A 57,671-nucleotide genomic window follows, 5' to 3' on the forward strand; every position below is an offset into this window, starting at 1 on the left:
GGAGGGAGGGTCGATCGGATGCCGCGGATGCGCCGCGTCATCGTGTGCGTCTCATGCGCGTCCCGCGGGACGGGACGTCACTTGCGCGGCGTCGTCGCCTTGCCGTCCTTGCCCCGGCCGCCGAACGTGTTGATCAGATACACGCCGCCCGAGTACAGGCACAGCACGAGCGCCACGTAGATCATCAGGTAGGTGAGGAACAGGTAGACGGTCAGCCACATCGGGTTGTCGCCCGAGCCGCCGGCGAACTGCCAGACCGGCAGGAGCAGCATGGCCAGTCCGATGCACTGGAAGAGCGTCTTGAGCTTGCCGGGCCATGCGGCGGCGATGACCTTGCCGCCCGTGTCGATCACGAAGAAGCGCATGACGGTGATGCCGATCTCGCGCAGCAGGAACAGCGCGACGACGATCCAGCCGAGCACGGTCTGGCCGAGTTCGCCGAACGCCGCGGCGACCACCAGCGTGGCGCAGGTGAGCAGCTTGTCGGCGATGGGGTCCATGAGCTTGCCGAGTTCGGTGACCTGGTCGAACGTGCGCGCCATCCATCCGTCGAGCTTGTCGGTGGACGCGGCGACGATGAAGATGATCGCCGCGGCCCAGCGCATCGCGTAGTTGTTCGCGCCCCACGGACCGGCCGCGATGTACAGGCCGAGGAAGACCACGACCAGCACGATGCGCGAGTAGGTGACGAGGTTCGGCGGCGCGTTCCAGCCGTCCAGCAGCGACGACTTGCCGGATTCTTTGGTATCCATCTTTTCCATACCCTTCACGTTACCCCCACATTGATACGTTGTGTGACCGTTTGCCGGGAACAGCCGGTGAAAACGGTGGGAACGACGGACTCGACGCCGGATCCCGCGCCATCAGGCCGTAAGCAGCCTGCGTCCGTAGTCGAGCACGATGCCGTCGAGCAGGCCGTGTTCGCTGGCGACGAACGTGTCGATCGCCTCGCCGTGGTCGGCCAGCGCAGCCTCGGACACCTTGGCGAGCACGCGGCTCCAGACGAGCGCGCCGCCGCCGACCACGTCGATGCGTCCGGGATGGATGGTCTTGTATTCGGCGCGTTCGGCGCGCGTCATACGCAGGAACCGGTCGTCGACGGCGTAGGCGTCCTCGTAGCGCACGCGCACGCCGTCGACGGCGCGGTGGTCGTATTCCTTGAGTCCCAGCGTGAGCGCGGTCATGGTGGTGACCGTGCCGGACACGCCGATGATCGTGTGCGTCCGGCCGGCGGGGACCGTGCGGAACGCCTCGTCGATGTGCTCGTCGATGTCGGCGACGGCCTCGTCGATTTCGGCCTGCGTGGGCGGGTCGGTGTGCAGGTGGCGTTCGGTCATGCGCACGGAGCCGATGTTCATCGAGAACGCGGCCTCGGCCTTGGTGTCGGGCGTGCCTACGCCGTCGCCGCCGAGCACGAGCTCGGTGGAGCCGCCGCCGAGATCCACGACGAGGAACGGCGCGGCGAGGTCGCGCGGCACGACGCTGGTCGCGCCGAGGAAGCTCAGGTCGGCCTCTTCGGTGCCGGGGATCACTTCGGGGCGCACGCCGAGGATGCGTTCGATGCCGTCCTCGAACTCCTCGCGGTTTTCGGCGTCGCGCGTGGCCGACGTGGCCACGAAGCGCAGGCCGTCGACCGGATGCTCGTCGAGGATGCCGGCGAATTCGCGTGCGGCGGCGTAGGCGCGTTCGAGCGCCTCGTCGGCGAAGCGGTGCGTCTTGTCGACGTCCTGTCCGAGACGGATGACGCGCAGCGTGCGCGGCACGATGTCGTGCATGCCGTCCGCGTCGACGCGTGCGATCTTCAGACGGATGGAGTTCGTGCCGCAGTCGATGCCGGCCACGGTCACGGAACGTCTGCTGGTTTCGCTCATGGTGTCTCTCCCCTGTCTTGGTCCGTTGGATGGTCGTCCGGATGGCGACGGCCCGACGCCGCCGCCCGATCCCGCTCAGTCCTCGGTCGTGCAGCGGCAGACGGTCGGGCTGAATTCGTCGGCGATGCGTTTCAGCGTCAGGTCGCCGATCGGGTTGGCGCGGGGCCCCATGACGAGTGTCTGGGCGAGCAGCGCGTGCAGGCATTTGACGCGGACCGGCATGCCGCCGGCGCTGGTGTCGGCGATGTGCTCCTCGCTGTCGCCGAGCCGCAGCGCCAGTTCGTGGCGGAACGCGAGGTAGCGCAGATGCGCGTCATGGTAGGCCGCGCGCACGGATTCGTCGGCGGCGAGCAGCTCGTTGTATTCGCGCATGCCGCCGTCGGCCTCGACGTGCGACGCCGCCTTCACGGCCTCCGGACTGGTCAGGTAGCAGGTGGTGGGGAACGGGATGCCGCCCGGCAGCACCGGCCGGGTGATCACGGCCAGCGGCCGGCCGCACACGCAGCGCGCCCCGACGGCGACCATGCCGCGCGGGTAGCGCCCCAGTTGGCGTTCGACGATGGCGATGTCCTTGTCGTTCGCCGGTTCGGCCATGCAGCGGTCCACGAGCGCCTTGGCGGCGTCGGCGAACGGCGTGAGGTCGTCGGTGGTGGTCGTCTGTGCGGTGTTCGTTTCGCTCATTGGTCCTTCTTGCTGTCGTCGGTCGTGCCGTCCGTCGTCTTCCGGTCGGTCTGGTTCGACTGGTCCGTGGAGGAGTTCCCTGAATCCTTGCCGTCGGTCTGCCCGGCGGTGTCGGAGGAGGATGTTTCCGTCGAGGTGTCGGCGGCGTCCGCCTGTTCGATCGAATAGGCCAGTTCACTATACCAAGGCAGGGTCTTCTTGTCCGATTCGGTCTGGGAGGAGCTCGAATCCTCGCTTTGCGGCTTGCCGGTGACCGCCTCGGGATGGAGCACCGTGACCGCCTGCTCGCCGGGGAAGACGAAACCGAGCCGTTCGCGCGCCTGGGCGGCGACGTACGCGTCGTCGTTCCATCGGGCGATGCTGTTCTCCAGTTCCTGTTTTTTGGCGATGAGCGCGGCTTCCTGCCGTTTGAGCCCGTTGAGTTCGGACAGGTCGATGGCGTATGTGTACAGCGTGGACAGCAGCTGGATGGAGCCGAGCGCGACGATGAACAGTGCGATGAAGAAGACGATCGGGCCGCTGCTGCGGGTCTTCGCCTTGGGGCCGGACGCGCCTCGCGAGCGACCGGGCGTGCGGGACGTCGATTTCGCTGATTTTGGCGTCTTTCCTGCTTTGCCGGACTGCTCCCGGGCGGATCGTGCACTCATAGGCAATAAAAATACCCGCCGCATTCGACGGGGAATGCGGCGGGCATCCGATGATCACCGGAACGTCACACGGTCATGGACCGCGCTACGCATGCCAGGCTCACTTGGCGAGGTACTTCTTGCAGGCCTTGAACGCGCTGTAGCCGGCGTACTTCGCGGTGGAGCCGAGCTCCTCCTCGATCTCCAGCAGGCGGTTGTACTTGGCAACGCGCTCGCCACGGGCCGGGGCACCGGTCTTGATCTGGCGGGTGTTCTTGGCGACGGCCAGATCGGAGATGGTGGTGTCCGGGGTCTCGCCGGAACGGTGGGAGACCATGGAGGTGTAGCCGTTGGCGGTGGCCAGCTCGATGGCGTCGAGGGTCTCGGTGACGGTGCCGATCTGGTTGAGCTTGACCAGCAGGGAGTTGGCGGCGCCGAGCTCGATGGCCTTGGCCAGGCGAGCCGGGTTGGTCACCAGCAGGTCGTCGCCGACGAACTGCAGACGATCGCCGAGCAGCTTGGTGATGGCGGTCCAGTCTTCCCAGCCCTCTTCCTGGAACGGATCCTCGATGGAGACGATCGGGTACTCCTCGATGAGCTGCTCGTAGAAGTCGAGCATGTACTTGGAGTCGCGGTCGTCGCCCTCGAAGTGGTACTTGCCGGTCTCCTTGTTGTAGAACTCGGAGGAGGCCACATCGAGGGAGATGCCGATCTGCTTGCCCGGCTCGTAGCCGGCGGCGGAGATGGCGTCCATGATGTAGTTCAGGGAGTCCTTGTTGGACTTCATCTTCGGCGCGAAGCCGCCCTCATCGCCGAGGCCGGTGTTCAGGCCTTCCTTCTTCAGGACGTTCTTGAGGGTGTGGTAGACCTCGACGCCGGCCTGCAGGGCCTCGGAGTAGGTGTCGAAGCCGTACGGGGAGATCATGTACTCCTGGATGTCGGTGGCGAAGTCGGCGTGGGCGCCGCCGTTCATGATGTTCATGTTCGGAACCGGCAGGATGTGGCCGTTGGTGCCGCCGATGTAGCGGTACAGCGGCTCTTCGGCGGACTCGGCGGCGGCGTACAGGGCAGCCAGGGAGACACCGAGGATGGCGTTGGCGCCGAGGCGGCCCTTGTTCGGGGTGCCGTCGAGCTCGATCATCAGGTCGTCGAGGGCGCGCTGGTCGGAGGCGTCCATGCCGATGACCTTCGGGGCGATCTCCTCGTTGACGGCCTTGACCGCGTTGAGGACGCCCTTGCCGCCGTAGACGGACTTGTCGCCGTCGCGACGCTCCCAAGCCTCGGCCTCACCGGTGGAGGCGCCGGACGGGACCAGGCCCAGGCCCTGAGCGCCGTCTTCGGTGTCCAGCACGACCTGAACGGTCGGGTTGCCACGGGAATCGAGAATCTGACGCGCGTACACGCTTTCAATTGCTGCCACAACTACTCCTTTAAACGTTAGGTTGTGATGACAGCCTTAAGAATACCGGGGTTGATGGACGAGACGCAAGGTCGGGCGACACGAAAATGTGAACGCTCACATCATTGCGGATCCGCCATACCGCCGGCCACTTGGCATTCATGTCCCGTTCATGTTCGCGCCCCGATCCCGGCGCGCGCCTACGTGTCACAACGGCCGGACTACATCGGCGGCTACAGGATCTGCTCCATGCCCACCTTGTACGGCTTGAGACCCATGCGCTCGTAGAACGCCTGCGCTCCCGGATTGCACGACCACACGTTGAGCGTCACGTTGTAGCATCCCGCACCGCGCGCGAAATCGAGCACATGCCGGTACAGCGCGGTGCCGACGTGCCGGCCGCGAGCCGCCTCGTCCACGCAGATGTCGTCGATGTACAGCGTCGTGACGTCGGTGAGGATATGGCTGTCCGCATGCCGTTCGAACACGCAGAACGCATAGCCGTACAGCGTCGCGTCGTCCGCCGCGAACGCGCCGAACACCGGCGTCTCGTCATTCGAGACGATCGACGCCAGCTCATCGTCCGTGTACTTCGTCACGCCGGTGTTGAACAGGTCCGGACGGCCCCGGTGGTGCACCTCCAGCACCTCACGCAGCAGCTTGTGCAGCTGCGGGATGTCGCGCGCCTCGGCGCGTCGGATGTGCGCATCCGGCGCCGCCCCGGCGGCCGTCGTCTCGTCGCGGTTCGTATCGTTGGTCATAGGCGAACAGTGTAGTGCGACGCATGACGCGGATGCTGGGCTACGAACGGTGCTCGCCTATCTCCTGCCCTGAGGACTCCATGCGAAGTCATTGAGGAGGTCGGAAGTCCAGTCCATGACCATCTCGCCGCTCATCGGGCCGGAGCCGAGCGAGCCGGCGAACGGCGCGGGGATCAGGTACGTGTGCGTGAGCGCACGGTACTGGGCCCCCTTGTAGATGCGGTTGATGCGCATCTGGATGGACTCGGGCGGGTCGATCCTGCCGACGCGCACGTTGCGCCCCTGCGCGATGATCTCCGAGATGCCGAGCTTGCGGGCCTTCATGCGCAGGCGCGCCACGCCGAACAGCGTCTCGAACTCTTCCGGCAGCTTGCCGTAGCGGTCCGTGAGTTCTTCGGCCAGCTCCTTGAGATCGTCCTCGTTGCGCGCGGCGGCGAGCTTGCGGTACGCCTCGAGCCGCAGCTTGTCGGAGTCGATGTAGTCGACCGGGATGGACGCTTCGATCGGCAGATCGATGGTCACCGTGAGCGGCTCCACGCTCTGCTCCGGCGCCTTGTACGCCTCGACCGCCTCCGAAACCATGCGGATGTACAGGTCGAAGCCGACGCCTTCGATGTGGCCGGACTGTTCGTCGCCGAGCAGGTTGCCGGTGCCGCGCAGCTCGAGGTCCTTCATCGCCACGTCGAAGCCCGAGCCGAGCGCCGTGTTCTGCGCGATCGTCGCAAGACGGTCGTGCGACTGCTGGGTCATCGGCTTGGTCGGATCGTACAGGAAGTACGCGTACGCGCGTTCCCGGCCGCGGCCGACGCGTCCGCGCAGCTGGTGCAGCTGCGACAGGCCGAACTTGTCGGCGTGGTCGACGATCAGCGTGTTCGCGTTCGAGATATCCAGACCGGTTTCGATGATCGTCGTGCACACGAGCACGTCGATGTCGCGATGCCAGAAGTCGCGGATGATCTGGTCGAGCTGCTTCTCGCCCATCTTGCCGTGCGCGATGCCGACGCGCGCCTCGGGCACGAGCTCGTGGATCTTCGCCGCGATCTTCGAGATGTCCTGCACCCGGTTGTGCACGTAGAACACCTGGCCGCCGCGCAACAGCTCGCGACGCACGGCCGCGGTGACCTGCGCGTCCTCGTACGCGCCGACGTACGTGAGCACCGGCAGACGGTCCTCGGGCGGGGTGGCGAGCGTCGACATCTCGCGGATGCCGGTCACGGCCATCTCGAGCGTGCGCGGGATAGGCGTCGCGGACAGCGAGAGCACGTCCACGTTCGTGCGCAGGGCCTTGAGCGTCTCCTTGTGCTCGACGCCGAAGCGCTGCTCCTCGTCGATGATGACCAGGCCGAGATCCTTGAACTTGATCTTCGGGTTCAACAGCTTGTGCGTGCCGATCACCACGTCGACCGCACCGGATTCGAGCCCCTCGATCGTCTCGCTGATCTCCTTGGTCGTCTGGAAGCGGCTCATCGCCGCGACCGTGACCGGGAAGCCCTCGTAGCGTTCGGTGAACGTCTCGTAATGCTGCTGGACGAGCAGCGTGGTGGGCACGAGCACGGCCACCTGCTTGCCGTCCTGAATCGCCTTGAACGCGGCGCGCACGGCGATCTCGGTCTTGCCGAAGCCGACGTCGCCGCAGATCAGGCGGTCCATCGGCACGGGCTTCTCCATGTCGGCCTTGACCTCGTCGATCGTGGTGAGCTGGTCGGCGGTCTCCTGGTACGGGAACGCGTCCTCCAGCTCCTTCTGCCACGGCGTGTCCGGGCTGAACGCGAAGCCGGGCGTGCGCTGTCGTGCCGAATACAGCTTGACCAGGTCCTCGGCGATCTCGTGCACGTGCTTGCGTGCCTTCGCCTTGGTCTCGGCCCAGTCGGAGCCGCCGAGCTTGTTGAGCTTGGGGACCTCCGCGCCGATGTACTTGCTGATCTGGTCGAGCTGGTCGGTGGGGATGAACAGCTTGTCGGCCGGGGCGCCGCGTTTGCTCGGCGCGTATTCGAGCACGAGGTATTCGCGGGTGCTTTTGTTCCTGCCGGCGCCGATCTCGCGCTGCTTCATGCCGATGAACCGGCCGATGCCGTGCTGTTCGTGCACGACGAAGTCGCCGGGCTTGAGCTCCATCAGGTCGATGGCCTTGCGGCGGCGTTTCGGCGTCTTCGCCTGCCCCGCGGCGGACGAGCGGCCGGTCAGGTCGCGCTCGGTGAGCAGCGCGGTTTTCGCCGGTTCGTCGACGAAGCCGTCGACGGCCTGCGAGCGGATCACGTCGAACGTGGCGATGCCGGTCTCATTGATCGCGCGTTTCAATCGCGCGAGCGTGCCCTGCGCGGCGGCGGTGACGGTGACGTGGTAACCGGCGTCGATGAGTCCTTCGATGCCGGCCGCGGCCTTCTCCTCGTCGCCGCGGTATTCGCCGGGCGTGCGCGCGGACAGCTGCACGTGATTCGGCATCGTCGCGTCCACGCCGAAGCTGGACAGTTTCCACACGTCGTGGCTGGAGTACGCGAGTGCGCTGACCGTCTCCTCGAAGTCGAGGAAGCTGGCCTGGTCGAACGTGATCGGGGCGCCCGCACCGTGGCCGGACGCGGCGACGTGCCAGCTGGCGGCGAGGAACTCGTTCGCGGTCTTCGCGAGGTCCTCGGCGGCGCGGCGCAGTTTTTCCGGGTCGGACAGCATGATGAGTGCATGCGGGTCGAACATGCCGGCGACCGGCTCCATGTCGTCGATGAGCGCGGGCATGAGCGATTCCATGCCTTCGACGGGGATCGCGTTGGCGATGGATTCGAGCATGTCGTCGGCGTTGGGGATGCGGCCGATCAGGCTATTCGCCCTGTCGCGCACGGCCTGCGTCAGCTGCAGTTCGCGGCAGGGCGTCGCCCAGATCGTGCGCATGCCGTCGCCGTACGTGCGCTGGTCGGATGCGTGGAATTCGCGGATCGTATCGATTTCGTCGCCGAAGAATTCGATGCGCACCGGATGCGGCGCGGTGGGCGGAAAGACGTCGATGATGCCGCCGCGCACGGCGAATTCGCCGCGGTCCATGACCAGATCGACGCGCGTGTACGCGTTTTCGACGAGTCTGGCGGACGCCTCGTCGAGCGGCAGCTCCTCGCCTTGCGTGAAGACGAGCGGCTCGACGTCGCCGAGTCCCTTGACGACCGGTTGGATGAGCGAGCGCACCGGCATGACGAGGATGCGGATGGGCCCGAACATGGGGTTCGTCTTGTCCGGGTGCGTGAGCCGGCGGAAGACGGCCATGCGGCTGGCGACCGTGTCGGCGCGGGGGCTCAGCCGCTCGTGCGGCAGCGTCTCCCACGCTTCGAGCTGGGTGATGTCGTTCGGATCGCCGTCGTACCATGAGCGCAGCGAGGCGACGGTCTCCTCGGCCTCGCGGCCGGAGGCGACGACGAGCACGACCGGCTTGCGATGAGCGACGGCCGCGGCGAGCGCCGGGCGAATGCCGTCGGGGGCGCCGACGGTGATGGTCGGGTCGGTGTCCTTGTCGACGTACGGTTCGATCTCGCCGGCGGCGAGCGCGTGGAAGCGCGGATCCTTGTCGAGTGCGGCGAGCACGCCGGCGAGGGAGCCGTCGGACAGGCGCGCGATATGCTCGTCGGCGCTCGTGGCCCGTGTCGCGTTCGCCTTAGCGGCCATTGAATTTCTCCTGCGTCTTCGCCAGTCCGTTGAAGATGATCTCCTCGGCGGCGTCGGCGCCGTCCATGAGGAATTCGGGCAGCTGCTTGCGCTGGTCGGGGCCGAAACCGCCGAGCACCCAGTTGACGGTGTTGTCGTGCGCGTTGGCGCCGCGCTTGGCGTGGCCGACGCCCATGCGCACGCGCGCATACTGCGGCGTGCCGAGCGAACGGTCGATGGATTTGATGCCGTTGTGGCCGCCGGCCGAGCCGCCGGCCTTGACCTTGATGCGGCCGAATTCGAGGTCCATGTCGTCGTGGATGACGACGATGTGGTCGGGCTTGATCTGGTAGTAGGCGCTGATCGATGCGACCGCGTTGCCCGAGTCGTTCATGTAGGTGAGCGGCTTGGCGAGGAAGAACTTGACGGTGCTCCCGTTCAGGCTCATCGCACCCTTGCCGAGCATCGCAAGTCCCTTATGGTCGGAGAACGCGACCGACCAGCGTTCGGCGAGCACGTCGGCGGTCATGAAGCCCATGTTGTGCCGCGTGTCCTCGTACTTCTTGCCCGGGTTGCCCAGTCCTACGATCAGCCAGAAATCGGATGCCATGTCACTCCCCTGTTCGTCCGTGCGCCGTGCCGTCACGGCGTCCCGTATCGTGCGCAAACACAGGAATCATACCCGTTCCCGGCGTCATCGCAACCCGGTCGTCGGTCGTGCGGCGGTCCGCCTAAAGCTTTTTGCACCAGTAGCTCATGTCGTGCGGCTCGTCGCTGCCGGCGGTGGTGACGGCCGCGGGCAGCAGGCCGAATCGCGTGAAGCCGAACTTGCGCATGAGCGCCACGGAACCGGCGTTGTCGGCGTAGATGATGGCGGCGGCGTGTCTGAAGCCGCGTTCGACGGCGGCGTCGAGCAGCCAGCGCACCATCGCCGTGCCGAGTCCCCGGCCGTGGTATCGGCCGGCGATGTAGTAGCTCAGCTCGGTCACGCCGTCGTAGCCGGCGCGCGTATGGAATTTCGACAGCGAGCCGAATCCGGCCGTCGTGCGTTCGCCGGTCGTCTCGTCGATCACGTCGATGACGACGACCGGATACTTCGCACGCGGCTCGTGCGAGTCGACCCACGCGCGACGCGCGTCAAGCGATACGGGTTCGAGATCGGCGGACGCTCCCCCGCGGATCACGGCCTCGTTGTAGATGTCGGTGATGGCCGTCAGATCCCGGTCCTCGGCCGGGCGGATGACATGGTGCAGCATGGTTACCGACGATAGCACCCGGAGGGACGGCCGGCCCATCCCGCACGTCACGACGCGGTGTAGTACGCGATCGCGTCCTCGATGCCTCCGGAGAACATGGCACGGCCCTTCTGGATGACGATGCCCTGCTCGCAGAACTCCTTGGCCATGGCCGTCGAATGCGTGACGAACAGCACGGTGACGTTTTCCTTGGCGATGATGGAACGCACCCGGCTCTTGCATTTGGCGGCGAACTTGCGGTCGCCGACGGACAGCGCCTCATCGACGACGAGGATGTCGGGACGGATGGACGAGGCGAACGCGAAGCCGAGGCGTGCGCGCATGCCGCTGGAATAGGTGCGCATCGGCTGGTCGATGTATTTGCCGAGCTCGGAGAACTCCACGATCTCGGGGATCAGCTTCTCCGACTCCCCCTTGGACAGGCCCCACAGCTGGCAGCGCATGTCGATGTTCTCCATGCCGGACAGCTTCATGTCAAAGCCGGCCGACAGCTCCAGCAGGGCGGATACGCGGCCGTGCACCTCCACCGTGCCGGAAGTGGGGAAGCACACGCCGGTGATCATCTTCAACGCGGTGGACTTGCCGGCCCCGTTGTCGCCGAGCAGGGCGAGGGACGAGCCGCGGGGGACCTCGAAGCTCAGATCGTTGCTGGCGTTGACCGTGTCGTAGGGCACGCTCCTGATGAACGTGCCCAGCAGCCGCTGCTTGTCGTTCCTGAACAGCTTGTACCGTTTGGTGACATGGTCGAAGCTTACGGCGACGGGCGTGGACGCGTCCTCGTCCCGGATGACGGTCGCCTCGCCCATGCGGGTGACGTTCGCGGGCAGGTCAGAGGACATCCGGCACCTCCGTGTACAAACGGCCGTAGTTATGCAGCGCAAGCAGCACGAACACCAGCAGCATGGCAAGGAACGGCAGGAACGATTCGGGATCCGCCCAGAACCACCTGTCGTAGACGAAGCAGTCCCGAACCGACTGCACGACCCAGGTGACCGGGTTGAACGACGCGACCAGACGCGCGGCGCGGGGCCAGTGGCCGATGTCGAACAGAATGCCCGACAGCCAGAAGAACGGCGTGCCCAGCGTCTTGAGCAGGTTCGAGAAGTCGCGGGAGATCGCGCTCAACGGGGACAGCGCCATCGACCACGACACCCAGAACACGAACATGAACGCCATGACCAACGGCAGCTGCAGCAGATACACGCTCGGCATGATGCCGCATATCGCGCAGACGACGATGGTGAATCCCATCATGCACGAGAAGATGATGAGCAGGGACAGCGTATAGAACGTGGAGATCAGCGACAGCGGGAATTTGATGCGGTTGACCAGATAGGGGTATCGGCGGTACACGTCGCTGCCCGTGGAGATCATGTCGGACATGAAGAACCACGGGAACACGCCGGCAGACAGCCATAGCAGGTACGGCTTGCCGTTGACGTCGGACGAGCTGCGCAGGCCGAACTCCAGCGCCACCCAGAAGACGAGGATGTAGACCGCCGGTTTGACGAACAGCCAGATCTTGCCGAGCGCCGCACCGCGATACGTCTTCACCAGATCGATCTTCGCGAGGTTCCATACCTGACGCCGCCACTGCCAGTTCTCGGCGCAGAGTTGCCGCAAGGTCCTGAACATAGTCGAGCCCATCCTCCCGGACTAGCGCAAATAGCCGATCAGACGCCGGTACATCTCCTCCAGCCCGACCCGCGGCCTCCAGCCGAGGGCTTCGAGACGCGAGACGTCCAACGGCAGGTGATGCTGGGGCGGGTAGGGGGCGTCCGGATCGACGTCCACGACCACACGGGCGTCGCCCGTGCCGAACCGCTCGTAGACCATGTCGGCCATGTCCCTGATCGACGAATACGTGGACGGGTTCGCCACGTTGTAGGAGACGCCGTCCTCGCCGCCGAGCAGCACCGTGAGGATGGCGGAGACCGCGTCCGCGGTGTAGGCGTACATGCGGGTGCTCTCCCCCGTGGTCTTCATGACGAAATCCTGCCCGGCGACCGCGTTGCGGGCGAGCGCGGCGAACAGGCGCACGTCGTCTCGGGGGATTCCCGGGCCGAACGTCTGGGCCAGTCGCACGGTCTTCACCGGCACCCCGTATTCCGACGCGTAGGAGACGCACAGGTTTTCGGCGGCACGCTTGCCTTCGGAATAGCAGCTGCGCACCTGGCACGGGTCGATATAGCCGACGTTCTCCTCGCGGAGCGGATGGTCGACGCCCGGCTCGGCGTTGCCCATGCCGTACACCTCCATGCTCGACACGTAGACGAACGACCGGCTGCGCGACCGCCGGGCGAGCTCGAGCATCGACCGTGTGCCGTCGACGATCGCGGCGAACGTTTCGACCGGATGGGACATGAAGAACCTGGATGCGGTCGGGCAGGCCGCGTGGATGATGTAGTCGGCGGGCACGTCCATGCCGTCCACGTCGTCGAGGGAACCCTGCACCAGCCTCAGGCCGTCACGTTCGCCGTATCCGTCGAACACGGCCCGGGCCTTGTCCGTGTCGCGTACCAGCGCCTCGACGATGATGCCGGCATCATGCGATCGGTTGCGTTCGAGCAGCGTGCGCGCACACAGCGAGCCGATCAGGCCGGTGGCTCCGGTGACGAGCACATGCGCTCCCCGCAGGCAGGCCCAATCGATATCCGTCTCGTTCGCGAGCGCGGCGTATTCGGCGTTCAGGTCGGTCATCGCGTTCTCTCCTCTCACAACCCGAAAATCTGGGAGCTTTCCTGCACATCCATGATGGCCCGCATGATGTAGAAATCCGACGGGGTGGTGATCTTGATGTTGGACTGCGTGCCCTCCACCTCGTACAGCTTGTGCCCGTAGTGCGCCATGAGCGAGGCCGAGTCGATGAACTGCCTGTCGTCCGCGGCCGCCCGCTCGTGCGCCGCGACCATGTCGCCGAGACGGAAGCATTGGGGCGCCCGCGCGAGTTGGCAGTGCTTGCGGTCGATGATGTTGCTGATCACGCCGTCGTCGCTTTGCACGATCGTTTCCGTGGCCGGCACGACGGTGACGGCGCTGCCGCGTTCCTTGGTGCTGCGGATGCAATCGGTGATGGTCTGCTCGTCGATCAGGGGACGCACGCCGTCGTGGACGATCACCACGGAGTCGTCCGGGTAGCGACGATGGGCCTCCATGATGCCGTTGCGGATGGATTCCTGTCCCGATTCGCCTCCCGGCACGACGGAACGGACCTTGCCGATGCCGAACTTGTCGATGCACTGGTAGAGGATGTCGATCCACTCCTTGAGGCATACCACGATGATGGCGTCGACGTCGGGATGCTGGTCGAACGCCTCCAGCGTGTAGATGATGATCGGCTTGCCGTGCAGCAGCAGGAACTGCTTGGGTTTGGTCCTTGAATTCATCCTCTGGCCGGTGCCGCCGGCAAAGATCACGGCAATGTTCATCGCGCCTCCATAGCCATCGAGTCGTCGCAGTCAGTCATCGCGGTCGCGGGAGGCTCCACGCCTCCCGACGACATAATGCAGCGAGTTTACCGACATGACATGACCGATTCACCGTGGATTCATCTTATGGTGTACGTTCATGCCCCCCGTGGGAATGCCGTGCGGGGAATGGAGCGTCGCGGGGTCACTTCCCGGCCAGCCGTTCGGTGACCGCACGGAGCGGGGCCGTGATCTTCCACGATTTCGAGTTGCGCAGCCGGCGGACTTCGGCCTTCGCCTTCGCCGCCTCGCTCCGGGCCTTCTTCAGGTCCGCGCTCAGCCTGGCCTTCTCCTTGCGGGACCGGTCCAGATCACCCGTCAGCTTCTTGATGGTCTGTCCCTGTTTCCTGCCCCGCTGCGCGTCGGCCCAAAGCACTTCCAGAAAGCCGAGCAGCGCGTCGGCGTCCACCGGAAACATCGGTTCGTCGTCGTAATAGGCGAAGGATTCCAACGTATTGGAACGGTACGCGGCCCGATTGAACCCGTCCAGAGGACCTCGTTTCCTCCTGTTCACGTATTCCTTGGTCCATGACTCCATGAATCGGCGGAACAGCGCGTTCCGGGCCTCGTCTTCCAGGACGAGCTCCTCATCGCGATACGGAATGCCGCGCTCGTCAAGATACGCCTTGAAGTACCGGTTCGGGCCGAACAGGAACGGGCCGCTGACGTGCGGCGACGGTACCGGGTTCAGGAAGGCGTCCACGTAGAACGGGCCGATGCCGCGCACCTGATCGACGATGATCTGTCCGGGCAGGCATTGCGTGGAACGGTTCAGCACCGTGGCCGTGACCGTATCCTTGGCGAACAGGAACAGATGGGACATCGATCCTATGGACGTCACGATCTCATCGGCGCCGGCGACGTACGCGATCTGCTCTTCGATCGGCAGGGTTTCGGGATGGATGACGACGAAGCCCCGCCGCGCGAAGAACTCCTCATAGTACGTTTCGTTGTATACCGGCCGCAGTCCGAACTGGCTCCTGGACAGGTATACCTTCCTGGCGTCCATGGGCCGTATCCTGGCGCGGATGGCGTCGAAGGTCCGCACATACTCCGGCCTGTACGCGTTTGCGGGATAGATGGCCTCATCGGGAACGATGACCCGGCGGAACTGCGTGGGGCGATCGATGACCTCGACGCGGTCCATATCGATGCCCATGAGTTCGACGAACTTCAATGCGTCGAACGGAACGTCGCTCTTATGCGGATAGTGCAGGAACACGATCCTGAGATCCTCCGCCGCTTCGGCGAGATACCACGTCCGTGCCGTGCCGTCCAGAAGGGCATGGCCGAAATGGTTGATGAGGCAGCCGCCGAAGATCACCGTCTCATCGCGATGGACCAGATCCTCCGCCGGCACCTCATAGGAGCTGTCGCAATCGAAGTTGGCATGCTCGACGTTCAGGTTCCTTCTTCGTCCGGCGATGAATTCGAACGTATCGGAACAGACGCCTCCCTCGTACACGCCGTCTCGGGTGGCCGCATCGAACTCGTGCTTCTTGCGCATCGGCAGCACGATGGCGTCATCGTATGCATGGACCTCGGCATGTTCGATCTCATGGGACCGGCAGTTGGCCTGCCACTTCTTCGTATCGTGCACGAACAATCGCTGCGACATCGTATGCTCCTTGGCTCCTTATCGTTCGGGATCCGTGACGGCCGGGGCGTCGGCCGGCCTGAGCCGTACGCCGGGCACGTCGCGGCGGTAGATGATGGCGTCGATGGCGCGGTCGCTGGCGAGCATGCCGCGTTCGGCCGCGCGGTCGATGGAGGACGGGTGCGGCTTGACCGTCTCGTAGCGGCGATGCTCGAGCACGTCCATGAAATCGTCGAACGTGTCGCAGATGGTGCCGGGGGCCATCTCGTCGATGGAGCGCTGCACGCCGCGGATCAGCGAGTACGCCGTCTTGTCCGGCACGAAGAACACCACCGGCTTGCCGAGCAGCAGGTAGTCGTAGAAGCAGGACGAGTAGTCGGTGACCAGCACGTCGGCGATGAAGAACAGCTTGGTCAGGCTCTCGTCCGACAGGTCGAGGATGCGGTCGGCGTATTCCTCGGGGATCTGCGGGCGGCGTTTGATGAAATGGTGCATTTCGAACACGAAATACGAGTCCGTCTCGACGCACATGAGGTACAGCCGGTCCATGTCGATCGCATCGTAGGGATAGTATGCCGTGCGCTGTCCGGTGCCTCGGAACGTCGGCGCGAACACGATGACCCTCTTGCCCTTGCCGGCCCACGGATATTTGTCGAGCATCTCCTGACGGTATCCGCGTTCGACCGTGGGGTCGAGGAAATGGTCGAGGCGAGGCATGCCGGTGGCCAGCAGCGCCTCCTCCTCGATGCCGAACACCTCGGAGTAGATGGTGCGCAGGTGTTCGTTGCCCACCAGCGCGTACGTGTACCGGCGGTGCGCGGAATTGTACGGGTCCGGCGAGCCCTTCAATCCGAAGCGCGCGTAGCCGACCGACTTGAATCCGACGCCGGCGTGCCAGATCTGCGTGAGCGTGACGTCGTCGCCGGGATCGATGAAGTTGAACACCGGCGTGTAGTCGTCGACGAAGATGTACCGGCTGCGCGCGATGGCGAGCAGGTCCCCCAGCCACGGCAGCAGCTTCTGCCTGCCGGAGAAGACGTTGCGGTACCGGCAGCGGATGTCGAACGTGCGGTCCATGCCGCGCTCGTGCATGCGCCGCTGCAGGGCCGCCATGTTCTCCGTGGGCCCGTCGCCGTTCTCCTTGAGGAACAGGATGCGGTTGCGCTTGCGGGGCACGACCCGGGTCATCATCGAATAGACGAACGCGAAGATGTCCTTCTGCCGCTGCCGCTTGCTGCCGGACCGGCGTCGGGGCGTTTTGTTCCGCTGGTAGAACAGCATGTCCAGGGCGAGGTAGACCTCCCCGTCACGATTGGTCTTGGGCACGAACACCCCCGCGTATGCGTAACGGTTCCTGCCGTAGCGGAACACACGGTCGAGGTTGTCGATCCTCGACAGCAGGTCCGCCGAATAGGTGATGCCGTGCGTGTCGTACGGGTGCTTGACGATCAGGGAGACGCCGAGTTCGCGGATCTTCTCCGCAATGGCCATGTCGTCATTGCGCAGTGCCTTGGGCAGGCGTCGGCGGGCATCGTAACGGATCCGCGTCCACAGATACGGCTTGGCCTTCAGGAGCGTGTCCAGATCGGCGAGCAGATCGTCGTCGATCCTGCGGCAGATGCGCCACTCGCCGGCCGGCAGCACCTCCCTGCCGCCGCCGAGCACCACGTTCAGCTGCGCCCGATACCGGTTCCCGTCGGACCATACGACGTGGAACGGGACGAACCGGCGTGACTTGAGCCGATAGAGCCACAGCGCCTCCGGACCGTCCGACGTGTAGTCCAGCTGCACGTAGCCGGCATGCCAGCTTATGCCATGGATCTCGATCGACATCACGCACCCCCGCGCCCGTTCATCTGTTAACGTAAACTTAACCTCTTGTATATAATAAGGGGCTGATAATCAGGCGGCAGCGTCGGCCCGAGACGCCAGTCAGGAGACCAATGATGATGAGCAAGTCCGCGGCACGTCTGGCCATCGGCGGGTTCCGTCTCACGCTGCTGGCCCTGTATCGCATGTTCCGGCATCTGCCCCGGCATCGCCGCATCGTCTGCCTGAGCAGGGAGAGCGACACGGCCCCCATCGACTTCGAACTGGTGGCCGACTATGTGGTGTCGCACCATCCGGGCTATTCCGTCAGGATCCTCGCCAGGAAGCTCCGCAACCCCGTGACCTATGCGGCGCATATGGTGCGACAGCTCTACTACATCGCCACCAGCGAAGCGGTGCTGCTCGACACGTATGCGATCGCCGTCAGCCTGCTCGCCGGGCATATCGACGTGCCGGTCGTCCAGATGTGGCATGCGCTCGGCAATATGAAGAAGTTCGGGTACACGGCCATCGGCAACGGCGAGGGGCGGGACCGGACGATGGCGTCGCTGATGAACATGCACAAGGGGTATACGTCGCTGCTGATCTCGTCGAAGTCGTTCATCACCGACTATGCCGCCGGATTCGGCGTATCCCCGTCGATCATCCACGAGGCCCCGCTGCCACGGACCGACCTGCTGTTGGACCGCGCATACCGGACGCGGCGCAGGGAGAGCATCATGCGACGCTTCCCCCAGCTGCAAGGCAAGAGGAACATCGTCTACTGCCCCACGTTCCGCAAGCGCACGCCGGTCAATCAAAGCCAAGCGATGCATGCCCTGGTGGACGCCATCGACTTCGGCCGGTACAACCTCATCGTCAAAACCCATCCGCTCGACGACCTGCATTTCGACGACCCGCGCGTGATACAGGACTATCCGGACTCGTACGACATGCTGTTCGCGGCCGACTACGTCATCAGCGACTATTCGACGGTGATCTACGAGGCCGGACTGCTGGATCTGCCCGTGTTCCTCTACGGATACGACTGGAAGGAGTACTCGTCGCGACGGAGCCTGTACATCGACCCACGGCGGGACATCCCCACGCTGTTCACGGCCGACGCCGGCGAGATCATGGATGCGATAGCGCACGACCGGTTCAATCGGGCCGCGTATCGCACGTTCATCCGCCGCAATGTGGCGGTCCCCTCGCATGGATCCTGCACGCAGCGGGTCGTCGAGCATGTGTTCGACCTGATGAATCGGTCGCAACGGTCCGAGTGATTCGCCGTACGTGCCGTCGTGCAGGCCCGATACGGAAATGGCCGGCCCCGTAGATGGGGGCCGGCCATTTCCGTATCGGCATCGGACCGTCGGATCAGGCGACGGTCACGCCGCGCACAGTCCGGCGATGCGATCTCGGAACGTCGCGGTGAAACGCGGCGCGTCGACGGTCAACGCGACGTGCGACGTCTTGCGCGGCTCGCGCAGCCGCGTCGGATCGCCGATCGTGCGTCCGCGGAAGCCGTGTCCGTTGCCGGTGGCCGTTTCGGTCATCATGTTCACGTCGAACAGGCCGACCAGCGTCGGGTCGAGCGCGACGGCCGCGGCGAGCGGGTCGTGCAGCGGACTGCCGGCGAGGAAGATCGGATCGCTGGCCTCGTTCGCGTTGATGTAGAAGCGGACCATGTCGGCGAGAAACGCGCCGCACGGCGTGCCGGTCGCGCGCCACAGGTCGGCGTCGGCGCGCGTCATCAGGCACTGGTGGGTCACGTCGAGGCCGATCATGGTCACGTCGGCGCCGGAGCGGAACACGCGGTTCGCGGCCTCGGGATCCTGGAAGATGTTGGTCTCGCAGATCAGGTCGTAGCAGTTGCCCTCCTGCGTGAGCGAACCGCCCATAATGACGAGTTTGAGGCTCGGCACGATGTCGGGGGCGAGCCGGATGGCCGCGTCCACGTCGGTGAGAGGTCCGGTGGCGACGACCGTTACGTCGCGGCCGTACCGGCGCACCGCGTCGACGATGAACCGCACGCCCTCGCCTTCGCGCGACGCGGCGGCCGCATCGGCGAGCGCGGCGGATTCGGCCGTCGCGTCGATGGCGACGCGTTCGCCGCCGACCGACTTGGTCAGCGTTCCGCGGAACGCGGCGACGGACGTGCGTGCGGACGCGGCCGGATCATCGTCATGTCCGGCCGCGTCGGCACCTATGGCGATGCCGTCCGGCAGGTAGTCGGTCGGATCGACGTTGCCGAGGCCGTTGGAGCCGTGGAAGCGGGCGCATCCTTCATCGACCTCGAACAGGTCGGCCCACGAGGGCGCCTCGCAGCCGAGCATGACCGGAATATGCCCGTGCCCGAACAGTCGCAGTACGGCGCGGTTGTTGCGCACCGAATCGCGCGCGGTCACGTTGCCGTAGGTGCCGACGACGCCCATGAGCTCGGCCTCCGGCGAGGCGAGCAGATAGCACAGGGCGAGGGTGTCGTCGATGCCGGTGTCGACGTCGAGCACGAGGCGGGTCATGGCTACTTGGCTCCCTTCAGGAATTCGTTGGTGGCGCCGTCCTTGGCCTGGGGCACCTTGTCGGTCGGGTTTCCGTTGGCGTCGGTGTAGGCGTGGCCTTCGCCGAGGAAGTCGAAGCGCTTCTGCGTCTCGACGAAGTCGTTGGTGCCGAGCACGAACGAGCCGTCCTTGATCTTGGCCGGGTCGCCCCAGTACTGGCCGTCGACGATCACGTGCATGCTCTTCTTGACGAACGCCTCCTCGAGGTTGTAGTCGGCGGCGTCCTTGGCGAGGATGGCCGCGGCGTCGTCCGGATTCTCATACGCGTACTCGTAGCCCTGCTGGGCGGCCTGCACGAACTTGCGCACGACGTCCGGCTTCTCCTGGATCATCTTGTCGCTGGTGATGATGCCGATCGCGTCGCCGTTGCCGGGCACGCCGTAGTCGGGCTCGCTGAAGCAGTTGAGCTGCGGGCCGTACATTTCGGCCTGCACGCCCTCCCACGTGGAATAGAAGCCGCCGAAGTCGGCCTTGCCGGATTCGAGCGTCTTGAACGTGGACGTGCCGACGGTGACCTTGTCGAACTCGCCCTTGCCGCCGTCGTTCTGGATCATGCGTTTGATGACGATGTCGGACTCGTTGCCGCCGAACGTGGCGAAGGTCTTGCCGTCGAAGTCCTTCGGGGACTTGATGGCGGTGTTGCTGGCGAGCGCGCACCAGATGGCGCTCGGCTTCTGCTGGACCTGCAGGACCTGCTTGATGTGCGCGCCCTTGAGGTCGGTGTAGCTGGCGGCGTTGTACAGGTTGGACAGCGCGAATTCGGCGACGCCGTTGTTCACGGCCTGTTCGGCGCCGGCCTGCGCGACGGCGACGATGTCGACGTCGAGTCCGGCGTTCTTGAAGTAGCCTTTGTTCTTGGCCACGTAGACGCCGATGTGGTTGGTGTCGGCGGTCCACGCGAGCATGAACGTGACCTTGGTGAGCTTGTCCGACGAGGTGTCGGAGGCGTCGTTGGCGGTGTTGCCGCAGCCGGAGACGGCGAATGCCATTGCGGCGGCCGCGGTGGTCGCGAGGATTCGGGTGACGGTTTTGCGCATGGTTGACGTAAAGGTCATGATGATTCCCTAGATCAGTTCTTCTCCCAACGCGGCAATGCCGCGCGCCGCGCTCTGGGACGCTTTCAAGCGGAGTTCGGCAGAGCACGACCGGAGGGCCTGATTCCGCTTGTCCAATGCCCCCGACCGTCGCTACAACAATCTATCCCGGCCGGTTTGCCACACATTGGCGCTGAAGCACTGCCATTGTACCGGCATGGGCGACAACCGGCGGCGGCGTGAACGGAAAGTCCGCGAACCGTTCATAATGGGTCATGGCCATATGGCCGTATGCGTACGGCCGGTGGATTTTTCGGACGGAACGGCGCGCGGGCTCCTCACCTTACCGCGGGCGGCCTTCCGTCGGTGATGAATGGGATACCCCACGGAAAGGGGAAGGTGACGATGGATACTCAGCGCAAGGATCGGGAAGAGCGCCGTGAGCGCATCAAGGACCGCATCGCGACGACGACGGCCGTGATCGTGCTGTTGGCGGTATGGGAGGGCTGGGTGCGGCTCGCGCACGTGCCGGCGAGCATGTTCTCCTCCCCCACGCAGATCGTGCAGGCGACGATCGACGCGTGGCCGACGTTGTGGCCGGCGACGCAGGTGACCGCGTTCGAGGGGTTCGTCGGCTTCGCGTTCGCCGTGCTGGCCGGCATTCTGGTCGGCATCGCGTTTTATTGCTTCCGCACGCTCAACGCGGCCCTGTACCCGCTGCTGTACGCGGCGCAGACGATGCCGTTGATCACGATCGCCCCTTTGTTCCTGATCTGGTTCGGTTTCGAGATCTCCGGCAAGATCGTCATCACCGCGTTCTGGGGGCTGTTCCCGATCGCCGTGCAGACGATCCGCGGTCTCAAGGCCGTGCCGCAGTTCTATTCGGATGTGGCGCTCACCTGCGGTGCGACCCCGGTGTGGACGCTGTGGCACGTCAAGCTGCGCGTGGCGGCCCGGCAGATCTTCGGCGGCGTGCGCATCAGCGCCGCCTACATCTTCGCCACGGCCACGACGGCCGAGTATCTGGGCGCGCGCAAGGGCTTGGGCATCTGGCTGCAGGCCGCGTACAACTCGTTCCGCACGCCGCTGATCTTCTCCGCGACGATCGTGATCGTGGCACTGACCGTCCTGCTCATGGCCATCGTCAACGTGTGCGAGCGCGTGCTGCTCGGCCCGGTGGAGAACGACGAGAATCCGGACGAGTGATCATTGTTCGCATATGGCGAGGGCCGCAACCCGCGTGAAACGGGTTGCGGCCCTCGCCATATTACGCCCAATGCGTCCGCCGATGCCGCCTGCAAGCCCGACGGACGCCCGGGAGGCTACTGCTCGAGTTCGAGCGCCTTGTTGATCGCCTCCTGCAGCTGCTTCTGGGCGTCGCCGTAGGCGGACCAGTCGCCCTTCTTCAGGGCGGCGTCGGAGTCCTTCATCGCCTGGGCGGCGTCCTCGAGCGCGGCCTTGAGGTCGGCGCTCGTCGAACCGGACGTCGAACCGCCGTCGGTGCCGCCGGTCGTTTCGGACGAGGACGACGATCCTGTGCCGTTGTCACCGGACGTGCCTCCGCTGCCGGACGAGGACGAGCCGGAACCGGACGACGAACCGTCCGAACCATCCGAACCGTTGCCGGCCGCGTTCTCCGCGTCGCCCGCGGCCGCGCCGGAGTCGCCGCCGAAGACCTGGTCAAGTGCCTCGTCGAGCGTGTCGGCGAAGCCGACCTGGTCGCCGAACGCTACGAGCACCTTCTTGAGCAGCGGGAACGACGTCGAACCGCTCGACTTGACGTACACGGGCTGCACGTACACGAGTCCGCCGCCGAGCGGCAGGGTGAGCAGGTTGCCGCGCACCACGTTCGTCGAACCGGACTGCAGGAGGTTGAGCTCCTTGGACACGTCGGCGTCTGCGTTGAAGTTGTTCTGCGCCTGTCCAGGGCCGGGCACGTTGGAGTCCTTCGGCAGCTCCTGCAGTCGTATCGTGCCGTAGTTCGCGCCGATCACGCCCTTCTCGTCGCCGGCGTCGGAGTCGACCGACAGGAAACCGGTGAGGATCTCGCGCGTGGACGTGCCGGCGGGGATGTACGAGGAGGTGAGCGAGAAGACCGGTTCCTTGGTGCCGCCGGTCTGCAGCGTCAGATAGTACGGCGGCTGCAGGATGTCGCGGGCCTGCGCGGCCTCGGATTCGGTCGGGTCGACCGGCGTCTGCCAGAAGTCCTCGCCGGAGAAGAACTGGTTCGCGGAGGTCACGTGGTACTTGGCGAGCAGTTCGCGTTGCACCTTGAACAGGTTTTCCGGATAACGCAGGTGGCTCATCAGGTCGCCGGAGATCTCGGAGACGGAATGGTACTGTCCGGGGAAGATCTGCTGCCACGCCTTGATGACCGGGTCGGACTCGTCCCACACGTACAGGTCGACCGAACCGTCGTACGCGTCGACGGTGGCCTTGACCGAGTTGCGGATGTAGTTGGCCTGCTGCGAGCCGAGGCCCTGCACGGTGTCGGACGTCTCGGTGGTCGAATCGGCGGTGGCCGAACCCAGATCTGTCATCTGCGAGTACGGGTACGCGTCGGAGGTGGTGTAGCCGTCCACGATCCACTTGACGCGCCCGTCGACCACGGCTGGGTAGACGCGTCCGTCGAGCGTCAGATACGGGGCGACCTTGGCGACGCGCTCCTTCGGGGAGCGGTCGTAGAGGATCTGCGAGGCGCTGGTGACGCGGTCGGAGAAGAGGATCTGGTCGGAGCCGAAGCGGATCGCATACAGCAGACGGGAGAAGATGTTGCCGACCGACGGGCCGCCATTGCCCTTGAACGTGGTGGTCGCGCCCTCGGAGCCGGTCGGGTAGTCGAACTCCCACGACTTGGTGCCTTCCGGCGCGCCGACGATCGAATACTCGCTCGCGTTCGGCGAGAAGTAGATGCGCGGCTCGTATTCCTCCGCATCGGTGAGCTTGCCCTGGGTGGGGATGCCGGATTCGAAGAACTTCGGCTGGCCGTCGGCGGTCACCTTGTTGCCGTATGCGGCGACGACGCCGTAGCCGTGCGTGTACACGGTGTGGTCGTTGACCCAGTTGCGGTTGTCGAGGCCGTCGAGGTCGAGCTCGCGCGCGGCGATCACCGTGTCCTGGCTTTCGCCGTCGATGTCGTACTTGTCGACCGCAAGCGTGTCCGCGAACGTGTAGTACTGCTTGGACTGCTGCAGCTGCTTGAACGTCGGGGAGACGATCTGCGGGTCGAGCAGGCGGATCTGCGCGGTGGTGTCCGCCTCGCCGGCGAGCGCGCCGGATTCGCCCTTGGTGGTGGCCTGGTACTGTTCGACCTTCACCTTGTCGAGCCCGTACGCCTGCTGCGTGGCCTTGATGTTGCGCTGGATGTACGTCGATTCCATCTCCTGCGCGTTCGGGTTGACCTTGAAACGCTGCAGCAGCAGCGGCCAGGCGACGGTGAGCACCATGGAGACGACCAGCGTGGCGGCGATGGCGACGACGGGCGTGCGCCACGCCTTGAGCGCGGCGGCGGCGCGCACGGTGGGTTTGGCCGGACCTTCGAGCGCATGCGAACGCATGAGCCAGACGCCGAGGAAGACGCCGAGGATGGCGGTGATCGCGGCCATGACGAACGTGACGGGGATGGTGGCGTTGACGGTGGTGTAGGTGGCGCCGGTGATGCGGCTGCCCTGTTCGGTCAGGTGGGTGAACACGCCGACGACTTGTCGCGCGGCCCATGCGAACATGTTGAGCATGAACCAGACGGCGATCTGGCGACGTGCGCGCTTGGTCACATCGAGGATGCCCCGGCCGTGCACCGGCATAGTGAAGCGGATGCCGCCCATGAGCACGTGCGTGACGAGCGAGAACAACAACCCCATGAACAGGAGCATGGAGACGGCGGACACGACGAGCTTCAGTCCGGGCAGCACGAACACGTAGAAGCCGTTGTCGAGACCGAACTGCGGGTCGGCGGTGCCGAACGACTGCGCGTTGAACATGAGCAGCACGTCGGCCCAGTTCGCGTTGAACTGGGAGCCGAACACGGCGCCGACGATAAGGGAGACCACGACGGCGACGCGGCGTGCGGTCTTGGACGCCACGCCCTTGCCGATCTCGATGACGTCGCCGTTGATGCGGATCGTGGAGCCGTCGGACGAGTCGGGACGGGCGTGGATGGCAAGCATCGCGGAGAGGAAGCCGGTCAGAGCCATGAGCAGCGCGTAGGCGATCCACAGCCCGACCTTGGTGCCCAGCTGCGTCCAGACGACGCTTTGGAAGCCAAGCTGGCCGTACCACATGAGGTCGGTGATGAACTGCGCGAGGCCGAAGAACAGTCCGACCGCGATCGCGAGCGCGGCGACCACGGCGATGAGGATCTGCGTGCCGCGGCTCGGTCCGGGCTGGGAGGGCCGGCGCGCGATACGCGGGTTGTTCGGACGACGCGGAGGCTGGCCGGCATTGCCGCCGGGCGCCTGATGCGTTGAGGCGTCGTCGCCGTCCGCCTGCACGTCGAGGATCACCGGATCGTCGTCCGAGGACCTGCGACGGCTTGCGCCGGGCTGTTCGTCGGGGTCGAATAGGGGGCCGAAAGCATCGAAAAATGACATGCACCCAGCGTAGCGTCAGGTGCGGAGGGGCCTACGCCCAGAGCTTTTCCAGAGTTTTCGCACCCTGATGTGTATGGGGTTATTGTGGTGTCCGGCTGGTCTCGGTATCGCGCTGCGCGCGATGCTGTTTATTCGGCGGCCTTACGGCCGCAGAGCTCCCCCACCCGACTTCGTCGGGAGCCCCCTCAGTGAGGGGGCCAAGGCTGCCGCCAGCATCATAAGGTCATCAAGCGTAAAGGGTTGGGGCGTGGTGCCATAATCGGCGGTATGGCAGGGGTTGTGATGAGGCGAGGGGCGAACGGCGTCCGTATGGCGCTGGTAGCGCTGCTGTGTCTGGCCGTGGGCGTGACGCTGTCCGGCTGCGTGCAGGCGGGGTCGTCCGCGGAGAACGACGGCTCGTCCTCGTCCGCCGGCGTCCGGCCGTCTCAATCGGAGGAGGCAGTGACGTCGCCGGATCATCGCGATCATACGGCGACGGCGGTGCCCGCCCCACGCGACGACTCCCCCGACGGCAAGGCGAAGCGCGCGGTCGCAGCGATGAGTCTCGAAGAGCGCATCGGCCAGCTGATCATGGCGCCGCTGTTCGCCGGCAACGATCCATCCGTGCTGCGGCAGCTGATCGCCGACCGGCATGTCGGCTCGATCCTGCTTATCGGCAACTGGAACGACGGCGTCGCGTCGGTGCGTGCCGCGGCCGACGCCCTGCAATCGTATGCGCCGAACGGGAATCGGCTGCTGATCACCGCCGATCAGGAAGGCGGCCTTGTACAGCATCTGCAGGGGCCAGGCTTCGACGCGATGCCGTCGGCGACCGATCAGGGACTGATGGACACGGATACGCTGCGCGCATCGGCCGCCGCATGGGGCACACAGCTGGCGCAGGCCGGCGTCAACGTGGATCTGGCTCCCGTGACGGATACGGTGGTCGGCGACCGTGCGTCCAATGCGCCGGTCGGCGCGTTGGACCGTGATTTCGGTTTGGGAGCGGACGGCAACGCCGATCATGCGATCGCATTCGTCGAAGGTCTGCGTGATGCGAACGTGGCCGCGTCCATCAAGCATTATCCCGGCCTGGGTGCGGTGAGCGGCAACACGGACTTCACCGCGGATGGCATCGTCGACTCCACGACGGCATTGGATGGTCCGGAGATCGGCGCGTTTTCGCGCGTGATCCGCGAGGCCCGGCCGGCGATGGTGATGATGTCGCTGGCGACCTACCAGCTGATCGACGCGGCGCATCCGGCGGCGTTCTCCTCGACGATCATCGATGGCCATCTGCGCGGCGACACCGGTTATGACGGTGTGGTCACATCCGATTCGCTGTCGGCGACGGCGGTGGGCGGAGTGCCCGCAGACCAGCTCGGCGTGCGGTTCGTCGAGGCGGGCGGCGACCTGGCATGCATCGGCGACCTGTCCTACGTGCAGCCGATCCTTGACGGCCTGCTCGCCCACGCACGCTCGGACGCCGCGTTCGCAGCCAGGGCCACGCGCGCCGCCGAACGCGTCATGACGCTCAAATACGAGATGAATCTCGCCGGCTGACCGCCGCAATAACCGCGATATCCGCCGGCCGCCCGGCCATCAGACGAAGACGAGCTGGACGAGCGCCATGTAGAGGATGGTGCCGCCGGCGATCGACAGCAGCATGTTCTTCTTCCACAGGTGCAGGCCGATGATGGCGAGCATAGCGATCGCCTCGGGGATGCCGTGCGAGCCGGAGACGAGCGAGACGTCCTTGAGCGAATAGACGACCAGCAGGCCGGTCATCGCATACGGGAGCACGTTGCCGAGATAGCGAATGAACCGCGGCGGCTCCTTCGATTCGGGGAACAACAGGAACGGCACGAACCGGGTGAGGATCGTGCCGAGCGCGACGACCGCGATCGTCACCACGGACTGCCAGAACGTCATGGTCATCGGGTCTCCTCCCCCTTGATCGCGACCGTCGTCTTCGCCGCTTCCCCGACGCCCGCGGCGTCGCCGGCACGGTCATCATCATGCGCATCGTCGTGCGGCCCGTCCAGATACGGGCGCAACGCGACGAACAGCACCAGCATCAGCACAAGCGACGGGATCATGAACCGGTCCGCGCCGAACACGGCCAGGCACAGGGCGGACGCGAGCACGCCGACCATCGCCGGCACATGCCGCTTCTGGTTCATCCACTGGTCGAGGAAGATCACCAGGAACAGCGCGGTGAGCACGAACTCGATGCCCTTCGTCGAGAACGGCAGCAGGCCGCCGACCAGCCAGCCGATCGCGGTGCCGACGATCCAGTACCAGCGGTTGAGCACGCTGACGAACAGCATGAACCAGCCACGGTCCACATCCGCGGGAACCGTCGCCGACGAGTTGATCGCGAACGTCTCGTCGCACATCGCGAAGATCAGATACGGCTTCTTCCAGCCGGTGTTCGCGAACGGCCCCAGCATCGACAGGCCGTAGAACAGGTGCCTCGCGTTGACCATGATCGCCAGCAGGAACGCGGCGAGCGGATTGAACGCGGACAGCAGCAGGTTGACGGTGACGAATTCCATCGACCCGGCGAAGATGAAGTACGCCATGCACACCGGATACCAGAACGAGAAGCCCTTGGCATGCATGAGCAGGCCGTATGAGCAGCCGAGGAACAGGAATCCGGCGGCGATGGGCAGCGTGAGCGGCAGCGCCGCCGTGAACGCCTTGGATATGACGCCGCCGCGTCCAGTGGTGTGCATGTGCCGTTCGCCTCCTCTGTTCCGCCCGCGGACGAGCCCGGATATGTCCTGCCTAATCTTATGCCGGGCATGGACGCGAGACAGCGGGAGTATCGGGAGACGGATGCGGCCGACCGCCGGTCAGGAGGCGAGCGGCAGCGTGATGAGCATCGTGGTGCCGTGCTCGGATGTGGATTCGACGTCGAGCGTGCCGCCGTAGCGGTTCGCCACGTCGCGGGCGAGCGCGAGGCCGAGCCCGTAGCCCTGATGCGCGGTGCCGTCGTCGTCGCGGGCGAAACGGCGGAACAACCGTTCCGGGTTCTCGCCGATGCCATGCCCATGGTCGGTGACGCGGATGGCCGCATCGCCGTGCCGGTAGCCGAGCGAGACGACGACTTCGGAGCCGTCCGGCGAATGGGCGATCGCATTGTCGAGCACGGCGACCACGCAGCGCGACAGGCCGATCGCATTGCCGTTGACGACGAAATGGCCGCGATCGCCGTCGACGCGCGTCGTGATCGAGACGCGATGCTTGTCGGCGAGCGGACGGACCGCGTCGACGGACTGTGCGACCACGCCGGCGAGCGCGACCGGTTCGGCGTTGACCGCGCCGCGTGCGGCGACGAGCAGATCGGTGAGGATCGCGTTCATGCGGTCGACGTCGCCGCGCAGGTCGTCGAGCGGCTGGTCGATGGGCTGGCCGTGCGCGCGACGGAAGTCGATGAGGTCGATGCGCGTGGAGATGACGGCGAGCGGGGTCTTCAGTTCGTGGCTGGCGTCGGCGACGAAGTCCTTCTGCAGTTCGAGCGCGTGTTCGAGCGGTTCGACTTCGCGACGGGAATAATGCCAGCCGACGAGGGCGACGGCGGCGATCACGCCGAGCACGAACAGGATGGTGAATGCGACGGCCTTGCGCGTGTCGATGACCATCATGCCCGATCCGAACTGCTCGGTCACGGACATGGCGTTCGGGTCGAGTCCGCGTTCGCTGAACTCGTGCCGTGAGCCGAGCAGCACGCCGAGTACGAACGCGATGCCGCCGCACAGGGTGATCGCGGCCATCGCGGCCGTCATGCGCAGGCTGATGAGCCCGGCCGCTCCCCCGCGTGCCGTGAACCGTCCCAGCAGCGAGCGCCTCGCCGGCGCCGCGTTGCCGTTCGTATCATCCATGGTTCCGTCCTTCCGCCCTTGCGTATGTCGTGTGCCGTGCCCTCGGGGCCGCTGCGCGACCGCCGTATGCCGTGATCGGCCGGATCGTTCCGTCACGGCGTCTCGCTGCGCAGCGCTTCACCTGCACAGTGCCTCACTGCGCCATCGGACTGCCGATGCGGTAGCCCCGTCCGCGCACGGTGTCGATGATGCCGCGCACCGTCTTGCCGCGCACGTACGACACGTACACGTCGACGGTGCCCATATCCGCCCCTTCGTTGAACACGCGTCCGAGCAGCTCCTCCCGGCTGAACACGTGATCGGGCGATCCGGCGATTACCGTAAGCAGCTTCGTTTCCGCGTCGGTGAGTGCCACGCTGCGTCCCTCCGGATCCTCGACGGCGTTCGAACCTGGTTTGAGCGTCCAGTCGCCGATGGGAATGCTGGCCGACTGCGCGTGGAATCCACGCAGCAGCGCGCGCAGCCGGGCTTCGAGTTCGACGAAATGGAACGGTTTGGACAGATAGTCGTTCGCACCACTGTCCAGTCCAGTCACGATGTCGTCGACGCCAGACAGTGCGGTGAGCACGAGCGCCGGCACGGTCATGCCGCCGCCGCGTAGCGTACGGACCAGGTCGAGTCCGTCGCCGTCTGGCAGCCGACGATCGACGATGAGCGCATCGTACCCGGCGGAACGCAGCCTGTCGCGTGCGGCGGCCTGCGTTTCGACCCAGTCGACGCGATAGTCCGGCTGCAGCATCTCGCTGGTCATCGAGCCGAGGTTCGGATCGTCTTCGATCAGCAGCACGGCGGGCAGCAGCAGCCGTGCCGGATCGCGCAGCGCGACCGGGTCGTTCGGACCCGTCGCAACGCCCTTTGCCGCATCCATCGGCGTCGTACGGACGGTCGTCATCGTTCACGTTCCTTTCCGCGCGCCGGTGGGCCGCGCTTGTCCGCATCCTGCGTGCCCGGCCGAGGTCGGACGTCGTGTCTCGGACGTCATGTCGCGGCCGCACGCATCGTTCGTCCATCAGACTCCGTTGCGTCTAAGACTATGCTAAATCCGCGCGGCCAAATCCTTGCGTCCGGGCCGATGCGGGCGCCGTTCGTCTTGGCCCGGGATCCGGAGTCAGTTTTCGCTAAGCTTCACTAAGAAAACGCTCAGAATCGCCGTCGGTTCGCCATAACCGAGTTCGGTTCGTAGCATGGCGGCTATGAATGAACCGAATCGATTGCTGGAAGTGACCCATGCGACGTGCCGTATGCCGAAGGTCACCGTGCAGACGGACGAACCGCTCCGGCTGCCGTCGTTGTTCCGCCGCACGGACAAACATCCCGAAACGCGGGAGATGAAGACGATTTTCACCGATCTGTCGTTCTCGTTGTCAAGCGGCGACATCGTCGATCTGGTCGGGCCGTCCGGTTCGGGCAAGTCGACGCTGCTGACGACGATCGCGCAGCTCAACCCGCATGCGAGCGCCGATCTGACGCTGGCGGGCGCTCCGGCATCGCGGATGAGTCCGGAACGTTGGCGTCGCGAAGTGGCGTATCTGCCGCAGCGGCCGACGCTGACCGGCGCGACCGTGCGCGAGGCGATCCTCATGCCGTTCTCGCTGCGCGTGCACCGCGTCGCCGACGATGGGTCGTCGCTGGAGGAGCGTCGGCCGGACGAGGCGACGCTGCGCCGCACGCTTGACAACGTGGGCTGCTCGGACATCGAGCTGGAGCGTTCGCCGCAGGATCTGTCGGTGGGCCAGCAGGCGCGCGTGTGCCTGCTGCGCACGCTGCTCACGCTGCCGAAGGTGATGCTCGCCGACGAGGTGGACGCCGGTCTGGACGAGGAGAATGCGGACAAGGTGGGTGAGATCCTCGCCTACGCGGCGCGCGAGAAGGGCATGGCGATCGTGCGCGTGCGGCATCGCGCGGCTGACGGCCGGGCCACGCGCACGCTGCATCTCGAGGCGGGCGTGCTGACGGAGATCACGGGACAGGTCGCGGCCGCGCCGGCTCATGAGGGCGGCCGCACAGAAGGCGAGGCGACGCGATGAACACGACGGCAGGCTCCTACCCCATCGACGTGTGGGGTCTGATCATCACGATCATTCTGGTGGCCGTGGCCGCCGGACTGTCGTATGCGATGCGGCTTGGCGTGCACCGGCAGATGCTGTGGGCGACAATCCGCTCGCTCATCCAGCTGCTGGCGATGGGCTACATCCTCAAGTTCGTCATCGAGCAGAACAATCCGTGGCTGGTGTTCGCGCTGATCGCGGTGATGATCCTCGCGGCAGTGCAGATCACGATGTCGCGTGTGGCGAACATTCCGCGTTCGGTGATGCCGTCCGTGTTCCTGACGTTGACGGCGAGCGTGATCCTGCAGGTGTGCGTGGTCACGGAGATGGTGATCCGCCCGCATCCGTGGTATGCGCCGACCGTGCTGGCGACCATGAGCGGCATGCTGCTGGGCAACGTGGTGTCGGCGATCGCGGTGGCGATGAGCCGGTTCTTCTCCGACATGGACGCGCGCCGATACGAGATCGAGATGATGCTCAGCCTTGGCGCCACGCCGTTCGAGGCGGCCAAGCCGTCGATCATCTCGTCGGTCAAGCTGGGCATGATCCCGACGATCTCGCAACTCGCGTCGAGCGGCATCGTGCTGATCCCGGGCATGATGGCCGGCCAGGTGATCGCGGGCGCCGACCCGCTGACGGCCGCGAAGTACCAGTTCGTAGTGCTGGCGGTGATCAGCGCGCTCACCCTGATGGCCGATTCGCTCATCATGATCCTGATCTACAAGACCTCGTTCACCGTGCTGCACCAGTACCGGACGGCGGACGCGCGGTAGACGGGCCGGGACCCATCCGCATGGATACGACGAGTGGCGGTTTTCTCCCGCTGAGGCAGTGCCCAGCGGGAGAAAACCGCCACTCGTCGTTGCAGGTGCCGTGGCCGAAGGGCGACGGACTGCTCAGCGGCCCATGCGGCGGAACGGGGCGCGCGTGACCTTGGAATGGCGGCGGCGAGGGCCGTCCGCATTGCCGTACTTGGCCATCATGCGCCGTTCGTGGCGTTTGGCGGCCTCGCCGCGTTCGTCGTGCAGGATGCGGTTCTCGTCTGCGCGGTGGATGCGCTTGCCGCCACCGTTCTTCGACGTGCGGCTGCGCGAGTTGTACGACTCTCGATCGGCGGAACGGCGGTTGCGACGGTCCTCGCGATCCGTACGACCGGCACGGTCACGGTCACGATCGGCCGAACTCCCGTCGTATCCGTCCCGGCCGTTGCGGCGGTTCCTGCCGCCGCGGCGCTCTTCGGGATGCTCGAACAGGTAGTCGCGGCGTTCCGCGTCCGGATCGGCCAGTCCGGCGCGACGCTCCGCCCGGTTCGGCGTGCGGTCGACACGGCCACGGGAGCGGTCGGTCCGGGCATCGGCGCGGGCATCGGACGCGTCGGTCCGCGACGTGCCGTCCTGCTCGGTCTGCGTATCGGCCTGCGCACGCGCCAGACGTTCCGCGGCGCGGCGGCGGCGACGTTCCTTCTTCGCCGCGTTGCGCAGGTGCATCTCGCGGGTCTCGCGCTCCTGGCGTTCCTCGTCCGACTCGCCGTCATCCGTCAGGTCCATCGGCAGATGCTCGAACGCCTTGTCGGACGCTCCCCTGCCGCCGTTGCGTCCGCGTCCACGCGACTTGCGGTCGCGCGGGTTGCCGGCGGGCTGTGTCTGGTCGAGGCTCCAGCCTTCGACCAGCTCGGCCTGGTCCCCCACCAGTTCGAGCACTTCGGGCGAATCGTGGCGCACCTTGACCGGCGTGACCGCGATGCCTGCGGCCTTGAGCATGCGCCGTGCCTCGCGACGCTGGTCGGGGGCGACGAGCGTGACCACCACGCCGGATTTGCCGGCGCGCGCGGTACGGCCGGAACGGTGCACGAACGACTTGGGGTCCTCCGGCGGGTCGACCTGCACGACGAGCTCCACGTCGCTCACGTCGATGCCGCGCGCGGCCACGTCGGTGGCGACCATCACCCTCACGTCGCCCTGTTCGAACGCGGCGAGGTTGCGGTCGCGCTGGTTCTGCGAGAGGTTGCCGTGCAGCTCGGAGGCGGGAATGCCCGACTGGGTGAGCTTCTTGGCGAGGTTCTTCGCCTGGAACTTGGTGCGGGTGAACAGGATGCGCTTGCCGGTGCCGGAGGCGAGCGTCTGCACCATGTCGTTCTTGTCGGACTTCTCGATCTCGAAGACGTGCTGTTCCATCGTCTCGCCCGCATCGGCCGGTTCGGCGACGCTGTGCACCTTCGGATCACGCAGGAACTCGCGCACGACCTCGTCGATGCCGTGGTCGAGCGTTGCGGAGAACAGCATGTGCTGCGCATCGGGGCGGATCTGCGCGAGGATGCGCTTGACCGGCGGCAGGAAGCCCATGTCGGCCATCTCGTCGGCCTCGTCGAGCACGACGACGCTCACGTCGGACAGGACGAGCGCCTCCTGGCGCAGCAGGTCCTCGAGTCGGCCCGGACAGGCGACGACGATGTCCGCGCCGGATTTGAGGTCGCGGATCTGACGGCTGTACTTGACGCCGCCGTACACGGTGGTGGTGGTCATGCCGGCCATCTGGGCGAGCGGCTGGAGCACGTCGTTGATCTGGTTGGCCAGCTCGCGGGTCGGCGCGAGGATGAGCCCGCGCGGATGCGGCATGAAGTCGCCGGCCGTACGCTCGGCCAGGCGCGACGCGCGCACGGCCTTGATGTTGCGCCGGTAGTCGGCCATCGACATGCCCGGTTCCCATGCGGCCTCGCACAGGCGTGCGGCCAGCGGGATGCAGAAGGCGAGCGTCTTGCCGGAACCGGTGCGGCCGCGGCCGAGGATGTCGCGGCCATGCAGGGAGTCCGGCAGCGTGTCGGCCTGAATGGGGAACGCTTCGGTTTTGCCGTCGGCCGCGAGCACGCGCAGCAACGGGTCGGGCACGCCGAGTTCGGCGAACGGGACGGGGTCCATGTCGACGGCGGTTGTGGTGACGGCGAACGGTTCGGCGATCTCGCCGGTGAACGACTTGTCGGTCCTGGTGGTCTTGCCGGGCTTGCCGGTCTTATGGCCCTTATCGGAACGGTAGGGCTTCTGACGATTGTTCTTCGCGAATTTCTTGGGCACGGTGGCCTTTCATCTCAGGTTCTCGCGCAAGGTGCGCAAACTGAGTCACTGTAGCCCATGCCCGATACTTTTCCGATTCCCGGGGATGTTCGCCGTTGCTGCCGGGAACCGGATCCGATACGCATGTGAGCCGTTGCCGATGCGCAACGGCTCACATGCCCTGCACGCCTCACACGTAGTTGCGTTCGATGAGGATGTCGGAGACCGTCAGGTTCGCCTCGTTGACGAGGTTGAACAGAATCACCCCGGCCAGTTCGCCCGCGTTCATGAACGTGTGCTGCTTCTCCTCGGACACGTAGTCGTGGCTGTCGCGGTAGAACGGCGTGTCGATGCCGCCCGGGTAGACGCCGACGATCTTGACGCTCGTGCCCTTGTACGCGGCCTTGAGGCTCTGCGTGTAGCCCTTCTCGCCCCACTTGGTCGCACAGTACACGGATTCGTTCGCGTTGCCGCGCGTGGCGGCGGTGCTCATCACGTTCGCGATCTTGAGGTCCTGTTCGCCGTCGGCCTTAAGCGTTTCGACCGACCACAAGATCATGCCCTTGAGGCCCTTGAGGCACTTGTCTACGTCGGCGGCCTCATAGTCGGTCGGCACCTTGAACGACGGCTGTCCGGCGTTGTTGATGAGCAGGTCGATATGGCCGAGTGCGGCGATCTCGGCGACCGACTCGCGTACGAACGCCTCGTCGGACACGTCGCCGACGAAGCCGCGATACGAGTCGGCCGGGAATTCATCCGCGAGTTCGGCCTGACGTTCGGCGTTGAAGTCGATGCCGGCGACGAACCAGCCCTTGCCGATCAGCTGCCGGGCCAGTTCGTAGCCGAGTCCGAGCGCGCTGCCGGTGACGATCGCGATCTTCTTGCCGTCCGATGCTGCCATGATGTTGCCTCCTTGCGTCCTTGCGTATTGTGAAGCGGTCGCCGCGATGCGCGGCGAAGGTCACGGACAGCATATCGAACCGGTTAGACCCGCGTTTCGCCCGACAGTGCACCGAGCATCGACGCCGCATGCCGTGCGGCCACGATGCCGTCACGGGATCAGCGAAGCGGTCCGTGAAGCGGTCACGCGATCTGCGCGGCGTTCTTCGGATACCACATCGCCCACCAGTTCTCCTCGTCCGGCTGGACGAGCTGACGGGCCACCCATGCCCGGCATTCGGAGAAGAACCGGTCGAGCAGGCGGTTGCCCTCGGCGAACAGACGGGCGGTCATGGAATCGTTCTTCAGTGCATGGTTACGCATCGCAATCACTCCTTGGAAATATCGTCGTTGTCTTCCGAAGATGCCCGATATGGCGGGATCGTTCATATCATCGCTTCGGCATTGATGCTGTTTGCGTTCTTCCTCTGCAGCTGGAAGATGGTTTCATCATAGATCCTCACCAATCGTGACACCGGCCGCCTCATTGCGGTTCTCTCCACGGTAATATCAAAATAGTAGATTGTGACGATGGGAGGATCCTATGCACCCGACAAAGAGGATCACCGTGCTCTCCGATCTGTCGGAGCGCATCGAATACAACATCCCCGAACTGCCGATATACGCACGCTGCGACCCGCTGTCGATCTTCCCCGACTGCCGGTGCCCGTGTCACTGGCATCGCGATCTCGAGTTCATCCATGTGATCAGCGGCGACCTGCACCATTTCGTCAACGGCCGGGTCACGGTGCTGCATCCCGGCGAGGGCGTGGTGATCAACTCCAGCCGGCTGCACTACGGCTTCTCCCCCTCGAAGCAGGACGTGCGGTTCTCGTGCACGGTGATCAGCCCCACGCTGTTCGAACATCTGACGCCGTCGGTGACGGCCCGCTGCGAACGGGCGTTCGCGCAGCACATGGATGACTGTCTGCTCCTGAGGCCGGGCGTCGACTGGCAGCGGGACGTGATGATGGGCATCGAACGGGTGGTGCGACTGTCGCCGGGAGGCGGCGTGCGGGGCATGGAGAACGGCGTCGACATGTCGCCGCTGCCGGCGGTGGCCGCGGCGATCGACCTGTGCGACATGGTGCTCGACCGGTTCCGGCCGAACGACGGCGAGCCGGACGAGGCCGCGTCCATCGAACAGCGCAACCGCATGAGCGTGCTGAATATGACAGGCATCATCCAGAGCCGGTTCCGTGACCCGCTCGGACTGGACGACGTCGCGGCGGCCGGGGACGTCAGCCGCAGCCAATGCTGCATCCTGTTCCGCAAGTACGTGGGACGCACGCCGAACGAATATCTGACCGAACGGCGCGTCGAGGAGGCACGCAGGCTGCTGCGCGAGACCAACGGGTCGGTCGCGGAGATCGCGCGGGCGTGCGGGTTCTCCACGGCCAGCTATTTTGTCAACGTGTTCCGCCGGCGCGTCGGCGTGACGCCCGGGGCGTTCCGTGAACGGTCGAGGTAAACGAAAAAGGCTTCCCTCATGCGAGGGAAGCCTTGTATGACGCCGGTATGGCTCGGCCCCGGCCATTGAAGCCGGGCCGACCGGGACTACAGGATGTCCGGATCGTTCCTGTCGATGGTGCCGGTGGCCTTGCCGATGGCCTTGAGGCCGTGGTAGGCGACGAGGATCACGATCGTGCCGATGGCGATGCCGTTGAACTGGATGCCGCTGAACGCGAACTCGAACTGGCCGATGGCGATGATCATGACGATAGCCGCGACCATGATGTTGAGCGGCTTGTCGAAGTTGACCTTGTTCTCGACCCAGATGCGGATGCCCATCATGCCGATCATGCCGTAGAGCAGCGTGGTCACGCCGCCGAGCACGCCGGCGGGGATGGTGTTGATGATCGCGCCGAACTTCGGGCACAGGCTCAGCAGCAGGGCGAAGCCGGCCGCGCACCAGTAGGCGGCGGTCGAGTAGACCTTGGTGGCGGCCATCACGCCGATGTTCTCGCCGTACGTGGTGGTGCCGGAGCCGCCGCCGAAGCCGGCGATCGCGGTGCCGAGACCGTCGGCGAACAGGGCGGTGCCCATCTGGTTGTCGTAGTCGCGGCCGGTCATCTGCGCGACGGACTTGACGTGGCCGACGTTCTCGGCGACGAGCACGAGCACGACCGGCAGGAACATCGGCAGGATCGAGAAGTCGATCTGCGGCGTGTGGAACTGCGGGAAGCCGATCCACGCGGCCTTGCCGATCGCGGAGAAGTCGACCTGGCCGCGCACGCACGCGTACGCGTAGCCGATGATCACGCCGAGCAGGATGTTGAGTCGGCCGGCAAGGCCCTTGAACAGCACGGCGACCAGCAGCACGGCGACCAGCGTGACGAGCGCGGTGTCGGGCGCGGCCTTGAAGTTGTTCCACACGCTGGGGGCCAGGTTGAAGCCGATGATCGCGACGATGGCGCCGTTGACGACCGGCGGCATGATGATGTCGATCCACTTGGAGCCGGCGTAGTGCACGGCCACGCCGACGAGCGCGAGCAGCAGGCCGGTGACCATGATGCCGAAGCTGGCGACCGCGATGCCCTTGTTCGCGGTGGTGACGGCGGTGATCGGCGCGATGAAGCCGAACGAGGAGCCGAGATAGCTCGGCAGCACGTTCCTGTTGATGAGCAGGAACAGGGCGGTCGACAGCGCGGTGAAGAACAGCGTGGTCGACGGGTCGAAGCCGGTGAGGATCGGCACGAGGAAGGTCGCGCCGAACATGGCGACGACGTGCTGCGCGCCGATGCCGGCGGTGCGCGGCCAGGTCAGGCGCTCGTCGGGTTCGACGACCTCGCCGGGGGCGAGCGTCTTGCCGTCGCCGTGCAGCGCCCAGGTGAACAGGTTCTTCATAGGTGAACTCCTTCGGTTCTCTCCGAGCGGGCGCTTCACATCATGCGCCCGCACATCGTGAGCCATTGTAGCCTGTTCACCGGTACTTCACATTTCCGGGCATGGGCGAGGCCCTGCGGCCTCACAGGTGCGGGTCGACGGCGTGCACCACGTCCACCAAGTCGCCGTTGGACAGCGTCGGTTTCTTGAACGAACGCCAGTCGGTCACCTGGACCTCCCATTTGCCGGTCTCCTCGTTCAGCATCGGACGCGCGGTCTGCTCCCAGCGGAACCGCTTGTACGTACGTCCGGTCGCCGGGTCGCGCCGCGAATAGTGCAGGCACGTGCAGTTCGTGATCTGCCATTCGGGCGACGCGGCGCGGTGCATGAACTCCTCGTCCGACAGGTCCTCGAGCACGAGCATCAGCGCGAGCATCAGGTCGCCGTGGCTGACCATCACCACCGACTGCGCGTCGGACTTGCGGTCGAGCGACGTGAGCAGGTTGTGGACGCGGTTCTCGGCCACGTCGGCGATCGACTCGCCCGCCGGCGGGCGCCAGTACAGCGGGTCGGTGTTCTTGAACATCCAGTTGCGCGGGTAGTTGCTGCGGAAGTCGTCCTTGGTGATCGTGTTGATCTCGCCCCACGAGCGTTCACGCAGCACGCGCGTCTCCTCCCATTTCGCCTTGGGCAGCGCCATCGTGGCGGCGGTCTCGCGCGTGCGCACGAACGGCGAGACGAGATAGCGGTCGAACAGCTGCTGCTGGTCGACGAGCCAACGGCCGATGCAGTCGGCCTGCTTGCGGCCGGTGGCGGTGAGTCGCCACGAACGGTCGGGCACGGTGACGTTGTCCTGCGTGTACAGCGAGTTGTCGCCCTGCTCGCCGGCGCTGATGATCACGTTCGCCTCCGACTCTCCATGTCGGATCACATACAAATCAAGCGGCATTCCCATAGCCGTGTTCCTCTTTTCGGATCGTACCTCGTTGTCTTACCGTATCGTACGGCAACGTTGCCGTACGGGCGAATCCGTCCGCCGCGGGAAGAATTCACCGAACGTACAGTCGCACGTCACCGTATGCCGCCGCATGCGCAGTCCGCCGCCGCACGCGAGCGCACGCCGTCGGCTCCCGACGGCGCTACTCGGGCCAGATGCCGGTCTGCGCATACTTGCGCCGGTATTGGCCGGGCGTCATGCCGGCATGCTCGCGGAACACCTTGGTGAAGTGGCTTTGCGAACGATAGGCGAGGATCTGCGCGATCTCGCCGAGCGAATAGTCGGAGTACTTGAGCATGTTCTCGGCCGCCTCCATGCGCTTGGCCGTCACGTACTTCGATATCGGCGTGCCCGTTTCGCGAGAGAACAGTTCGGACAGGTACGTGGGGTTGAGCCCGGCGTGCTCGGCGAGGCGTTCGACGGTGATCCGCTCGTGCAGATGGTAGTGGATGAAGTCCATGGTTTCGGCCACGGCCTTGGAGTGGATTTCGGACTTCTGCATGTCGGCCATGGCCCACGTGAAGAACGTCATCATGTCGGTGTGCAGTCGGCGCACGTCGTTGGCGTCCTTGCACCGGTCCATGTCCTGGATGTACAGGTCGGATGCGTTGTAGGCGTCCTCCTCGTCCATGCCGCCTTCGATCGCGAAGCGCGTGGCGAGCGTGATCGACGTGACGAACCGGTATTTCGCGTTGCGCACCGGATCGTCGGACAGGTGGCCGTACAGGCCCGAGTCCCACAGTCGCGCGCTTTCGGCGATGGCCGCGCCGTCGCCGGAGCGCATGAGATCGTACTGTTTCATCTCCTCGACGTAGCGGTGGTGGCGGATGCGGTCCTCGCGCGAGATGAAGTCGAGATACCGCAGTTTCGCTTCACTGGCGATCTGGTCCATGCGTCGCCTCCTTGCCCGCGCCGTCGAGCGCGTCCCGCTCTGCGTTCCTGCGGTGCCGGCGGAATGGACTGGGCAAGGCGACCTCGGACAGGATGATCGCGCAGAAGATGAGCACGAAGCCGGTCACGGACTGCGCGGTGAGGACTTCGCCGTAGAAGAGCACGGAGACGAGCACGCCGAACACGCTTTCCGTGCTCAGGATGATGGATGCCTGCGCGGTGGGCAGGTGCTGCACGGCGATGGTCTGGAACAGCTGCGCGACGATGGTCGATCCGATCACGAGATACGCGAGGCCGGCGATGAGGTCCCAGCGCAGCCAGCCGGCCTGGGGCGCGCCTTCGACCGGCACGGCGCCGGCGAGGAAGAGAACGGCGGTGAACACGAATTCCATGAACATGAGCCCCGTCGCGTCATAGCGGCGTCCGAGCATGCCGACGGTGACGAGGTTGAGCGCGAAGAAGAACGCGCCGACGATGGTGATGCCGTCGCCGAAGCTCATGTGCAGCAGTTCCGCTCCCCCGCCGCCGCTGAGCGAGACGAAGCCGATGCCGACCACGCATACGAACGTGGCGACGATGTGCTGCCATGTCGGTCTACGTTTGGTGAGCGCCCAGATGAGGAACGGCACCATCACGCAGTACGTGTCGGTCAGGAACGCGTTGCGTCCGGGGGCCGTGAGCGACAGGCCCCACAGTTGGAAGATGTAGCCGAGCCAGAACGAGAGCGCAAGCAGGATGCCGGGGATCACGTAGCGTCGCAGGCCGATGCGACGCAGATGCGGCAGGAACACGATGCCGAGGATGATGGCGGCCGAACCCATGCGCAGCACCATCATCCACTGGGTGGGAATGGTCTGCTGGACGTGCTTGAGGATCGTGTATCCGGAGCCCCACACGGCGGCGTTGACCACCAGCATGAGCCGGGCCAACGACGGGGAAACCCTGATTCCCTCCCGCTGTCGCACGTCTGACCGTCCTTGTCCGTTGCCGTTCTGCCCATTCGACTGCTTGTTCACGGAACGCTACGATAACAAAACGACGGACAAGGCACGCCCGATGCCGTCGCATGATCGCGGCGCCGTCCGACGGCTTGGCTATTTGATCTGGGTGATGCGGTCGCCCTTGACCATGAACGCGTGGCGCGCGATGTCGATCATGGGCTGGTCGAAGCGGCTGTCCGTATAGAATTCGTCGATCGGTTCGTCGCCGAACAGTTCGCGGAACCGTTTCGGCTTGTTCGTATTGAAGTTCAGGTAGGTGACCTCCATGCTCGACGGGTCGATCGTCGAGGCGACCAAACGGGACAGGCCGAGTCTGCGGCATGCCTCCCCCACGGTCACGTCGAACGAGGCGGTGACGATCACGTCGTCCGGCTGCGGCCGATACCACGGTTTGATGCGGCGCATGTTGCGGTCCCAGAACGAGCGGACCAGACCGTCGAGACCGCCGGATGCGGGGCGCGGAACCTCGTCGCCGGACGGCTGCGGCGTCCCGATCGCCTCCGGCTCGTCGGCAAGGTGCGCGACGTCGTCGAGCACCACGTCGAGACGGTCGCCGCACAGGTCGTTCACCCTGCGCGACTCGGACAGGTCGCGCAGGTATTTGCGGGCGATGCGTCCCACGCCGTACTCCATCTGCTCGAGCGTGGCCCGTCCGAGCTTGTATTTGATCGCATAGCGCAATACGGGCGCGATATGTCGGAACACCTTCGGGTCATGTCTGGCGCTGTACAGGTAGAGGTCGAACAGGCTTTCGCCGTCGTAGATCGTGCCGTCGAAATCAAACGCGCGCATCGTCGTCCTTTGCCACGTTCCGGATCGCCGGCCGGCCGTTCGCATCCTCCTGCACGGCCCTGCCGATCCGGCCGAATCCACCGGCGAACCCGGTCCTGTCACGGCCGCCTTTCTCATGTCCGGACTGGTCCCGACCGGTCTTCTCGGTACGTTCGTGCATATATTCTTTCCAGCCGCGGCCGATGCGCTTCCAATCGTCGCGCATCTCGCGGAAGTCGTCGACGGCGTCGTCCACGGAGTCCTTGAGCAATTCGAGCAGCGAACGCGTGGATTCGGGGACCTCGTCGTGGTCGTCGGCGATGTCCCTGCGCAGCCGGTCGATCCGACGACGCATTTCGTCGGCGTCCTCCGGGTCGATGTTGAGGCTGGCGGTGACGGTCTGGCGGATCGTCTCGTAATCGAGGTTCGCGAAGAAGGTCAGCTGCTGCAGCCGCATGAATCCCTTGAGTTCGGGATATCGTTCGAGGATGTAGGTCTCGCGGTCGTCGGCCGCCTTCATCCAGTCGCGCATGAGCTGCGGCGACCATGCGCTGGTGATCGATCCCCCGCGCAACCGGTAATGATAGAGCACTTCGGGGATGCGCACGATGCGTCGTGATTCGCCGATGACGTTGCAGATGCGCGCCATGTCCTCGATCTTGCGCCCGACCGGGAAGGAGAAGGCATGATCCTTGTAGATGGGCGCGGCGGCGAGGAACGACCAGAAGTAGCCGTCGATGTCGGCTTTGAGCTGGGCCTTGATGCCTTCGACCGGGGTCATGACCATGACCTGGTCGAAGTCGTTGTGTTTGTAATCGGAGATCAGCGGCGCGCCGTTTTCGGAGATCGTGTCGAATTGGAACATGACGAGGTCCGCATCGTGTTCGCGCATCGCGGCGAGACAATGCTCAATGAGCTGCGGGGCGACGGCGTCGTCGGAGTCGACGAAGTAGATGCATTCGCCGGTGGCCTGCGCGAGTCCGGCGTTGCGCGCGTCGGACAGCCCGCCGTTCGTCTTGTGGATGACGCGGATGCGATCGTCCTTCGCCGCCCATGCGTCGCACATGGCGGGGCAGCCGTCCGGGGAACCGTCGTCCACAAGCAGGATCTCGAGCCTGCGGTGCGTCTGGCCGACGATGCCGGCCACGCATTCGTCAAGATAGCGTTCCACCTTGTACACCGGCACGATGACCGACACCAGCGTATTCTCGTCCACGTGCATCGCCATGCGCTCTCCCAGTTCTCCTGCACGGCCCGACTCCCGCCGTTGCGCGTCACCGGTCCGGTGCGCGGGGTTCCGGAGTCCGACCATGATCCGTTCCTGTCCGTTGCCGAATGCGCGGCCTACCAGATACGCGGACGCGTCAGCCCGTTGTCGGTGAGGAAGGCGGCCACGTCGCGCATCTCCTCCATGCAGATGCTGTGGGTCATGCCCGGGTAGACCTTTTCCGTCAGCGTGGCGTGGGCCTGATAGAACGCGGACATGTCACGCACCTCTTCGGCCGGGAAGATGTCGTCGGCGGAACCGTGTCCGTAGAACATGGGCGTGCGGAGCTCGGCCAGACGCTCGTCGCCGGGCAGCGCGCCGTGTGCGAGGAAGCCGGAGAAGCTCACCGCGGCGGCGTACCGTTCCGGATCGAGCCTCAGCATTTCGCCGGCGAGCAGTCCTCCTTGGGAAAAGCCCATGACGACGATTTTCCGCTCCGCGGGAACGTTGGCCTTCACCCACGCGGCGATAGCATCACCGGCGACCCTCGCCTGTTCGTCGAGCGATTCGCCGGTGGGCACGCCGTCGTACTCCCACTTGCCGAACCACGTGTATCCCATGCCGTATTCGATGGGTGCGCGCAGCGACGCGTAGTCGCCACCCGGCGCGCAGTACGCGAGCAGACCCGGCAGATCATGCTCGTTGGAGCCCCATCCGTGCAGCAGCAGGAACAATGGCTCCTTGGACTGCGGGTTGATCGACGTGAGCGCATGCGTGATGTTCATCGGTGGCCTCTTCCCTTGACTTGCCTGCTACGAGCGATGATACCGCGTTGCCTGCGGCAATCGCCGGATGCGACCGCGATCAGCCTCCGATGAGGAAGTCGAGGACGTTCATGCCGGTGCTGGTCTGGGCCCGGTACAGTTCGGTGAATCCGCACTGGCTGCAGCTGATGGTGATGAACTTCTTGTTCTGCACGTCGAAGAGCTTGGCCAGATTGCCTCCGGTGGCCTGGAACTGGTCGCTGACGTAGCTGCGGCATCCGCATTTGGCGCACACGTACTGCTGCTGATCCATGATGTGGTTCCCTTTCGTGAACGGTGTCGGTATTTGCCCGGTCTGTCTGCCGGTATCTACTGGTTGGACGACAGGCTGGTGGAGATCTGCTGTTCGACCCGGTCGAACGCCTGCGACAGCAGCATGTTGCCGGGCACGGTGGTGAGCAGGAAGGCGAGCACGGCTGCGACGGCCGCGCCGATCATGCCCTTGATGATCTTGATGACGATGCGGAACACCACGTAGGCGACCGCGCCGCCGACGGCGACGGTGATCAGCGTGCGCACGGAATCCGGCAGGGTGCCGTACCACAGCACGATCCTGTCGATGAAGGACAGGTCGAGCTTGGACAGGTCGACGTTCGACAGATCCAGTTTCGACAGGTCAAAGTTGGTGTCCATTGGTTGGTTCCCTTCTTGCGTGTTGCCGCCGCGGGTACCCGCCTGCGGTCCGTATTCGCCCCATCATGCCGCAGACGGCCGGGAAATGCGATGATGGACGCGTCATCGTCGCATTTCCCGCACATGCCATGTCACTTGTCCGTCACGCCACGTGCGTCATGCATATGACGTGCGCGTCCTACAACCGGATGTCCTGCGCCGGCTGCGCCGGGCGCTCGTCGATGTCGGCCAGCCCGCTGACGTCCGCGTTGTAGAAGCGCTTGAGATCGTTGCAGAACTTGGCTAGGCTCGCCTCGCACGAGTAGAGCATGTGGCCCGCCGGATAGTAGGTGAAGGCGATGTTGCCGCGCAGCGGCTTGGGCAGGCCGAGATGGTCGATGTCGTATTCGGTCTGGAAGAACGGTGTGCACAGGTCGTAGATGCCGTTGCCGACGAGCACCTTGAGCGTGGGCTGATGCGCGATGGCCGCGGCAAGGTCGGGCAGCACGTTCGGGAACGGGATGTTGCCGCCCCATGAGGACTTGGTGCCTTCCGGCTGGTGGTGCCACCAGGTCCAGCCCTTGCCCGGTTCGGTGGCGCTCCAGTCGAAGTCGGCGAATCCGCGGCGTTCCGGTGTACGGTCCCAACCGAGCTCGTCGCGCAGGTAGGCGTTGCACAGGCTCGAGTATGCCGGGTCGAGGAAGGCGTCGTCGACCACGAACGTCTCCTCGTCCTTGACGCGGTCGAGATCGTAGCCGGCCACACGGCCGTCGTACCGGCCGACGATCTTCTCCTCGCCCCTCAGCAGTTCCTTGCGGAATCGCATGTCCACGACGCGCAGGTCGGAATCGTAGACGTATTGTGCGTCCAGTCCGGTCAGCTCGGCGTATCGTTCGGCGACGCGTCGCTTGGTGTCTTCGTCGAGCGAGGCCCCGGCGGCGAGCGCGAGGCGCAGCGGCCCGTTGGCGAACGCGCGGGCCTGCTGCAGGTGCTCGGCGGTCTGCGTCTCCGAGGCGGCGCGGCCATGGTATTTGGCGACGGACGCGAAGGTCGGGAAGTAGCCGATGTAGTACTGGTCGGAGGTGTCGTATGTGTAGGCGTAGTCGAGGATGTTGGAGATGAGCGTCAGGCCGTTGAGCGCGACGCCGTCCTGCTGGAGCCGGTATGCGAGCGCCGCGCCGCGCGTGGTGCCGTAGGATTCGCCGAGCACGTACTTGGGCGAGTTCCAGCGATGGTACTTGCTCAGGTAGGCGCGGATGAACGCGCTGAATCCGGCCACGTCGCCGTCCACCGACCACAGCGACGGCTTGGCGGCATCGAGGATTTCGGAGAAGCCGGCGCCGGCGGCGTCGATGAACACGAGGTCGGAATCAGGCAACAGCGTATATGGGTTGTCGGCCAGGTGATACGGGGCTGCGGGCACGGGGGCCGCGTCGGGTACGTCGATGCGTTTGGGCGCGATGGAGCCCATGAGCAGGAACGTGGTCGACGAGCCTGGACCGCCGTTGAAGATGAACGTGACCGGACGGGCAGGATCGGTCTCGCCGGAGTCGTCGGCCAGGTTGAACGCGGTGAAGAAGATGCTGGCCGCGGGCTTGACCTTGCCGGAGTCGATGAGGATCGTGCCGACGGTGGCGTTGTACCGCAGCTCGCGGCCGTCGATCGCGATGCTGTGCCATGTGGTCTTCTCGTACGGTTCGGGCAGCTTCGGCGCGGGCTTCTGCCCCGCTCCGACCGCCGTCTGCTGCGTTCCGTTCTGTTCGCCGACTGCATCACCCATGATGACCATCCTTTCTGCGGGCCTGACAGCCCGGTCGTATCAGCATATCAAACAATCGAACGTTCGTTCGATCTGCGTGTCGAAGTTAATCGAACATATGATCGATTACGTGAATTCGCGCCAAGTGCCGAAGACGTCGCCGTCACGCCTTGTGCGGCATGTCCACGTCCGTGTCGACGACGATCGTGACCGGACCGTCGTTGACGAGGCCGACGCGCATGTGCGCGCCGAACCGGCCCTCCCGCACCGGCACTCCCCCGGAGCGCAGCGCCTCGTTGAACTTGATCCACGTCATGTCGGCATGTTCGGGCTTGCCGGCGCGGATGAAGCTCGGCCGGTTGCCTTTGTGCACGTCCGCGTACAGCGTGAACTGCGAGATCGAGAGGATCTCACCGCCGATGTCCTGGATGGAGCGGTTCATCTTGCCCTGTTCGTCCTCGAACACGCGCAGGTTGAGCACCTTGTGCGCAAGCCATGCGACCTCCGCATCGCCATCCGCATCGGAAACACCCACCAGGATCATGTATCCGGGGCCGATCTGCTGCGCTTCGAACGTGGGATCAAGCGTCCCCAACTCGTTGACGACGTCGACGCTTGCCTGCGATACGCGTTGAATCACGATTCTCATACCGCCGATTATGGCACAGGAACCGCATGCAGGGGCCTCTTCGCCCATTTCGGCCGTGATCCCCGGCCGCGCGGCACGCCCCCATACCGCCGCGTGAGGGGCGTTCGGGCGAATCGAATGCGACTCGCCCGAACGACGCAACCCCTGCACTCACCGGTCACGCAGTGATGCGCGACGGAACAATGCTCAGAAATCGAAGTTGTCCGGGTCCGCGCTGTTGCGGTGGCCGGTGCTCAGCGTGTTGATCGCGGCCATGTCCTCGTCCGTCAGCGCGAAGTCGAACACGTCGATGTTCTGGCGGATGCGTTCGGCATGCACCGACTTGGGCAGCACGACCATGCCGCGCTGAATGTGCCAGCGAATCACGATCTGCGCGGCCGACTTGCCGTATTTGGCGCCGATCTCGGCCAGCAGCGGCGAGGAGAGCAGGTTGCCGCCGGTGCCGCCGAGCGGGCTCCACGCCTCCGCGGCCATGCCGTGGCCGTGCACGAAGTCGACGAGTTCCTGGTTGGTGAACTGCGGCGACGATTCGATCTGGTCGACGGCCGGCACGACGTCGCTGTTCGCGAGCAACTCGTTGATGTGATGCTGGTGGAAGTTGCTCACGCCGATCGCCTTGGCACGGCCGGACGCGGCGATCTCCTGCAGATCGTCCCACGCCTGCTGCCAGCCGTCCGCCGGCCAGTGGATCAGGTACAGGTCGACGTAGTCGAAGCCGAGCCGTTCGAGGCTTTCGTCGAACGCGGCCTTGGCGCGGTGCGCGCGGATGTCGTCGTTCCACAGCTTCGTCGTCACGAAGACGTCCTCGCGCGCGATGCCGGACTGCCTCACGCCTTCGCCGACCGACGATTCGTTACGGTAGATCATCGCCGTGTCGATATGCCGGTATCCCGCCTCGAGCGCGGCACGCACCGCGTTCACCGTGGTCTCGCCGTCCGGCGTGCGGAACACGCCAAGTCCGATCTGCGGGATGACCGTGCCGTTGTTGAGCGTGATCATCGTCTGTTCTGCCATATGCTGCCTGCCTTTCCCTGACGGGTCGGTCGTCCGACTCCCGCGTCCGGCCCGTCCTCGCAGGAAACCGAACGGCCGGCACGGATCGCAATCATTGTACGTGCCGGCCGCGCGCCGCGACGGCGATTTACGGAAGATGCGGCAATCGGCGAACATCGGACCGCAATTATCGACGACTGTCGGTCCAGTCAGAAGAACAGCATCGCCGCGCCGGCCGACCTGCGGATGCGGTCACCGCGCGCTGCGACGTTCAAACCGCAGCGCAAACGCCGTCAGCAGCAGCACCGCAACCACGGTGAACGGCATGCCGGCCAGGCCGATGACGTGATAGTCCATGCCGGACAGGTTCAACGCCATGCCGCCGACGAGCGAGCCGACGGCGTTGCCGCCGTTGAAGGCGATCTGCACCGCGGCGCCGCCGATGAGCTCGCCGCCGCCCTTGCCGGCCTCGGCCATGAGCAGCATCTGCGGACCGTTGATGAAGAACAGTCCGAACGCGATCCAGAAGGTCAGCAGCGCGCACGTCGCCGGATTGCCGGGCGTCACGAAGACCAGCAGCAGGCCGACGGCGGAGATCGACTGGCCCACCGCGGCGGTCACGGAGTGCAGCCAGCGGTCGGCCAGGTGGCCGCCGGCAAGGCCGCCGACCACCATGCCGAATCCGGCGAGCATCATCAGCAGCGGGATGAGCCGCGAATCATAGCCGCCGGTCTTCTGCAGCCACGGCGACACGTAGCTCCACCAGCAGAACACGCCGGAATTGCCGACGAACACGGCGCCCAGCACCAGCCACGGGCCGGGTTTGGCGAGGAAGCGGAACTGGCCGGCGAGCCCGGCGTCCGGCACGGCCGGAATCAGCGGCATCCACGCCACGGTCAACGCGATGGTGACGCCGGCGCCGAGAGCGAGGATGACGAACGCCAGACGCCAGTCGAGGTATTCGGCCAAGAGGGTGCCGGCCGGCACACCGAGCATGTTGGCCAGCGTCTGGCCGGTGACCATCACGGACACCGCCTTGCCTTCGCGGCCCTTGTCGGCGAGCGCCTTGGCGATCACGGTGCCGGTGCCGAAGAACGCGCCATGGGGAAGTCCGGCGATGAAGCGGGCGACGACGAGCACCATGGCGTTCGGCGCGGCCGCGCTCAGCGCGTTGCCGGCGAGCGCGAGCGCCATGAAGAGGATCACCAGATGCTTCGGGCTGGTCTTGCGGCCGAACACCAGCATGGTCACGCCGAAGCACACGCCGATGGCGTATGCGGAGATGAAATGGCCGGCGGTCGGAATGGACACCGCCATGGCCGCCGCCGTCTGCGGCAGGATGCCCATCATCACGAATTCGGCGGCGCCGAGCACGAACGCCCCCGCGGCGATCGCCAGCAGACTCTTCTTCATGGGCAGATCTCTCCTCTACCCGCACGCATAACCGTGCGCACGACAACAACTCCGTCAACGAGTATATGCCACGGAAACGGCGGCTTCACGGCTTATTGGGCAGCCATACGCCTCGATCGCCATTCGTCCGCCGTGATGATGCGGAGCATATGGTCGTGGTAGGCGTCGATGAGCGGAAAATAGTCGTGTTCCGCCGTGAAGACGGTGTTCATGCCGCACTTGGCCATCACGCGGCCGGACTGCGTGTTCTCCACGTAGTGCCCGCCCCACACGGCGTCCTTATGCAACGTATCGAACGCGTAATCAAGCACAGCGTTCAGCGCCTCGGGCATGTAGCCGCGTCCCCAGAACGGGCGGCCGATCCAGTACCCGAGTTCCAGCGCGTTGTCGCCGAGGTACTTGCCGTAGCGCGTCTTGAGCCCGGCATCCGATTCGACCGGATCGATGGCGTAATGGTCGACCGGTTTGAGCGCGATGCTGCCGACCGGCTCGTCGCCGTTGTCCTTGACGGTGATGGCCCAGTTGTTCTCCACCGCGAGAATGTTTTTGATGTCGTTCATGCTGCCTTCGACGCTGGTGTGCGGCGGCCATCCGCACAGCAGGCCGATCTGCGGGTCGGAAGCATACTTGAACAGCGCGGCGGCCTCGGCCTCGTCACCAACCTTCCACTCGCGCAACTGCAATCGTTCGGTCTCGACCGTCTCGCTCATTCTCACCTCCGGACTATGGGATCGACAGTACGATCGTCAACGCTACCATCATCATGCGCTCGCATACAGGAAGGGCACCTTCGTTGTTGCTGTTGTCACGAACGGCAAGAGCATCTTGAGACAGGCCTGCGATACATTGCAGCAAGTCAAGCTTTAATTGATATACATCATTATCAACAGACCACTAATTGACTAGACAGATTCTCTATTTTATAGTTTCTATAAGTTAGAAGCAGCAGATAGGAGCGAATCATTCCCATGGATATGAAATATAGAAGTTTAGCACGTCTCTTCCATGCCGATAGAACGAACGATTCGTACAACAACCACGAGCTGCTTGCCCGGCAACGTCTCGAAGCCGAATCGACATTCCGCACCGGCGTTATCACTCCGTTGGGCGAGCTATTCAGCGCCACGCCACGGGAAACGACCATGATCGTCGAACGCATACTCCTTGCCGAAAGGCGCGTGTCAAGACTGTGGAACCAGATACCGGGTGTGATGCGCTGGGATTGGATCAGACGTTCCATCAGCGAGGAACTGTTTGCCACCAACGAGATGGAGGGCGTGCGCAGTACACGCAAGGAGACAGTACGCGCAGTCGAAGCTGCGGAGAAATCACTGAGGGAAGGAGACGAATCCAAAGCACGGTTCAGCGAATTCGCAAAACTCTATCTGAACCTCACCGACCAGGATTCCTCACTCCCCGCTGAGATAGCCGATATACGCGCCATTTACGACAAGGTGGCGCTGGATGAAATCGAAGAACAGTACCGACCGGATGGCGATCTTTTTCGGAAAGATGATGTGGAAGTGCTCGGCCCGCACGGGCTACCGATACATAACGGCGTCAAAGGCGAAGGAACCATCAGCGCATTGCTGACCGACATGATCCACCTGGCGGAATCGGCATCGATACCACGCCTGCAGGCTGTGATCATGTCGCATTTCCTGTTCGAATACGTGCATCCGTTCTACGACGGCAACGGTCGTACAGGACGCTACCTGCTGGCTCTCTACTTGAATCACGATCTGACCATGCCGACCGTGCTCTCCCTGTCCAGAACCATAGCCGAGAACAAGAACGCCTATTACAAGGCGTTCACCGAGGCCGAGGACAAACTGAACTGCGGCGAGCTCACGTTCTTTGTAAATATGATGCTCGGCTTTATTCAAAAAGCTCAGGACGAGCTGATTGACGAACTAGGAGACAAGGTGGATCGGCTTGTCAAAGGTGGCGACATCTGCAAACGTATCGCCGAAGAGCACGGACTTTCCGCCAACGCCTTCGAGCTGCTGTATTCCGTCATGCAGGAGGAGCTGTTCGATTCGGCGAAATACATTTCATTGGATGACGCAGCATATCATCTCAAACTATCCAAGCAGAGCGCGAGGAAATACGTCGGCGAACTGCTGGACGCCGGACTCGTCATCCGAACTGGTACCCGCCCGATGAAGGTGCAGGCTTCCGAACAGTTGAAAGCGTCCCTCGTCCTATAGGCGTTCGACCACTTCCGATCGCCCGCAGCAATCTGGCGAACAGTTCAGCCCGATGTTCTTCACTTCGACGCACGAAGACATCGTGCATCATCAACCCTATCGAGGGCCTTGGAACCACTAAGATTCCAAGGCCCTCAGCACTGGTTAGTCAGCAATCACTTCTTGCTCACGTTGAACTTGAACTCGACCGACTCGCCTTACCTCAGGAGTCGTTCGTTGAGGATGACGGGGGCATGTTCGACCGACGGGCGCAACGCATCCAACTGATCGGCCAACTGGGACTCGTCGACTGTCGGCAGTTCGAGCAGGGAACGCGCGGCAGCATGCAAGTAGTCGTTCAACGCCTCGATGCGGCCCTGCTCCAACGAGTAGGTCGGGTCGTTCTCCAAGGTGACGTCCAACGCCTTGCGCAGCATCTCATGCTGCGCGTTGCCCATGATGACCTCGCACTGGTTGCGGAACGTCATACGCGAGTTCGACGGCTGGCGTTCCTCCAATACCTTTGGCGTCCACGTGCCAGACTCCCAGTCGGCGCGCATGTCGTTCTTGAACAGCGACATGTTGTGATCGAACAACGGAGCCGGCCCCAAGATCCGGCCGGTACGGTTGTCGCGCAGGAACCCGTGGTTGTTGGCGTGACGGTCCTGATTGACGATGAGCGCGTCGAACACCAACATCGTGCGCATCGCCTCGAACGATTCCTCGGACACGGCACGCGCAGCGGCAAGGATCTCCGGGAACGACGCAAGCTGCGTCGCCGCATAGAACGGCACGAACGACACGTCCTTCGTGTTCATCGAACCGCACACCGACGCGAGCCTGCCCTTCCAACGGGCGATACGGTAATCAACCGCATCCACACCAATCTTGCGCGCCAACTGAGAGGCAAGATACTCGGAATACGGTTCCAATCCGGCATTCGCATACCCCTCGGAACCCGCCTTCCACAGTTCCAGTCCACACTCCGTATGCCGCCACGCCTTCGGGAACTGGCCGTCCGTCGTCCACTCGCTCGACAAACCAATCGCATGCTTCTCCCTCGGCGTATACCCAGTGTAGGCCACGATGGCGAGCGTCTCGTCCAACGGATTATCGTACAGGTTGATGTCCGCGAACCTGAGGTTCTCGCCCTCGCGCTCCACCCAGAACGAATCGTTGACCGACAACCCCTTGCACAAATCGATGATGCCCAGCGTATCCGAAATGTTCAGCCCCGCCTGCGCGAGAATCTGAGCGGCGAACTCACGATTCTTCGGGATCGTACGCCGCTCAAGCCAAGTGGTGAGCTTCGTACCATCGGGATCCGGAGCCAACGGGAACGGCAGCAACGTCCGCTTCGACTCATCGAACCAGCGGACATGCGCCTCGATCTTGCCCGCCAACAGACCCTCGCCATACGACGCATCGAACCGGAGCAACGGATTGTCATAGAGCCGCAGCACATAACTCGCCATGATCGATCCTTTCGATAATCTCGACTCAACCGGTTTTCATCGCGACCCTTGCACGAACGACTGTCCCCAGTATAGTTGAGGGCCCTGGAACCACATTCCAAGACCCTCAGCACTACCCGGCAATCTCTTAGACGTTGGGGAGAACTTGAACTCGACCGCATCGCCGAGCTGCATCGCATTTTTTGCCGGCAATAGCCCGGATTCATGCCGCGCACAGCATTGTGGCCATCCCAGCACCGCAGCAGCGCGATATGACCTTGACTCGCCACCGGTCAGGACCGGATGTTAGCCTCAATATCAACAGCAGCCTTCCACGCCTCCTTACAGTGCGCAACCCGGAAGGTTCTTTTCATTTCGACGTCATCATCTGCCATGAACCTGACCCCATGATGCATCACATGCCGGCGGCGCCTCCCGCCTGATGCTCGTAATAGTCGACGAGAGGAAGGAACAACTCATCGACCGTGGCGATGACGTCCGCTTCGGATAGGGGACGCATGTCACGCAGGATGGTAGCCCGGCCAAGCTCTCCGGGCATGCGTAGCAGTGATTCCGGCAGCTCACACGTGATGTCACCGCGCGCCCGCGCGTTTTCGACGGCCATTGCGATGCTAGGCCGATCGCTCATCATCGTGCGCTCATACAATTCGTGCGCGCTTACACCGAGCCAGTTGGCGTAGACGCCGAACTTGGCCAGCACCATCACCGCGTCGGACTGTTTGCGATTGAGCTGCATGAGGATGGAGATGACGTCGCCTCTGAGCGTGCCGGTGTTCGGTCGCTCGATGGCGGCGAGACCTCGATGCCGTTTCACCGCGGCCACGAACAGTTCCGTGCGATTCGGCCATCGGCGGTACAGCACTGGTTTGCTGGTATGCGCCCGGGCGGCCACATTGTCGAAGGTGAACTCTTCGGCGCTACATGTGGCCAGTTGCTCCCATGCGGCCTCCAGAATGGCCGTCTCCAAGGCTTTGCCCCGGCGACGCGTCTGCTTCGGCACGGTATCCGCTTCCATCGGTTCATCTTCATAGTTGCGCGGGCGTTGCATTTGGTGACTGTTCACATCGCCATTCTACAAGATACCATGGCGTTTCTTATTTGCGGATGGCTATAATCATCCATAATTCATAAGAAACTTATCAGTATCTTAGAGAGGTTAAGCTATGGATGACACGAGCGGGAGGAACCTGAACCGCTCCCTGATCTGCCTATGCGCGGCAGAACTGGTGATGATGGTCAATACCACCGCGTTCAACGTGGCGCTGCCGAATATCGCCGAATCGTTCGAGGCAGGCACGGCGGAACAGCAGTGGGTCGTCTCCAGCTACAATCTCGCGTTCGCCGCCGTGGTCCTGCTGGCCGGATTCCTTGGCGACCGGCTCGGCCATCTGAGAACCATGCTTGCCGGATTGGGCATGTTCGTTATCGCATCCGCGATCGGCCTTATGGCAGGAAATGTTCCGATGCTGCTCGTCTCGCGGGCAATCATGGGCGCCGGTGCAGGCGTGGTCATCCCGATGGGGCAGGCGCTGCTTGGCATCCTGTTCCGCGGCTCCGAACTGTCTCACGCCATGACCACTTGGGCGATAGCCGGCACGTTGGGCGTGCCGTTCGGCCCGCTCGTCGGCGGGGCGCTTACCGCGATGCTGGGATGGCGCGGCATCTTCGGGTTCGATGGCGTGGTGTTCCTCGCCGTGATCGCGGTCATCCGCATGAATGTTCCGCAGACGGGCGCATCGCACGAATCCCGGGCGTTGCATGTGCCGTGGGCGTCGGTGGCGATGATGTTCGCCGGATTCACCCTGTTCTCGGCAGGTCTGGTCAATGCGCAGCACGGTATTCTGGCAGCGAACGCATGGGTTCCGATGGCGGTCGGCATCGTGCTGGCAACGGGATTCGTGCTGCATGACCACGCGTCCCGCAACCCGCTGATGGAGCTCGGATTGATGAAGGACCCCTCGTTCGCGGCCTGTGCACCGGCGTTGATGATGCTGAACTTCTCAATGTACGGCATCATATTCATCATGCCCACCTATCTGGAGACGGTGCTGGACCATGGCGCGCTGATAGGCGGAATGATGCTGATGCCGTTGGTCGTCGCGTCCATCGTGGGAGCGCGGATGAACGACTGGATTGTCTCCGGAGTTGGTTCACGCGGCACGAGCCTGCTGGCCTTGGGATGTCTGGCCATCGGTATGCTGACGATCGGAGCCGCCATGCGGCTGCCGGAAGGAATAGCGGGACAGTCGACGATGATGGCCGGTCAGATCGTAGCCGGTTTCGGTTTGGGCGTCGGCCAGCCGGCGATGCTGACCTGGGCCATGGGCCGCGTACCGGTCGAACGATCCGGTGCTGGCTCCAGTTTGCTGACCGTGTTCCGTCAATTCGGATCCATCATCGGCGTTGGAATCTTCGGCAGCATACAAAGCGGACTCTATATGACGAGATTCCACGATTTCGCGCAGTCCGCCGGGGCGGACCCGCAATCCGCCGGAGCCGCGCCGTTGGACTTCCAACGGGCGGCCGGACTTACCGGCACAGCCGGTGACCTGATACGACAGACGGCTTCCCGCGCCTATGAATCCGCGATGACCGGCAGCTTTACCACGGCGGCCACGGTCATCGTCATCTCCTGCGGAGTCGTCGCACTGATATCCCGAAAAACACCGCAGTGAACGATACCGAATTGTGCAGGACCCGTCCCCGGGCCCCATATCCCTGCGGCCCTTTACTCCCTGCAAAGGGGATATCGCAATCTCCCGCCCATGCAAGGACGCATTACGTCCCCAAATTACATGTCACCAGACACTGAGGGCCTTGGAATCATCGGAATTCCAAGGCCCTCAACACTAATCAGCAATCACTTTTTGCTGACATTGAACTTGAACTCGACGATGTCGCCGTCCTGCATGACGTAGTCGCGGCCCTCCTGACGGAGCTTGCCCTCCTCCTTGATCTTGACCATGGAGCCTTCGGCGGCGACGAAGTCGTCGTAGGAGACGATGTCGGCCTTGATGAAGCCCTTCTCGAAGTCGGTGTGGATCACGCCGGCAGCCTGCGGGGCGGTCCAGCCCTTGTGGATCTGCCAGGCACGCACCTCCTTTTCGCCGGCGGTGAGGAAGGTCTGCAGGCCGAGGATGTCGAAGCCGACGCGGGCCAGCTGGTCGAGGCCCGACTCGGCGAGTCCGGCGTCGGCAAGCATCTCGCGGGCGTCCTCCTCGTCGAGGTCCGTCAGGTCGGCCTCGAACTGGGCGTTGAGGAACACGGCCGGCGCGGGCGCGACCGACGCGGCGAGCTTCGTCTTGAGCTCGTCGTTGGACAGCTCGTCGTCGTCCACGTTGAACACGTAGATGAACGGCTTGGCGGTCATCAGGTGCAGGTCGTAGATGTCGTCCTTGTCGATCTTGCCGGCGGCGGCCGCATGGTCGATCGTCTCGCCGTCCTCGAGGATGGCCTTGGCCTTCTTCACGGCCTCGAGATACGCCGGCTCGATCTTCTTGCCACGCAGGTCCTTCTCGAGCTTCGGCAGCGCGTTCTCGATGGTCTGCATGTCGGCGAGGATCAGCTCGGTGTTGATCGTGTCGATGTCGTCGGCCGGATCGACCTTGCCGTTGACGTGGACGATGTCGTCGTCCTTGAACGCGCGCACGACCTCGCAGATCGCGTCGGCCTCGCGGATGTTGGCAAGGAACTTGTTGCCCAGGCCCTCGCCCTCCGAGGCGCCCTTGACAATGCCGGCGATGTCGACGAACGTGACGGTCGCGGGCACGATCTTCTCGGTGTGCACGAGCTCGGCGAGCACGGGCAGGCGCTTGTCGGGCAGCGGCACGATGCCGGTGTTCGGCTCGATCGTGGCGAACGGATAGTTTTCCGCGAGGACATTATTGCGCGTCAGCGCGTTGAACATGGTCGACTTGCCGACGTTCGGCAGGCCGACGATTCCGATAGTAAGAGACATGAGTCCCAGTATTGGCGGCAAGGTGGACGTAGCCGGCCCGGACCGCGATGCGGTATGTCGCCGTCCGGAGGCCGGACAAACGCCGACCGGACGCCGGACGCCGCTAGGCCATCGGGATCGTCAGCCGCACCGAGTCGAGGTCGATGTCGAAGTCGGACAGCGGCACGGCGGCGAGGCGTTTCGAGTTGTTGTAGACCGCGAGCGCGAGCCGGTGTCCCGCGCGTACGGTCCAGTCGGTGGCGAGCAGGTCGAACGTCACGTCCATCCATTCGCCGACCGGCGTGGGCGTGAATTCGGCGAACGAGTCCTTGTGCGCGGTGGCGATCCAGCCGCGCGTGACCATGTTGTGCATTTCGTGCGACTTGCGCGGCACGCAGACGGGGAAGATCGCCTTGTCGTCGTCGGACGTGCCACCTGCCGGCGGACGCTTCTCCTTGAGTTCGACGAGCGCGTGGATGTCCTCGCTCACCTGCACGTAGTTGCCTTCGCCGTATTCGATCAGCGATGCGCACAGGTTCGTGTCGGCGGCGCCGGCTTTGACGCGCAGGCTGAGCCGCGGCGTGCCGGAGATGTGCCGGCCGTGTTCCAACGGAGCGCCGATGGCGAGCAGCCGGTCGTCGTGCGCGGCGTGCGATTCGGCGTACGTCGTGAGTTCCCTGATGCGCGCGCCCTTGATCGTCACGATGTGCGCCGGTGCGGCGGTCCGCGCCGCATCGGACGCGGCTTGCGCATCATCGTGCGCATCGTCATGCGCGTCGCCGGTCGCGGCGTCGTCGTCGAGCACTTCCAGCGTGCCGAGTCGCACGTCCGCTCCCCCACGCACACCGAACGTGCGCGGCGCGGCTCCCGGCACGGGCCAGCTCGCATACTCGTGCCAGTTGCCGTCCGGATCCTCGATCGAGGCCTCGGGCTCGTCCATGATGCCGTT

General features: G+C 64.6%; 51 protein-coding genes (1 of these 51 running past the window's edge). 8 read left to right on the forward strand and 43 right to left on the reverse strand.

Annotated features, from left to right (window positions below):
* Window positions 1–77 precede the first annotated feature (77 nt).
* From pgsA to JS533_RS04300, 15 genes are all read right to left on the reverse strand, one after another.
* A complete protein-coding gene (pgsA, locus tag JS533_RS04230) occupies window positions 78–752 on the reverse strand; it encodes a CDP-diacylglycerol--glycerol-3-phosphate 3-phosphatidyltransferase (RefSeq protein WP_241513269.1) in 675 nt (224 codons plus the stop codon).
* A gap of 111 nt (window positions 753–863) precedes the next feature.
* Window positions 864–1,871, reverse strand: coding sequence for a Ppx/GppA phosphatase family protein (locus JS533_RS04235; protein ID WP_241513270.1), 1,008 nt, complete (start codon window positions 1,869–1,871; stop codon window positions 864–866).
* A gap of 75 nt (window positions 1,872–1,946) precedes the next feature.
* Window positions 1,947–2,552, reverse strand: coding sequence for a DUF501 domain-containing protein (locus JS533_RS04240; RefSeq protein WP_420838621.1), 606 nt, complete (start codon window positions 2,550–2,552; stop codon window positions 1,947–1,949).
* The gene (locus tag JS533_RS04245) at window positions 2,549–3,199 is read right to left on the reverse strand and encodes an FtsB family cell division protein (protein WP_241513271.1); all 651 of its coding nucleotides are present in this window, start codon (window positions 3,197–3,199) and stop codon (window positions 2,549–2,551) included. Before JS533_RS04245 ends, JS533_RS04240 begins: the two co-directional genes overlap by 4 nt.
* A gap of 100 nt (window positions 3,200–3,299) precedes the next feature.
* A complete protein-coding gene (gene eno / locus JS533_RS04250) occupies window positions 3,300–4,598 on the reverse strand; it encodes a phosphopyruvate hydratase (RefSeq protein WP_219058321.1) in 1,299 nt (432 codons plus the stop codon).
* Window positions 4,599–4,810: 212 nt separating this feature from the next.
* Entirely contained in the window at window positions 4,811–5,338 is a 528-nt protein-coding gene (locus JS533_RS04255; protein WP_241513272.1) for a GNAT family N-acetyltransferase, read from the reverse strand.
* 57 nt (window positions 5,339–5,395) lie between these two features.
* The gene (gene mfd, locus JS533_RS04260) at window positions 5,396–8,983 is read right to left on the reverse strand and encodes a transcription-repair coupling factor (RefSeq protein WP_241513273.1); all 3,588 of its coding nucleotides are present in this window, start codon (window positions 8,981–8,983) and stop codon (window positions 5,396–5,398) included.
* Window positions 8,973–9,572, reverse strand: a complete 600-nt coding sequence (pth, locus tag JS533_RS04265; protein WP_241513274.1) for an aminoacyl-tRNA hydrolase — start codon at window positions 9,570–9,572, stop codon at window positions 8,973–8,975. Before pth ends, mfd begins: the two co-directional genes overlap by 11 nt.
* A 121-nt stretch (window positions 9,573–9,693) precedes the next feature.
* Window positions 9,694–10,218 (reverse strand): GNAT family N-acetyltransferase, encoded by a 525-nt coding sequence (locus JS533_RS04270; RefSeq protein ID WP_241513275.1) that lies wholly within the window; start codon window positions 10,216–10,218, stop codon window positions 9,694–9,696.
* Between the two features lie 47 nt (window positions 10,219–10,265).
* On the reverse strand, window positions 10,266–11,057 hold the full coding sequence (locus JS533_RS04275; protein WP_241513276.1) for an ABC transporter ATP-binding protein: 792 nt from the start codon (window positions 11,055–11,057) through the stop codon (window positions 10,266–10,268).
* Window positions 11,047–11,853: an ABC transporter permease gene (locus tag JS533_RS04280; RefSeq protein WP_241513277.1), complete on the reverse strand. Its 807-nt coding sequence runs from the start codon at window positions 11,851–11,853 to the stop codon at window positions 11,047–11,049. Before JS533_RS04280 ends, JS533_RS04275 begins: the two co-directional genes overlap by 11 nt.
* Window positions 11,854–11,874: 21 nt before the next feature.
* Window positions 11,875–12,918, reverse strand: coding sequence for an NAD-dependent epimerase/dehydratase family protein (locus JS533_RS04285; protein WP_241513278.1), 1,044 nt, complete (start codon window positions 12,916–12,918; stop codon window positions 11,875–11,877).
* A 14-nt stretch (window positions 12,919–12,932) separates the two neighbouring features.
* Window positions 12,933–13,646: a 2-C-methyl-D-erythritol 4-phosphate cytidylyltransferase gene (gene ispD, locus JS533_RS04290; protein ID WP_241513279.1), complete on the reverse strand. Its 714-nt coding sequence runs from the start codon at window positions 13,644–13,646 to the stop codon at window positions 12,933–12,935.
* 184 nt (window positions 13,647–13,830) lie between these two features.
* Window positions 13,831–15,303: a glycosyltransferase family 61 protein gene (locus JS533_RS04295; protein ID WP_241513280.1), complete on the reverse strand. Its 1,473-nt coding sequence runs from the start codon at window positions 15,301–15,303 to the stop codon at window positions 13,831–13,833.
* An 18-nt stretch (window positions 15,304–15,321) separates the two neighbouring features.
* Window positions 15,322–17,115 carry a CDP-glycerol glycerophosphotransferase family protein gene (locus tag JS533_RS04300; protein ID WP_241513281.1) on the reverse strand — a complete coding sequence of 598 codons (1,794 nt, stop codon included), beginning with the start codon at window positions 17,113–17,115 and terminating at the stop codon, window positions 15,322–15,324.
* Window positions 17,116–17,225: 110 nt separating this feature from the next.
* Between JS533_RS04300 and JS533_RS04305 the strand changes: the two genes are divergently transcribed.
* Complete coding sequence (locus JS533_RS04305) at window positions 17,226–18,377, forward strand: CDP-glycerol glycerophosphotransferase family protein (protein WP_241513282.1); 1,152 nt, start codon at window positions 17,226–17,228, stop codon at window positions 18,375–18,377.
* A 105-nt stretch (window positions 18,378–18,482) separates the two neighbouring features.
* Here JS533_RS04305 and JS533_RS04310 read toward each other — a convergent pair whose 3' ends face one another.
* The gene (locus tag JS533_RS04310) at window positions 18,483–19,616 is read right to left on the reverse strand and encodes a nucleoside hydrolase (RefSeq protein WP_241513283.1); all 1,134 of its coding nucleotides are present in this window, start codon (window positions 19,614–19,616) and stop codon (window positions 18,483–18,485) included.
* 2 nt (window positions 19,617–19,618) lie between these two features.
* Window positions 19,619–20,692 carry an ABC transporter substrate-binding protein gene (locus tag JS533_RS04315; RefSeq protein WP_241513322.1) on the reverse strand — a complete coding sequence of 358 codons (1,074 nt, stop codon included), beginning with the start codon at window positions 20,690–20,692 and terminating at the stop codon, window positions 19,619–19,621.
* 402 nt (window positions 20,693–21,094) lie between these two features.
* Here JS533_RS04315 and JS533_RS04320 point away from each other — a divergent pair, with 402 nt between their 5' ends.
* On the forward strand, window positions 21,095–21,895 hold the full coding sequence (locus JS533_RS04320; protein WP_241513284.1) for an ABC transporter permease: 801 nt from the start codon (window positions 21,095–21,097) through the stop codon (window positions 21,893–21,895).
* Between the two features lie 116 nt (window positions 21,896–22,011).
* On the opposite strand, the gene JS533_RS04325 is transcribed toward JS533_RS04320, so the two are convergent.
* Window positions 22,012–25,278, reverse strand: a complete 3,267-nt coding sequence (locus tag JS533_RS04325; RefSeq protein WP_241513285.1) for a UPF0182 family membrane protein — start codon at window positions 25,276–25,278, stop codon at window positions 22,012–22,014.
* A 309-nt stretch (window positions 25,279–25,587) separates the two neighbouring features.
* On the opposite strand from JS533_RS04325, the gene JS533_RS04330 reads away from it, so the two are divergent.
* Window positions 25,588–26,820 (forward strand): glycoside hydrolase family 3 N-terminal domain-containing protein, encoded by a 1,233-nt coding sequence (locus tag JS533_RS04330; RefSeq protein WP_420838622.1) that lies wholly within the window; start codon window positions 25,588–25,590, stop codon window positions 26,818–26,820.
* A 39-nt stretch (window positions 26,821–26,859) separates the two neighbouring features.
* Here JS533_RS04330 and JS533_RS04335 read toward each other — a convergent pair whose 3' ends face one another.
* The 4 genes from JS533_RS04335 to JS533_RS04350 form a co-directional block, all read right to left on the reverse strand.
* A complete protein-coding gene (locus tag JS533_RS04335; RefSeq protein WP_241513287.1) occupies window positions 26,860–27,195 on the reverse strand; it encodes a branched-chain amino acid transporter permease in 336 nt (111 codons plus the stop codon).
* Window positions 27,192–27,995: an AzlC family ABC transporter permease gene (locus JS533_RS04340; protein ID WP_241513288.1), complete on the reverse strand. Its 804-nt coding sequence runs from the start codon at window positions 27,993–27,995 to the stop codon at window positions 27,192–27,194. Before JS533_RS04340 ends, JS533_RS04335 begins: the two co-directional genes overlap by 4 nt.
* A gap of 120 nt (window positions 27,996–28,115) precedes the next feature.
* A complete protein-coding gene (locus tag JS533_RS04345; RefSeq protein ID WP_241513289.1) occupies window positions 28,116–29,144 on the reverse strand; it encodes a sensor histidine kinase in 1,029 nt (342 codons plus the stop codon).
* A 133-nt stretch (window positions 29,145–29,277) separates the two neighbouring features.
* Window positions 29,278–30,036 (reverse strand): response regulator transcription factor, encoded by a 759-nt coding sequence (locus tag JS533_RS04350; RefSeq protein WP_241513290.1) that lies wholly within the window; start codon window positions 30,034–30,036, stop codon window positions 29,278–29,280.
* 301 nt (window positions 30,037–30,337) lie between these two features.
* Here JS533_RS04350 and JS533_RS04355 point away from each other — a divergent pair, with 301 nt between their 5' ends.
* Both JS533_RS04355 and JS533_RS04360 read left to right on the forward strand, forming a co-directional pair.
* On the forward strand, window positions 30,338–31,171 hold the full coding sequence (locus tag JS533_RS04355) for an ABC transporter ATP-binding protein (RefSeq protein ID WP_241513291.1): 834 nt from the start codon (window positions 30,338–30,340) through the stop codon (window positions 31,169–31,171).
* Window positions 31,168–31,965: an ABC transporter permease gene (locus JS533_RS04360; protein ID WP_241513292.1), complete on the forward strand. Its 798-nt coding sequence runs from the start codon at window positions 31,168–31,170 to the stop codon at window positions 31,963–31,965. Before JS533_RS04355 ends, JS533_RS04360 begins: the two co-directional genes overlap by 4 nt.
* A gap of 123 nt (window positions 31,966–32,088) precedes the next feature.
* Here the strand turns inward: JS533_RS04360 and JS533_RS04365 are convergent, their stop codons facing one another.
* The 3 genes from JS533_RS04365 to JS533_RS04375 all read right to left on the reverse strand — a co-directional run bounded on the left by JS533_RS04365 (window position 32,089) and on the right by JS533_RS04375 (window position 35,502).
* Window positions 32,089–34,107, reverse strand: a complete 2,019-nt coding sequence (locus tag JS533_RS04365) for a DEAD/DEAH box helicase (protein ID WP_241513323.1) — start codon at window positions 34,105–34,107, stop codon at window positions 32,089–32,091.
* Between the two features lie 322 nt (window positions 34,108–34,429).
* Window positions 34,430–35,140, reverse strand: coding sequence for an SDR family NAD(P)-dependent oxidoreductase (locus tag JS533_RS04370; RefSeq protein ID WP_241513293.1), 711 nt, complete (start codon window positions 35,138–35,140; stop codon window positions 34,430–34,432).
* A 182-nt stretch (window positions 35,141–35,322) separates the two neighbouring features.
* Window positions 35,323–35,502, reverse strand: a complete 180-nt coding sequence (locus JS533_RS04375; RefSeq protein ID WP_241513294.1) for a hypothetical protein — start codon at window positions 35,500–35,502, stop codon at window positions 35,323–35,325.
* Window positions 35,503–35,722: 220 nt separating this feature from the next.
* Between JS533_RS04375 and JS533_RS04380 the strand changes: the two genes are divergently transcribed.
* Window positions 35,723–36,649: an AraC family transcriptional regulator gene (locus JS533_RS04380; protein ID WP_241513295.1), complete on the forward strand. Its 927-nt coding sequence runs from the start codon at window positions 35,723–35,725 to the stop codon at window positions 36,647–36,649.
* Between the two features lie 86 nt (window positions 36,650–36,735).
* Here JS533_RS04380 and JS533_RS04385 read toward each other — a convergent pair whose 3' ends face one another.
* The 14 genes from JS533_RS04385 to JS533_RS04450 form a co-directional block, all read right to left on the reverse strand.
* A complete protein-coding gene (locus JS533_RS04385) occupies window positions 36,736–38,025 on the reverse strand; it encodes a uracil-xanthine permease family protein (RefSeq protein WP_241513296.1) in 1,290 nt (429 codons plus the stop codon).
* 121 nt (window positions 38,026–38,146) lie between these two features.
* Window positions 38,147–38,959, reverse strand: coding sequence for a histidine phosphatase family protein (locus tag JS533_RS04390; RefSeq protein WP_241513297.1), 813 nt, complete (start codon window positions 38,957–38,959; stop codon window positions 38,147–38,149).
* Between the two features lie 184 nt (window positions 38,960–39,143).
* Entirely contained in the window at window positions 39,144–39,893 is a 750-nt protein-coding gene (locus tag JS533_RS04395; protein ID WP_241513298.1) for a helix-turn-helix domain-containing protein, read from the reverse strand.
* Entirely contained in the window at window positions 39,874–40,857 is a 984-nt protein-coding gene (locus JS533_RS04400) for a DMT family transporter (protein WP_241513299.1), read from the reverse strand. Before JS533_RS04400 ends, JS533_RS04395 begins: the two co-directional genes overlap by 20 nt.
* A gap of 129 nt (window positions 40,858–40,986) precedes the next feature.
* Window positions 40,987–41,685 (reverse strand): HAD family hydrolase, encoded by a 699-nt coding sequence (locus JS533_RS04405; RefSeq protein WP_241513300.1) that lies wholly within the window; start codon window positions 41,683–41,685, stop codon window positions 40,987–40,989.
* Window positions 41,672–42,880: a glycosyltransferase family 2 protein gene (locus JS533_RS04410; RefSeq protein WP_241513324.1), complete on the reverse strand. Its 1,209-nt coding sequence runs from the start codon at window positions 42,878–42,880 to the stop codon at window positions 41,672–41,674. Before JS533_RS04410 ends, JS533_RS04405 begins: the two co-directional genes overlap by 14 nt.
* Before the next feature lie 128 nt (window positions 42,881–43,008).
* The gene (locus JS533_RS04415; RefSeq protein ID WP_241513301.1) at window positions 43,009–43,656 is read right to left on the reverse strand and encodes an alpha/beta hydrolase; all 648 of its coding nucleotides are present in this window, start codon (window positions 43,654–43,656) and stop codon (window positions 43,009–43,011) included.
* Window positions 43,657–43,735: 79 nt separating this feature from the next.
* Window positions 43,736–43,948 carry a zinc ribbon domain-containing protein gene (locus tag JS533_RS04420; RefSeq protein WP_241513302.1) on the reverse strand — a complete coding sequence of 71 codons (213 nt, stop codon included), beginning with the start codon at window positions 43,946–43,948 and terminating at the stop codon, window positions 43,736–43,738.
* A gap of 56 nt (window positions 43,949–44,004) precedes the next feature.
* Window positions 44,005–44,328 carry a hypothetical protein gene (locus tag JS533_RS04425; RefSeq protein WP_241513303.1) on the reverse strand — a complete coding sequence of 108 codons (324 nt, stop codon included), beginning with the start codon at window positions 44,326–44,328 and terminating at the stop codon, window positions 44,005–44,007.
* A 178-nt stretch (window positions 44,329–44,506) separates the two neighbouring features.
* A complete protein-coding gene (locus tag JS533_RS04430) occupies window positions 44,507–46,087 on the reverse strand; it encodes a S10 family peptidase (RefSeq protein WP_241513304.1) in 1,581 nt (526 codons plus the stop codon).
* Window positions 46,088–46,229: 142 nt separating this feature from the next.
* Window positions 46,230–46,715 carry a D-aminoacyl-tRNA deacylase gene (gene dtd, locus JS533_RS04435; RefSeq protein WP_241513305.1) on the reverse strand — a complete coding sequence of 162 codons (486 nt, stop codon included), beginning with the start codon at window positions 46,713–46,715 and terminating at the stop codon, window positions 46,230–46,232.
* A gap of 186 nt (window positions 46,716–46,901) precedes the next feature.
* Window positions 46,902–47,729, reverse strand: coding sequence for an aldo/keto reductase (locus JS533_RS04440; RefSeq protein ID WP_241513306.1), 828 nt, complete (start codon window positions 47,727–47,729; stop codon window positions 46,902–46,904).
* A 231-nt stretch (window positions 47,730–47,960) separates the two neighbouring features.
* The gene (locus tag JS533_RS04445; protein WP_241513307.1) at window positions 47,961–49,121 is read right to left on the reverse strand and encodes an MFS transporter; all 1,161 of its coding nucleotides are present in this window, start codon (window positions 49,119–49,121) and stop codon (window positions 47,961–47,963) included.
* Between the two features lie 92 nt (window positions 49,122–49,213).
* Window positions 49,214–49,831, reverse strand: a complete 618-nt coding sequence (locus JS533_RS04450) for a GNAT family N-acetyltransferase (RefSeq protein WP_241513308.1) — start codon at window positions 49,829–49,831, stop codon at window positions 49,214–49,216.
* Between the two features lie 258 nt (window positions 49,832–50,089).
* Here JS533_RS04450 and JS533_RS04455 point away from each other — a divergent pair, with 258 nt between their 5' ends.
* Entirely contained in the window at window positions 50,090–51,331 is a 1,242-nt protein-coding gene (locus JS533_RS04455; protein ID WP_241513309.1) for a Fic family protein, read from the forward strand.
* 197 nt (window positions 51,332–51,528) lie between these two features.
* Here JS533_RS04455 and JS533_RS04460 read toward each other — a convergent pair whose 3' ends face one another.
* Together JS533_RS04460 and JS533_RS04465 are read right to left on the reverse strand one after the other, a co-directional pair.
* Window positions 51,529–52,785 carry a HipA family kinase gene (locus JS533_RS04460; protein WP_241513310.1) on the reverse strand — a complete coding sequence of 419 codons (1,257 nt, stop codon included), beginning with the start codon at window positions 52,783–52,785 and terminating at the stop codon, window positions 51,529–51,531.
* 394 nt (window positions 52,786–53,179) lie between these two features.
* Window positions 53,180–53,848, reverse strand: coding sequence for a helix-turn-helix domain-containing protein (locus tag JS533_RS04465; protein WP_241513311.1), 669 nt, complete (start codon window positions 53,846–53,848; stop codon window positions 53,180–53,182).
* A gap of 100 nt (window positions 53,849–53,948) precedes the next feature.
* On the opposite strand from JS533_RS04465, the gene JS533_RS04470 reads away from it, so the two are divergent.
* Window positions 53,949–55,460, forward strand: a complete 1,512-nt coding sequence (locus tag JS533_RS04470; RefSeq protein WP_241513312.1) for an MFS transporter — start codon at window positions 53,949–53,951, stop codon at window positions 55,458–55,460.
* Window positions 55,461–55,645: 185 nt separating this feature from the next.
* On the opposite strand, the gene ychF is transcribed toward JS533_RS04470, so the two are convergent.
* Complete coding sequence (gene ychF / locus JS533_RS04475) at window positions 55,646–56,743, reverse strand: redox-regulated ATPase YchF (RefSeq protein WP_241513313.1); 1,098 nt, start codon at window positions 56,741–56,743, stop codon at window positions 55,646–55,648.
* A gap of 103 nt (window positions 56,744–56,846) precedes the next feature.
* A protein-coding gene (locus JS533_RS04480; protein WP_241513314.1) for a CocE/NonD family hydrolase crosses the window boundary here: on the reverse strand, window positions 56,847–57,671 show its 3' portion. The gene runs 1,029 nt beyond the window's last position; the window shows 825 of its 1,854 coding nt (coding positions 1,030–1,854); its start codon lies beyond the right edge, outside the window; its stop codon occupies window positions 56,847–56,849.

Source organism: Bifidobacterium amazonense, assembly GCF_018555435.2.
GTDB classification, from domain to species: Bacteria; Actinomycetota; Actinomycetes; order Actinomycetales; family Bifidobacteriaceae; genus Bifidobacterium; species Bifidobacterium amazonense.

Excerpts from the sequence above, each read along its gene's own strand:
- pgsA (WP_241513269.1), bottom strand. The coding sequence starts at position 752 with ATGGATACCAAAGAATCCGGCAAGTCGTCGCTGCTGGACGGCTGGAAC.
- JS533_RS04235 (WP_241513270.1), bottom strand. The coding sequence starts at position 1,871 with ATGAGCGAAACCAGCAGACGTTCCGTGACCGTGGCCGGCATCGACTGC.
- JS533_RS04240 (WP_420838621.1), bottom strand. The coding sequence starts at position 2,552 with ATGAGCGAAACGAACACCGCACAGACGACCACCACCGACGACCTCACG.
- JS533_RS04245 (WP_241513271.1), bottom strand. The coding sequence starts at position 3,199 with ATGAGTGCACGATCCGCCCGGGAGCAGTCCGGCAAAGCAGGAAAGACG.
- JS533_RS04255 (WP_241513272.1), bottom strand. The coding sequence starts at position 5,338 with ATGACCAACGATACGAACCGCGACGAGACGACGGCCGCCGGGGCGGCG.
- mfd (WP_241513273.1), bottom strand. The coding sequence starts at position 8,983 with ATGGCCGCTAAGGCGAACGCGACACGGGCCACGAGCGCCGACGAGCAT.
- pth (WP_241513274.1), bottom strand. The coding sequence starts at position 9,572 with ATGGCATCCGATTTCTGGCTGATCGTAGGACTGGGCAACCCGGGCAAG.
- JS533_RS04270 (WP_241513275.1), bottom strand. The coding sequence starts at position 10,218 with ATGCTGCACCATGTCATCCGCCCGGCCGAGGACCGGGATCTGACGGCC.
- JS533_RS04275 (WP_241513276.1), bottom strand. The coding sequence starts at position 11,057 with ATGTCCTCTGACCTGCCCGCGAACGTCACCCGCATGGGCGAGGCGACC.
- JS533_RS04280 (WP_241513277.1), bottom strand. The coding sequence starts at position 11,853 with ATGTTCAGGACCTTGCGGCAACTCTGCGCCGAGAACTGGCAGTGGCGG.
- JS533_RS04285 (WP_241513278.1), bottom strand. The coding sequence starts at position 12,918 with ATGACCGACCTGAACGCCGAATACGCCGCGCTCGCGAACGAGACGGAT.
- ispD (WP_241513279.1), bottom strand. The coding sequence starts at position 13,646 with ATGAACATTGCCGTGATCTTTGCCGGCGGCACCGGCCAGAGGATGAAT.
- JS533_RS04295 (WP_241513280.1), bottom strand. The coding sequence starts at position 15,303 with ATGTCGCAGCGATTGTTCGTGCACGATACGAAGAAGTGGCAGGCCAAC.
- JS533_RS04300 (WP_241513281.1), bottom strand. The coding sequence starts at position 17,115 with ATGTCGATCGAGATCCATGGCATAAGCTGGCATGCCGGCTACGTGCAG.
- JS533_RS04305 (WP_241513282.1), top strand. The coding sequence starts at position 17,226 with ATGATGATGAGCAAGTCCGCGGCACGTCTGGCCATCGGCGGGTTCCGT.
- JS533_RS04310 (WP_241513283.1), bottom strand. The coding sequence starts at position 19,616 with ATGACCCGCCTCGTGCTCGACGTCGACACCGGCATCGACGACACCCTC.
- JS533_RS04315 (WP_241513322.1), bottom strand. The coding sequence starts at position 20,692 with ATGCGCAAAACCGTCACCCGAATCCTCGCGACCACCGCGGCCGCCGCA.
- JS533_RS04320 (WP_241513284.1), top strand. The coding sequence starts at position 21,095 with ATGGATACTCAGCGCAAGGATCGGGAAGAGCGCCGTGAGCGCATCAAG.
- JS533_RS04325 (WP_241513285.1), bottom strand. The coding sequence starts at position 25,278 with ATGTCATTTTTCGATGCTTTCGGCCCCCTATTCGACCCCGACGAACAG.
- JS533_RS04330 (WP_420838622.1), top strand. The coding sequence starts at position 25,588 with ATGGCGCTGGTAGCGCTGCTGTGTCTGGCCGTGGGCGTGACGCTGTCC.
- JS533_RS04335 (WP_241513287.1), bottom strand. The coding sequence starts at position 27,195 with ATGACCATGACGTTCTGGCAGTCCGTGGTGACGATCGCGGTCGTCGCG.
- JS533_RS04340 (WP_241513288.1), bottom strand. The coding sequence starts at position 27,995 with ATGCACACCACTGGACGCGGCGGCGTCATATCCAAGGCGTTCACGGCG.
- JS533_RS04345 (WP_241513289.1), bottom strand. The coding sequence starts at position 29,144 with ATGGATGATACGAACGGCAACGCGGCGCCGGCGAGGCGCTCGCTGCTG.
- JS533_RS04350 (WP_241513290.1), bottom strand. The coding sequence starts at position 30,036 with ATGACGACCGTCCGTACGACGCCGATGGATGCGGCAAAGGGCGTTGCG.
- JS533_RS04355 (WP_241513291.1), top strand. The coding sequence starts at position 30,338 with ATGAATGAACCGAATCGATTGCTGGAAGTGACCCATGCGACGTGCCGT.
- JS533_RS04360 (WP_241513292.1), top strand. The coding sequence starts at position 31,168 with ATGAACACGACGGCAGGCTCCTACCCCATCGACGTGTGGGGTCTGATC.
- JS533_RS04365 (WP_241513323.1), bottom strand. The coding sequence starts at position 34,107 with ATGGACCCCGTCCCGTTCGCCGAACTCGGCGTGCCCGACCCGTTGCTG.
- JS533_RS04370 (WP_241513293.1), bottom strand. The coding sequence starts at position 35,140 with ATGGCAGCATCGGACGGCAAGAAGATCGCGATCGTCACCGGCAGCGCG.
- JS533_RS04375 (WP_241513294.1), bottom strand. The coding sequence starts at position 35,502 with ATGCGTAACCATGCACTGAAGAACGATTCCATGACCGCCCGTCTGTTC.
- JS533_RS04380 (WP_241513295.1), top strand. The coding sequence starts at position 35,723 with ATGCACCCGACAAAGAGGATCACCGTGCTCTCCGATCTGTCGGAGCGC.
- JS533_RS04385 (WP_241513296.1), bottom strand. The coding sequence starts at position 38,025 with ATGAAGAACCTGTTCACCTGGGCGCTGCACGGCGACGGCAAGACGCTC.
- JS533_RS04390 (WP_241513297.1), bottom strand. The coding sequence starts at position 38,959 with ATGGGAATGCCGCTTGATTTGTATGTGATCCGACATGGAGAGTCGGAG.
- JS533_RS04395 (WP_241513298.1), bottom strand. The coding sequence starts at position 39,893 with ATGGACCAGATCGCCAGTGAAGCGAAACTGCGGTATCTCGACTTCATC.
- JS533_RS04405 (WP_241513300.1), bottom strand. The coding sequence starts at position 41,685 with ATGCGCGCGTTTGATTTCGACGGCACGATCTACGACGGCGAAAGCCTG.
- JS533_RS04415 (WP_241513301.1), bottom strand. The coding sequence starts at position 43,656 with ATGAACATCACGCATGCGCTCACGTCGATCAACCCGCAGTCCAAGGAG.
- JS533_RS04420 (WP_241513302.1), bottom strand. The coding sequence starts at position 43,948 with ATGGATCAGCAGCAGTACGTGTGCGCCAAATGCGGATGCCGCAGCTAC.
- JS533_RS04425 (WP_241513303.1), bottom strand. The coding sequence starts at position 44,328 with ATGGACACCAACTTTGACCTGTCGAAACTGGATCTGTCGAACGTCGAC.
- JS533_RS04430 (WP_241513304.1), bottom strand. The coding sequence starts at position 46,087 with ATGGGTGATGCAGTCGGCGAACAGAACGGAACGCAGCAGACGGCGGTC.
- dtd (WP_241513305.1), bottom strand. The coding sequence starts at position 46,715 with ATGAGAATCGTGATTCAACGCGTATCGCAGGCAAGCGTCGACGTCGTC.
- JS533_RS04440 (WP_241513306.1), bottom strand. The coding sequence starts at position 47,729 with ATGGCAGAACAGACGATGATCACGCTCAACAACGGCACGGTCATCCCG.
- JS533_RS04445 (WP_241513307.1), bottom strand. The coding sequence starts at position 49,121 with ATGAAGAAGAGTCTGCTGGCGATCGCCGCGGGGGCGTTCGTGCTCGGC.
- JS533_RS04450 (WP_241513308.1), bottom strand. The coding sequence starts at position 49,831 with ATGAGCGAGACGGTCGAGACCGAACGATTGCAGTTGCGCGAGTGGAAG.
- JS533_RS04455 (WP_241513309.1), top strand. The coding sequence starts at position 50,090 with ATGGATATGAAATATAGAAGTTTAGCACGTCTCTTCCATGCCGATAGA.
- JS533_RS04460 (WP_241513310.1), bottom strand. The coding sequence starts at position 52,785 with ATGGCGAGTTATGTGCTGCGGCTCTATGACAATCCGTTGCTCCGGTTC.
- JS533_RS04470 (WP_241513312.1), top strand. The coding sequence starts at position 53,949 with ATGGATGACACGAGCGGGAGGAACCTGAACCGCTCCCTGATCTGCCTA.
- ychF (WP_241513313.1), bottom strand. The coding sequence starts at position 56,743 with ATGTCTCTTACTATCGGAATCGTCGGCCTGCCGAACGTCGGCAAGTCG.